This window comes from Paraburkholderia eburnea (assembly GCF_002917095.1).
Classification (GTDB): domain Bacteria; phylum Pseudomonadota; class Gammaproteobacteria; order Burkholderiales; family Burkholderiaceae; genus Paraburkholderia; species Paraburkholderia eburnea.
The window spans coordinates 114,652-172,322 of the sequence record NZ_PQGA01000010.1; the positions used below are offsets into that span (position 1 = coordinate 114,652).

Sequence of the window (57,671 nt, forward strand, 5' to 3'; positions counted from 1 at the left end):
ATAAGGCAATACGGAAAAGCGACCAAGCAAAAACCGTAGAAGTAACGGTGCCTACAACAACAAAAATAAAAGAGGAGACCACATGAATAATAATATATTAAGAGCCGAGAAAGTCAAGACGAGGACTCAAATCACCCAGGCAGCCGAGCATAATTTCCGATTGCGTTTGCAAAATAATATCGATGCCGGGCGCTCCCATTTGAATCAAATTCTGGTGAACACGCTGGGTGCGGACATAAAAAAATCGAGCGACCTTCAGGAAAAACTGACTGCTTTTTATCAGGGGCTTGGGGTCAAGGAGAAGAAAGATAACGTGCTCATGATGGAGTTCATCGTGTCTGCATCGCCAGAATTTTTTGAGAACAAAAGTAAGGAATACGTACAAAAATGGGCGGATGATCAGGTTGAGTTTATGAGAAAAGAATTTGGCGATCAGCTAAAAATTGCTGTCCTTCATCTGGATGAAAAAACGCCACACATTCATTTCATGATTAGCACTGAAATAAAATCAGTTAAGAAATACAAAAACCAGAAGGGCGAATTTTTCAAAGAGACTTGGTCATTGAAGGCCGACCGTTATAACCCTGAATTTCTTGTTGGTTTACACGACCGGCACGCAGAGTGGAATAAAAAATATGGATTAACCAGAGGAGTGAAAGGAAGCATGAGAAAACATACAACATTAAAAGAGTTCTACGATCGCGTAGAAAAGGCACTCAATACGGATTATGATAAGCGGATTGAGAAGGTCATCGATACTTTGGAGACCGGATTAATTATGAAAAAAGTATCAGTGGATGAAGTGCGGGAAAAATTCAAGCCGATGATTAACAAATTGTTAAAGCAGAATAAGGCATTACGTGAAAAATTCAATCTTGACCTAAAACAAATGCTGGCAGATTTTTCCGTTGAGAAGGCAAAGCTGGAACAGGAAAAGGTTGAGCTTGAACGTCGTCAGATTGAAGTTGATGCCCGCCGAGATGAGTATCGGGAGGCCATCAATAAGGATGTGGCTCAAGCCAAGCAGATTGAAAAACTTAATGCCTACGTTGAAAGTCTACAGAAAGAGAACTCAAGATTGAAAGATAAATATGAGTCAACCAACCCAGACTTAACTCAATCAAAAATGAAAAAGGATAATAAAAATGGAATTCATATATAATAGAGATAAAATCCGGACTACTGATGATATAACTATTTCCGTAGCTGATTTGCGTGATTTGATTCAAGCCTGCACACTTCAGGAATCAGATGCTGAGGGCGAGTATCAAATTATTCTGGATTCAATAGCCCACAAAAATCATTTGGATTCCGGAGTATTTGTGGCTCAAGCGGAATCAACAGACAACACCTTGGGGCAAGCCCCAAACCCCATTCCCGTTGGGAAGTAGCTGCGGTCGTAGCCGCTCGCCTTCCGGCGCTGGTGCTGACGCCCGGGCATTTGGCAAAAATTCGGTGGGCTTCTGGAAAAAAGTGAAAATTTGTCAGAAATTTGCCAAAAATAGGTTTTCCTGAAAAATTAAGTTATTGATTTTATTATAGGAAAGCTCATAAAAAATCTGTTCTCCGAAGGCAGGGGTTGCTGGTTCGATCCCAGCCGGGCGCGCCAAGTCTCCAGCTAGCCTGGTGCCGACATTATCTTTATCGGTGCCTGGCGAGCCTCTGAACAAACTCCGCATCCCGTACGTACGCAAGCACCATAGCCGCCCATCCAGGCGATCGGCCGCGATCCAGCGTGCATCGTTCATCCGATCCGGCCCCGGCGCATCATCACGATGCGCCGGCCGTACTCATTCGACCGATTCCGGGCACAAGACAACGCAAGTCGCGGCGATCAGGCAGCCTCGGCGCGGCGCGGCAGCGCGGCGACCAGTTCCTTGAACTTCTGCTCGAGCGTACGCGCGAAGCGCGGCGTGTCGAACAGCACACCCTCGGCCTTGACTCTCGCGAGGGCTTCACGCAGGCGCAGGCGTTCCTGCGGAGCCTCGGCAAGCGCCACTGCCTTGTCCTCGTAATCCTGCACGTTATCGGTGATCAACTCGGGCAGGCCCGCGGCCGTCAGTAGCGCGCCGGCCATGCGCGAGGCGAAGGCGCGGCCCACACGCGTGAGCACCGGCAGACCGGCCCACAGCGCGTCATTGGCGGTCGTGCCGGCGTTAAACGGGAAGGTGTCCAGGAACACGTCGGCGATCGCCATGCGCGCGAGGAAGTCCGATGATGACGCGCGCGTCGCAAACACCAGCCGTTCGGGCTCGATGCCCCGCGCGAGCGCCTCGCTGCGCAGATTCGCTTCGGCCCACTGGTTATCGGAGAGCAGCCAGAGCACGCTGCCCGGCACGCGCCGCAGGATGTTCGACCAGACGTCGAACATTTCGGGCGTGATCTTGTAGTTGTTGTTGAACGAGCAGAACACCGTGCCCGTTTCGGGCAAGCCGCAACTTGCACGCGACGGCAGCGGCGCAATCACGCGCTGGCGGTCACTGACCTGGTAGACGTCGGGCATGTACAGCATCTTTTCGCTGTAATGCGGCGCGAGTACCGGCGGAATCAGATATTCGTCGGCGATCACATAATCGATGAACGGGAATCCGGTGGTAGCCGGCAGTCCGAGGTAAGTGATCTGCAGCGGCGCGGGGCGGGCGGCCAGAATATGCGCGCGAGCGCCCGCCGTCTGGCCTTGCAGATCGATCAGGATGTCGATTTCGTGTTCACGGATCAGGCGGGCCGCCTCGGCGTCGCTGAGCTTGTCGATGCGGAAATAATGATCGAACGAGCGGATGACGCGCTGGCGCAGCGCGGAGCCGTCTTCGGGCGACCAGCAATAGCCATAGACCTCGAAATCGTTGCGGTTGTGCAGTTCGAACAACTCGACCATCAGCATCGAAACCGGGTGCAGCGAGTAATCCGACGACAGATAGCCGATGCGCAGCTTGCGGTGGCCATACTGCAGGCCGTCTGCGAGCGCAGGCAGGGTCGTGTCGACCTTTTCCTCGACGTAGCGGCGCGCCGCCGCCAGTTGCTCGGCCGGATCGTCGGTTTGCGAGATCTTTGCCAGCGCCGAGGTCGAAGCCCGCATCATCGACACGTCCACGTCGTGCCACGGCGCGTAGACCGGCCACGAGCAGGTGCGCGCGCGCAGGTAAGCCCAGTGCTGCAGCACGTCCGTCTGGGCGGGACGTAGCGCCAGACTCTGGCCGAGCCAATCCTTTGCGTCGGCGAATTTGCGCTGCGCCTCGGACAGGCGGCCGAGATTGTTCAGTGTTAGCAGGCGCAGCGGTCCGTTAATCGGGTCGTGATCCGATGTCGTGCGCGCGACCCAGGTCCATTCGGCCAGCGCGGCATCGGGCTGGCCCATGCGCTCGTACAGCGTGCCGAGGCTTACACGCGGCTGGACGAAAGCCGGTGCAAGTTCGATCGACTGCTTATAGGCCTGCTTTGCATCGTCCAGACGGCCCATCTCGTTATAGGTTGCGCCGAGATTGAACCAGACGAGGTGTTTGTGAGGCGAATCGGTATGTTCGAGCCATGCCCGGTAAAGCACCACGGCAAGGTCGTTGAGTCCTGCTGAGCCAATCCGGTTTGCGTACTCGACGAGATCGGTCAGGGCCAGTTGGCCGCGGCAGGCGAGCAGAACTTTGAGAGCGTATTCGTTTTCCACGGCGATTTGCGTCGATCGTTTCAGGTGCAGATGCCGTAACGCAGCAGGTCTGGCCGGTTCGGGATAAAACACGTGCCCGCCGTGAGGTGAGGCTGGACGGCGGGCACGTCATGCTTATTGCTCAGGGGACCGCCCCCGACGAACAGGGGCGGTGCAGACCCGGGCGCGATGCCCGGATCCGCGGGTATTACAGAAGCGCGGTGCCCAGTGCCTGGACCACGTCCGTCGTCAGCGCCTGAATTTGCGTGGCCGAGAGCTTTTGCAGATCAGACGTCGACAGCAGCGACGTTGCCGTCGAATTGATCTGAGCCGTCGTCAGGCTATGCAACTGAGCCGTCGTCAGACCGGAGATCTGTGCGGTCGTGAGTGCACCGCCCGTGATGCTGCCGAGCGCGACCAGACCATTCGTCGACATTGCGCCGATCTGGGCAGCCGACAGCTTGGCGACGTCATTCGACGACAGCAGGCTGCTCAAGGTGCTGGAGCTCAGCGTCGACAGTTCAGCCGTCGTCAAACCGGAGACTTGTGCCGTCGTCAGCTGACCGATGCCAGCGGTAGCCGCAGCCAGAGCCGTCAGACCTGCCGAGCCGAGCTGACCGATCTGTGCGGCCGACAGGCCGGCGAGCACCTGCGACGCGTTGCTGGTTGCCAGGTTCGTGTTGGCGACGAGGCCGGCGAGTTGCGACGTCGTCAGCTTGGAGGCTTCCGACGAGGTCAACGAGCTGAGCAGCGCCGTGCTCAGGTTCGCCACCTGGCTCGACGTCAGACCGGAGATCTGGCCCGACGCGAGCGAGCTCAGTGCGTTCACGCCAGCCGTGCCGAGGGCGGTGACCTGTGCGGCCGACAGCTTGCCTTGATCCGTGCCGCTGAGCAGGCTCGTGAGCGTAGCCGTGCTGATGGTCGAGAGTTCCGCCGTCGTGAGGCCGGCAACTTGCGCCGTCGTCAGCTGACCGAGGCCAGCGGTAGCTGCAGCCAGAGCAGTCAGGCCTGCCGAGCCGAGCTGACCGATTTGCGCGGCCGACAGGCCGGCGAGCACCTGCGAGGCGTGGCTGGTTGCGAGACCGGTGTTCGCCACGAGGCCGGCGAGTTGCGACGTCGTCAGCTTGGAGGCTTCCGACGAAGTCAGCGAGCTGAGGAGCGCCGTGCTCAGGTTCGCCACCTGGCTCGACGTCAGACCGGAGATCTGGCCCGACGCGAGCGAGCTCAGTGCGTTCACGCCTGCCGAGCCGAGCGCGGTGACCTGCGCGGCCGATAGCTTGCCTTGATCCGTGCCGCTGAGCAGGCTCGTGAGCGCACTTGTGCTGAGGCTGGACAGTTCAGCCGTCGTCAGACCGGAGACCTGTGCCGTCGTCAGCTGACCGACGGTGGCAGTCACCAGAGCCAGAGCGGCCAGACCCACGGTGCCGATCTGGCCGATCTGCGCGGCGCTCAGAGATTGCAGCGCAGCTGAGGCCATTTGAGCAATGCCGTTCGCACCGGCCTGGGCCAGCGCGTTGAGCTGAGACGTGGTCAGCGACTTGACTTGGCTTGTCGTCAGCACGCCAATGTCGTTCGTGCCGATGTTCACGATGCCAGCGGATCCGAGCGTAGCGATCTGGGCGGGCGAAAGCGCAACGATATCGGCCGTGTTCAAGCCTGCTGCCAGCGAGGCGTTCGAAGCAATCACCCCGAGCGCCGCGTTGCTGATTTTCACGATCGATGAAGCCTGAATGGCGTTGATCTGGGCACTGCTCAGATTCGCGACATCCGCCGTGGTCAAGGCTGCGACATCCGCCGTCGACATGGCCTTGAACTGATCTGTCGTGAGGTTCTGCACCTGGGCGGCGCTCAGCGACGAAATGATTGATGTCATTTTGGTCGTCCTATTACCTTCTTGGAATTCCTATATTGCCCACCCGCTACAGCGCTGGGGCAGACGCCACGAACACTCACTTCCTGCTCTTGCATCGCGCCACATGCCACGGCGCTGCCTCGCCTTGGTCGGGGGATCCAGCCGTAAGTGCCGTCGTCTGGATATCGGAAGTAATGGATGGAAACTTTAAGAAAGATGACGTAAGTGATCAGTTAAGGATCAGGTCGCCCACGTGCGGGAGATGTAATTCTTTTAGGTACAAACGACAAACATCGAAAATTGAGATGTGTGCCGCCAGTTTTCGGGAAAAAATTCGATATTTTCCGTGAATCATGGAATAAATATCCACTTAATTATTTCCCGCTCGCCCACCCGAAAATTTCTTTCAATTTGTTTTCATTTCGCGACCGTGGTGCCCGCCTGGAAGGGCGCACAGGCCTGGCCTGGGGCCGTCGTACTCGCGTGGCGGATCGAATTGGTGCCCATTTACCCCGCTCTTTGGCTGATGGTGGGATCGGCCCTGTCCTTATGATTTGCGCTGAAAAGTGGAGGGCGTTCGCACGGGTAGGTGTGCATCCCGGTGCACTTTCACGAACGATTGACATGGCAAATCGATTATTGCGCTTCGGTCCCGGTGGCCCGAACTGAATATTCGCCTTATCTGGAAGCACAAGGAATATCTGTATGCGGGTTTTAATCGTTGGGTCGGGACTATACGGCGCGGTTTGCGCCCACGAATTGCGCCGGGCAGGCCACGACTGTCATGTGATCGAAAAGCGCAATCATATCGGCGGGAATGTCTTCACGCGTCATGTACCCGAAGCGGGCTGCCATGAGCACGTCTACGGCGCCCATATATTTCACACGAATTCGAAGCGAATCTGGGATTATATGGGTCAGTTCGCGGAATTCAATCATTATGTGAATCGGGTAAAGGTCGCGCACGAGGACAGTATTTATAGCTTTCCGATCAATCTCTTCACGCTGTATCAGGTATTCGGTGTGAGAACGCCGGACGAGGCCAAAGCCTGTCTCGCGAAAGATATCATCGCGAATGACAACCCCGGGAACATGGAAGAATATTGTCATTCGGTTATCGGTCCGACGCTTTATAAACTGTTTATCGAGGGTTATACGCAGAAGCAATGGGGAAAACATCCCCGCGAGCTTCCTGCGGATGCCGTCAAGCGTCTGCCCGTAAGGTTGACGTTCGACGACAACTATTTCAATGATCGCTATCAGGGAATTCCGGTGGGTGGTTATACGGCCATCATCGAAAAAATGCTCGAAGGCGTACGCGTGGAAACAGGCATCGATTTTCACCTGAATCGGGAAATGTGGATTCGTGAATACGATTACGTGATCTATACGGGCCCCATCGACGCCTTCTTCGATTATCGGCACGGTGTACTTGAATATCGCTCGCTGCGATTCGAAAGGCTTCTGATCGACAGCCACGATTTCCAGGGCAATGCGGTGGTCAATTACACCGAAGCGTCGGTGCCCTGGACGCGGATTCTCGAACACAAGCACTTCGACATGAACCAGAAAGAGCCCATGACGCTGGTGACACGCGAGTATCCGCAAGCCTGGGTGAAGGGCGATATCGAATACTACCCGGAGCGTAATGCCCAAAGCGAGGCGCTGTTCGAGCAGTATCGCGAAGAGGCAGACAAGATCTCCGCGAAGATCCACTTTGGCGGCCGACTCGGTGAATATCGCTATTACGATATGCATCAGGTGGTCGCATCGGCGCTCGCATTCTGCGAAAAGCAATTCGTATAAAAGCAGGAGGATTTGTTTTGCAGGCGAACGAAAATATCGCGCATAGATTGAAGATCTATCAGACCTTTCACAAGGAATTTCATCGCAACGAAGATTGCGACTGGATCGTGCCGATTGGTGTGAACGGATACCAGGCGCCGGGCGTGCAACCCGATAGCGAAGGGGCGAATATTGCGGCGCTGAATCCCTGGTATAACGAGCTGACGGCTTTCTATTGGGTGTGGAAGAATTCAGACGCCGACATCGTCGGCTTTTATCACTATCGTCGTTACCTGAACTATGTGATCGACGAAACCTGGAATCAAAGAGCGACGGTCGGTCTGCCGACCGAGGCGCATATCGTGGAATATCTGACGCACCCGACCCAATACGCCCAGCTTCGTCGGATGCTCAACGTCAGCGATATCGTGCTGCCTAAAACCGTGCCGTCGCTCCGATCGGTCGAGGATCACTATCTTCATTTTCACGAGCGCGAACCATGGGAAGCCTTTATGGCGGAACTCGAAGTCCGTTATCCCGATCACCATTCGCAATTCGACATTTTCAGGGTGACGGGACTGACGCCGATCTGCAATATCTTTGCGATGCGCCGCGCCTTGTTCAATGAATATTGCGAGGAATTGTTTCCGGTAATCGATTCGGTATTCAAAAAAATCGGTCCGCGCTACGACAGCTACAACAACCGCTATCCGGGATTTCTCGCGGAGCGATTCCTGGGATTCTGGCTGCACATCCGCGGTCTGCGCAGCATCGAAGTTCCGCTGATTCAGCTGATGTGAATGAAGGTCGCGTCTGCCCGCGTCAAATTTTACGTATTCGAAATTATTTTATGAAAAAAATTGCTTTCACGTTTGCCGGCAGAGAAAACATGATGTCCAGGCAGGCCGTCTTCATGCGCCAGGCAGTCGATCTGGGGTATGTGGATGAATGGCACATCTGGAATTTCGCGCGCAAGGATTCCGACCGCGCGTGGCTTGAGCGAGAGTTCGGCGACGCTCGGTTCGTGCTGACCGAAAACGACTCGCTGGACTATGTGCGCTTTTCCGCCTTCGAATTGGCCCGCCGGGAGATCGGAGTTGTCGCGCAGAACGACGCGCATCTGCTGTTCCAGATGACGAACGGCGAATGCATCGAAATCGTATTCGGCGCGTTTTCCAATACCCGCACCCTGCTGCGGAAATTCGACCATGTCGGCAGTTACGGCTTGCACGCCGAGCCGGTTGAGGTTTCGAATCTCGCCTTGAGACCTGGCGTGGAAAATGTCGTTGTCCTGGAACAGGAGGGCGACACGGTAAGCATTCACCTGAACGGCGAGCCGCTCTTTGTCGTGCCCGGCTTCGCACGCTCGGACAGCGACATTCTGGTTCACACGGGATACGGTTCGCAGGGCATCTGGCGGGACGCGTCAGTGCAACAAAAAATCAGACTAGTCGAATGCGGCAAGGAGGGATTCGACGGATTCAGCCTGGCTTACGCGCATTACGCGTCGAACCTCTACGCCGACAATCTGTTCCTTAAGCTCGACGACGATATCGTGTATTGCGATATCGAAATGCTCGACGATTTCTTCGCTGAAATTGCCCGCACGCGCGGTGGCAATATCGTCAGCGCCAACGTCATCAATAACGGGGTTTGCGCGCATTACCAGGCAAAGCATGGGTATTTCCCGGGCTTGCCGCTGGAATTCGAATACCCGTTGCAGGGGATCTGCGGGAGCCTGTGGGAGAGCGCGCCAATGTGCGCCACGCTGCACGACTACTTCGTAGACCATCTGCCCCAGATAAAGGATAAGGCGCTGTCGGGTCCGAAACTCTTCGAGTTGCCGCCGCTCGACCGGTTCTCGATTAACTTCGTCGGTTTCAAGCATGTGCTCTTTGCGTACATGCAGGCGGCCTACTTCGCGGCTCAGCCGAGCATGGACGACGAACACCTGATGACGCGTGTCGTGCCCAAGCTGTTCAACGTCGAGAAATCCATTTTTGCGCCGCTGCTGGTTTCTCACCTTTCGTTCTGGAAACAGCACGAGACGCTGGATGTCGAAAAAGTGCTCGCGCGATATTGAGTGCGTTTGACGGGGAATGTGTGACATGGCGCGGTTCGCGCCACCCGTCAGATATTCGACACAGGATTCAGGTCATCCACTGTCCCTGAATCTTGAAGATCCCCGCGGGGTCCAGTTCCTTGCGCAATTCGGAAAATCGGTTCCACTCGGGGAAGGCCTGCGCCACGTATCGTTCGTCGTGGATGGTGTGATGCTTGCCCCAGTGCGGCCGTCCGTGAAAACGATGCGCGAACTGCTCGAATGAATCGAATGCGGTCGTGCGCCGGCTACGGTCGATCTCCGCCCAGGCGAGATTGATGGCCACATTGCGCTCGTCGATATTCGGGCCGAGCATCGACTTGCCTTCGCCACGCAGATATTTGAATTCGAGAATGCGCCCCTCGTTCTCGCCGAAAAACGGCGAATCGTGGAGTTGCGTCATCAGTTCCGGCAGTTGTGAACCGGCAAAAGCATATTGCGCACTCATGGAGCGCACTTGAGCGTCGCGTTCGAATAGCGGCACGCGCGTGGCGGAAGGCGGGTCGGGCAGGAGTCCATACCAGTACGGTTGCTCCATGCCGCGGGCAATGAACGGGAAGCCTTGCCCTTCGGCAGAGGCGCGTTTGCCGTACACGATATGCAGATTGTCCGAGCCGATGGGCCACTTGCACCACGCGTAGTCGAAGCCGGCCCACAACTCGTCCTGCACGGCCAGGAACGTCTGCGCGTCGAGCGTGGACTGGAAGAATTCGAAGTGCTCGATATCCACGGCCTGCAGCTCGACTTCCGCGATGACGCCGAGCATGCCGACCGAGACACGCGCGGCGCGCAGCAATTCCGGATGATGCGACTCGCTGAGCTTCAGCAATTCGCCGGACGCGAGCACCAGCGTCAGTTCGGTCACGCGGTCGGACAAGGTTCCATGACGCAAGCTCGTGCCGTGACTTCCCGTCGAGATGACGCCGCCGATCGTGCTTTGCGGGCTGCACGTCAAGGACGGCAGACACAAGTTGTGGCTCGCAAGGGCCCGGTTCATGTCGCCGATCTGCACGCCCGCCGACGCCTTGATGCGCTTGCTCCGCATATCGATGCTGATGCGAGGTTCGAGCTTTTCGGTGTTGATCAGCAAGTCGTCCGTGACGACAGGCGAGGCCCACGAGCGGCCGGCGCCCATGACGCGCACGGCTCGCTGGCTTCTGCCGGCCTGCGCGACCACGTTCTGCAATTCGGCCAGCGTCGCACACCACTCGATCTGCTTCGGCCGGAACGACACGGAGCGCTCGAACGTATGGACTTCGGGCCGGGCGGGCGAGACCGTTCGGGGAATCGCATCGGCGGGACGCGCGGCAACGCCCGTCTTGCCCGATCGCACCATGGCGTCGATGACCGCCATGTCCATCAGTGCCTCCATAGGCGTGCACGCCAGCGCGTGCTCGCCGCGCAGTGCGCCGATGCTGTGTTTGAGCGTCTCATAGACACCACCGGTTTCCCAGCCGTCGAAGGAGAGGTCGAACGTCTGTCGCCCCGACGGCGTGACCAACTCCAGCGCGCCAAGCCGGAAATTCACGCTCAGCAGGCCGTGCGAGCCGCTGATCTTCAGATCGGGGCTGTGCACATCCGTCGCGTGCGAGGCGAAGGCAATCTTGAAGGTGCCGGGTATGCCGCGCTCGAACGTCATCAGCGAGGCGAGCGTGTCGCCGCCAGGCGAGAACGGGCGCATCGTCGCGGTTCGCGCGTAGACCTCGCTCACTTCGCCAAACCAGGCACGCAGGGCGGCGATGTAATGCACGCCGAAGTCCATGGCGTATCCGCCCGAAAACGAGGCCGTCTGGCGCCAGCCTTCGGGTTCCGGTCCCAACGGAAAAGTGAAGTCGAAGCTGATGTCGTAGATCTGGCCGATCACGCCGTCACGCAACAGTTCCGAGACCTTTGCGACGAGCGGCTTGCACCGGTAGTTCTCGTTCACGGACCAGAAAGGCCGCTCCTTGAGCGTGGCATGAAAGTCGAGTAGCGAAATGGCCTCTTGAACGCTTGCTGCACAAGGCTTTTCGCTGATTACGGCTTTGCCGCTGCCGAGCGCGGCGCGAATGGCCGCCGCCGCGGCCGGAATGGGCAGGGCGATCACGATGAGGTCGATGTCGCGGTCGGCCAGCAATTCGTGCGGCTGCGTGTATGCCCGCAGATCCGGTCGGCCGAGAATCGCACGCGCACGCGCGAGCGACGCCTCGGAGCGGGCACAGACCGCGTCGAGGCAGACCAGGTTTTCCTGTTCGAGCCTTAGCAACGCCGGGAAGTGCGCCTTGAGGGCAAACGAACCGCATCCCCACACCGCAACCCGAATCGCGCTCGGGCTCTTTTCTATAGTCATCGTCAGTCCACTAACAACACCGTCTGCATTCGCGCCGGAAGCCCGATCCGCCAGAATTAGTCTTTGTATTTGCGCAGATAAAGATCGTAGCTTTCACGCCAGACACGCGACCCGAATGCGCCGACACTTTCATGCACCACGCTCAGCGGCCACGTGCCGATGCGCAAGCCCTTGAGTTCGGCCTGGCGGCAGAGGTCCATGTCGTAGAAGTGGAACTTGAACTGCTCGTCGAAACGCAGCTCGTGGCGTGCGAACATTTCGCTGTCGGCAATCAGCAAAAGACCGTCGAGAAGCTTGCACTCCTGTTGGGAGGGACCAAACATCAGGACGTTCTTGCTCGGGAAGCCCTTGCCGTGACCGACGGTGCCGCTCAGATATCGAGCCTCGTCCCAGCGCATGTCCGCCGTGGCGAAGCACCATGCCGGTTGACGCGGCAGGCGGCGGCGGTTGCCGGCAATCCCCGCCATATCGAAATGCGCGAGCGACTCGCGAATGCGCTCGTCCCAGAAGTAGTCGGTGAGCCAGACATCGTCGTGAACGAATACGAGAATGGCCGGATTCTCCACCGCGTAATCGATCGCCGAGTTGTAGATGGTGGACAGTCCGCGCGAGTTGTTGTCGAAGAGCTGCAACTGCAGGCCCGGCCGCTTTTCGTAAAGCTTCAGCGAGCGTCCAAGCGCGGTTTCCTCGAAGAACTTCTCGCGATCGCAGCGTGTGCCGCAGACGAAGCGGATCGGCTTGATGCCTGCGGGAAGGCCGCCGTTGTTGATCAATAGCGTGGGCCGGTCGGCGGATTGCGCATCGAGTGCCGAGGCGGCCAGTACGTCGTCCGTGTGTACTTCGAAATGCTCGGGCGCGATCCCGTCGCACCAGCGTTGCCACATGATGCGAAACGCGCGCGACGCGGCAGCCGAGATGGCTTGCGCGTCGATCAGGACGGACTGCCGGCAGTATTCGCGAAGCTCCTGCCGCACGACTGCGAGCGCTTCGGGGTCGGCGGCCAGCGCGGCGCACTTGCGCACGAAATCGTCCTTGTCCTGCGCGACGAAGGCCGCTTCGAGACCGAGGTGCGAAAGCCAGCCCGTGCTGCTGCGGCTCGCCATCGAATCGCCGGGCAGCGTCATGGTGGGCACGCCCATCCACAGCGCCTGCATGGTCGTGGTCGAATTGCCGAACGGGAAGGTGTCGAGGCAGACGTCGATCAGATTGTGCTGCTGCAGATAGGTCGTGACATTCGCGCGGCCCAGAAAGCTGATGCGACTGGCCTCGATGCCCTCTTTCCCGAACATCTCGATGAGTCTGATCATCTGATCCTTGGCCGCAATCGCGCCGATCAGCAGGCGCGAATCAGGCACTTCGCGCAGCACGCGCGCCCAGAGCGCCACGACTTCCTTGCCGATCTTGACGATCCGGCTGAAGCTGCCGAAGGTGATGAAGCCGTTTTTAAGCGCGGGCAGCGCGTTGACGTCCGGCGATTTCGGGTGCGGCTTGAAGGGTGCGAGCGCCGGCAGGAACACGAGTTTTTCCGAGAAGCGGCTCTCGAACTCCTTGAGCGGCGTGACGAATCGGTCCGACATGTAATAGTCGACGGCATCCAGACCCGTCGTGGCCGGATTGCCGATCCAGCTCACCTGGACCGGCGCCGCTTTTTGCGCGAAGACCACGAGGCGGTTGCGCCCGGTATGGCCGGACAGGTCGACGAGAATGTCGATGCCGTCGTCGCGGATCTTTTGCGTCACGACTTCGTTAGACATGCCGAAGATTTCGGTCCATGTCTGCGCATGCTGGCGAATCTCGGCGGTGAAGCCGTCGGTCACCACGTAATTCGAGTAGATGTGCACCGACAGGCTGGTGTCTTTTACCAGCTGCTCCAGCACGGAGAGGAAAAAGTAGGCAACCGGGTGATTGATCAGGTCACCCGAAACGAAGCCGATTTTCAGGCGCCGAGCCGGATTGCGATCATTGGTGTGCGCGGGCGTGCGCCCGCGCAGCGGCGCTTCGTGGCGTGCCGAATATTCGCGGAATTCCGCAAATGCGCTGGCCGCATCGAGGTCCGGTTTGTGCATCACGTAAAACAGCAGGTTGCTGTGGGTCGATGCCTGCATCGGTGCCAGTTCGAGCGCGCGGCGAAACGCGGCTTCGGCCTCTTCGAACAGTCCATGTCTGCCCAGCGCGGTTGCCAGCGAGTCGAACTCGATGGCGTTCGGCGTCAGTTCGATGGCGCGGCGCATATGGGCGAAGCCCTCGTCGGGCTCGCCCGTTTCAAGCAGTGCGCAACCCAGGTTGCGATGCAACGCGGCGCTTTCGGGGAAGCGCTTGAGGGTCTCAAGGCAATGCGCCTTGGCCCGATGGTACTGACGGGTGATGACGAGCCGGTCGGCCAGCAGCGTCTGGGCGACCATGTGATTGGGCAGCAGGCGCGCGGCGTGTTCGCCGGCCTCGACAGCCTCCGAATAGTTGCCGGTGGATTGCAGGACGCGTCCGAGTTCGATCCAGCATTCGCCGTGCGAAGGATATTGCTGCGTCAGACGGCGCGCGACCTTCAGCGCCGCATCGAGTTTCCCGCTATTCAGGAGTTGCTGGAGCTGATACTGGTCCTTGGCGCTTGCCCGGCGCGTGTCGAGTTTCACGGGCGCGTCAGCCGTGGTCTCAGCCGCCGCGGGGGCCTCGTCGCCACCTGCGGGCGCCTGGGAAGCTGGCTCGGCTTCAGCTTCGGTTCTGGCTGCAGCCTCGGGCTGCGGCGCGGCCGGCACAGGCTCTTCTTCGCCATTTACGCGTGCAAGCAGCGTGCGAACCGCCTCTTCGGGCAGGCCTTGTTGCTGCGCGATGGTCAGCGCGGCCCGCGCTGCGTCGGGCTGGCCGCTTACGGTCAGGGCAGTGATGTAGTAGATCCAGATCTGCCCATTCTGGGGGGTGTGCCCGAGCACGACCTCGAAATGCGGTGCCGCCTCGGCGGGTTCGTCCGCCTGGAGGCGCAGCACGCCGAGGTGATAGTGGGCATCGACATGTTCGCTGTCCACGGCCAGCACGGAGGCATAAAGCTTCGCTGCCTCGGCATATTCCTGCTTGCGATGGTGCGCGATCGCGATCTGCATCACGCGGTCGATGTCCTGTTCCTGTTGCGCTTGCGGGGGAAGCGTGGTCGTGTCGGTCAAAGCGGGAAAAGCAGTCATGACGAAGGCGCGCGTGGGCGTCCAGGGGGCGGGAATTGAAGGAATTATGAGGGGGACGCGAAGGCAGCGATGCGCCGAGGTGGGGCCAAAATATCCGCCAATTTGATGGGTAAATGACCGTTGGCCAGTCGCACAAAAAACAAAAGGCCCGCTTCAAGCGGGCCTGGGCAGGGCAAGGGCGAAGGACTGGAAAGCGCGTCGTTGTTCCGGGGTCAGAACTGCGCGACGCGCTGATACTGGCTGACGTTACGAGTCGCGCGCATGCTCGCCTGATACTCCGCGCCGAGCGCCCGCTGAGCCACTTGCGCCGCTTCGGCGACCCGGCCGTTGATCGCTAGGATTTCCTTGATCCGTGCGAGCACGGCGGGCGGCTGCTGCGCACCGAGCGACATCAGCAGCGGCGAGCGGGCATCCACAAGTTGTGCCGCCTGCTCCCATTCGCCCACGGCTGCTGCCTGCTCGATGGCCTTGGTGAATTGCCAGATGCGTTCGATGCCGGTCTGTGCGTCCATGGCTTGCGCCCCCTGGTCGGTTATCTCGCGTTAGCTCTTGTCGGTGGCCAGCGCGCCTGCGCTATTGGTGCCGCCGAACAGCTGCGTCAGGTACTGCTGGTTGTTGTTCATCGTCGCCATCAGCGTGTTGAGCGCCGTGAACTGCGCAGTGTACATGCTGGTCAACTGGGTCTGGTAATCCGTGAGATTCGTCTGCTGCGTCGTCAGATTCGTCAGATCGGTGTTGAGCGCATTCGTGCGCGTCGCGATTGCGCCCGTGGTCGACAGATAATTCGTGATGTTCGTGTTCAACTGCTCGGCGACGCCGTTGGTCGAGTTGAACAGCGTGGCGATCGTCGACTGGTTGTTCTGCAGCGCGCTGTTGAGCGTGTCGCTGTCGATCGAGAGCGTGCCGTCGGCGCCCAGCGTGACGCCAATCGACGCCAGGCTGGTCGTCGTATTGCCGTTCTTCACGCCGGTCGCCACGATCGTGGCCAACTGGTTCTGGATCATGTTCAGCGTCGAGTCGCCGAGCAGCACGCCCTGCGATGTCGAGGTCGCGCTGAACGACGTCAGCGTGCCCATCGCCGTGACGAGCGTGTTGTACAGCGTGACGAAGTTGTTGATCGCGCTCGATTGCGCGCTCGTGTTTTGCGCAACCGTCAGCGTCTGGGGCGATGTGCCAGTCGTATCGATGGACGCCGCCGACAGGCTCAATGTCACACCCGACAACGCGGACGTCACGGTGTTGCTGGAGCTGGTCACGCCGGTGCCGTCGATCGTGAAATAGGCGTCTTGCGCCGGGGTCGACTGCTTCCAGTACGTCTGGTTGTTGGTCGTCGACTGGTTGTTCGCGAGGTCCGTGGACGATGCGCTGGCGTTGCCGGTCAGCGACGTGCCCGGGTTTGTCGTCACCGCCAGATTGTTCAGCGCGTCGCCCGTATTTGCGTCGCTAATGCCCACGGTAATGCCGCCCGCGGAACCCGTGGTGGTCGCGTGCAGCACGAGGTGAGCGCCATCCGCGCCATTGACGACCGAGGCCGTGACGCCGGGATTGTTGCTCGCGCTATTGATGGCGGCGGCGATGCCGGAAACCGTGCTGTTCGAGCTGTTCAGCGCAATCGTCGTGCTGGCGCCGTTGACGGTGAGCGTCATCGTCGCCGACCCGCTGACTAGCGGGGTCGTCGCGCCATAGGCCGTGGAGGTGAGCACCTGTGCCTGCGCGATCTGGGCGACATCGAGCGAGTACGTGCCCGCGACCGCGCCGCTGGCCGCCGTGGCCGTAATGCCGGAGCCGCTGGTGGTCGCCGAAAAGGCATTGACGGTCGTGCCGTCGGAGAGCGTGCCGAGGCTCGCCTGAAGCGCCGAAAGCGCTGCCGAGAGCGTGCCGTAGGCGGAAATCTGGGTATTGTCGGTCGACTGCGAAGTCGCGATCGTAGCGGCCTGGCCGGCGATCTTCGCATTCACGAGTGCCGAAACGAGCGAGCTCACATCCATCGACGAGTTGCCGGTCGAGCCGCTGATGATCGACTGGGCGGCTTCCTGCAGAGCGGCATTCGATGACGCGGTAGTAGCGGCAACAGTGCTCGCAATCGTGCTGGCGGCCGTATTAACGGTGGACATGGACAGGCTCCCTGCTTGGGCGGTGTCGTGTGAATCGGTTCAAACCGGGGAAATGCCAATCGGGAGGCGAGCCTCCCGACTGGTGTGTGCCGCACGTACCGGGATGGCAGCGGTACATGCGACGCTTCTTGCTACGGAGCTCGTTACTGCAGGAGCTTCAGGATCTGCTGCGGTTGCGAGTTCGCTTGCGCCAGAACCGAGATACCTGCTTGTTGCAGCACTTGAGCCTTCGACAGGTTAGCCGTTTCTTGCGCGAAGTCAGCGTCCTGGATCGACGATTGTGCCGTCGAGAGGTCGGTCGACTGAGCTTGCTGCGTCGTGCCGATTGCCGTGAAACGGTTCTGTGCCGCGCCGAGCGTTGCCTGCAGGTTGTTCAGCGTGTTCAGCGCGTTGTCGATCGATTCCATCGCCATCGAAGCGCCGCTTGCCGAGCTGATGTCGATGTTCGCGACCGTCGACACCGTGTTGAGCGCGTCGATCTGCGAGCCGATCGCATCTTCCGAAGCCGAGCTGTAGCCCAGGTTCGCCGACGAGCTTGCGCCCGACATCGTTGCGTCGAGGTCCGATGCAAATGCTGCGCCGACGGCCGAAGCATCGCTTGCGGCGATGACTGCGTTGCCGTTTGCGTCCGAGCCGATCGTCACGCCCGTGAATGCGCTCGAGATGTCCGCAGCGCTCAGTGCCTGGTTGTTCTGGTCCGTCAGGGTGTAGCCGCCGCTGCCGTCGGAGATCACGTTGATCTGCGTGATTGCAGCCGAGCCGCCCGTGCCGCCTGCGTCCGAGCTGAGTGCGCCAGCCGAGTCGAGCGACAGGTTGGTGAACGAGCCGAGCGTGTTGCCAGCTTGCGGCACGCCGCTGCCGATTGCTGCTGCCGACATGTTTTGCGACAGGTTCAGCGTGATCGTCTGGCCGACGTTCGCGCCAACCTGGAACGACACCGAACCCAGCGAGCCGTTCAGGACGTTCATGCCGTTGTACGTCGTTTGCGACGCGATACGGTTGATTTCCGAAACCTGTTGCGAGACTTCCTGTTGCAGTGCTGCGCGGTCGTCATCGGTCATCGAGCCGTTGCTTGCCTGCGTGGCCAGCTGGCGGATACGTTGCAGGCTGCTCGTCAGCGACGACAGGCCGCTCGACGCGGTTTGCACCATCGACACGCCGTCGTTCGAGTTCGACACACCTTGATTCAGACCGTTGATCTGGGTCTGCATGATGTTCGAGATTGCGAGACCTGCTGCATCGTCAGCTGCGCTGTTGATGCGCTTACCCGACGACAGGCGGGTGATAGCTTGCGACAGTGCGCTGCCCGAGCTGGTCAGGTTTTGCTGTGCAACCAGCGAGTTGATGTTGCTGTTAATTCCGAGCATGGAAATTCTCCTAGTCGGGCGATTAGCCCGTTACAAGCCATAATGACTGCGGCGGAAGCCTGGGTTCATTGCTGGCCGCCTCAGTAAAGGTTGACGGCGTGGGTGCAAAAAACTTGAGGGAGACGAGCAAACTATCGAGACCTCTTTTGCAACACGCAAAAAAACCTGCTGCGCACCGCTGGTTTTCTGCATGCAGCCGGGTTGCCGGGCACGTTCTCCCTCTTGCCAGTTTGTTTACGGCAGGACCGGCGCATGGTTTAGCGCAATTTCCTCAGGTCGCTGCAGCCATGCACAAGCCGGCGTATCCTCGATGGTTCCGCTCTCGCCCTACTTTGGAGACATCATGGAACAACGCAGGATCGGCACTTCTTCCTTGCAGGTCGCACCGCTCATGTTCGGCGGCAACGTGTTCGGCTGGACCGCCGACGAGGCCACCTCGTTCTCGATCCTCGACGCCTTCGTCGACGAGGGCCTGAATTTCATCGATACGGCGGACGTGTATTCCGCATGGGTGCCGGGCAACCAGGGCGGCGAATCGGAAACCATCATCGGCAAGTGGCTCGCGAAGACCGGCAAGCGCGACAAGGTGGTGATCGCAACCAAAGTCGCCAAGAGCGCGCATCGGCCCGGACTGTCGGCGGCCAATATCGCCGCGGCGGTGGAAGATTCGCTGCGCCGCCTGCAGACCGATTACCTCGACGTCTATTTCTCGCACGAAGACGATCAAAAGGTGCCGCTCGAAGAAACGCTCGGCGCGTACCAGAAGCTGATCGAGGCGGGCAAGGTGCGCGTGGCGGGCGCGTCGAACTACACGGGCGCGCGCATCGAAGAGGCGCTGGCGCTTGCCCACAAGAGCGGCCTGCCCGCGTATCAGATCGTGCAGCCCGAATACAACCTCTATGACCGTGCCGCCTACGAGGCCGATATCGAGCCGGTGGCGCTCGCGCAGAAGATCGCGGTCGTGCCCTATTACAGCCTGGCGAGCGGCTTCCTGTCGGGCAAATACCGCTCGCGCGAGGATCTGGCCAAGAGCGCGCGCGGTTCGCGCGTGGAGAAATATCTGGACCATCGCGGCATCCGCATCCTTGCGGCGCTCGATTTCGTGGCGCAGCGCCACGGCAGCACGCTCGCGGCGGTGGCGCTCGCATGGCTGATCGCCCGGCCCAGCATCACGGCGCCGATCGCCAGCGCAACATCGCTCGAACAACTCGACAGCCTGGCGGCTGCGGTGCATCTGAAGCTCGATCCCGCCGATATTCAGGCGCTCAACGACGCCAGTGCATGACGGGGACCGATCAGTTCGGGATGGGTTTAGCGCGGGCAGGACGGCGCTAACCCAGGACTCCTGAAGGTGCGTGGCGCGCGCTCAGGCCGCGAGCGCCACGCAAGTGTCTGAAGCGACACGAGAAACCCCTGGTCGCCAGGATTTTTTCCTGATATCATTGAGAGTGAATTGAGATCTTTGCCTGTTTTGTTGCCGTGTTCGTTACTGTTGGCGGCCGCAAACCGGCGGTCAGGCGTGTTGCTGCAAGGTCAACCTGGCCGCGTTCCGCTGTGAACCCCCTACTTCTCTTTTCCGGCCTCCGTGGCCGCCTTGCCTCTCGTTACACCCCCACGTTGGTGAACGACCGGAGGGCCGGTGCGTGAACGCCTTTGTGTTTACGCCTTTGTACCGTATCAAGTGATTGAGTTAGGACATACATGACGACGATTCTCCTGAAGGAAAACGAGCCGTTCGAAGTGGCAATCCGCCGCTTCCGCCGCGCAATTGAAAAGAACGGCCTGATCGCAGAACTGCGTGAGCGCCAATCGTACGAAAAGCCGACGGCTGTTCGTAAGCGTAAGAAGGCAGCTGCAGTCAAGCGTCTGCACAAGCGTCTGCGTAGCCAGATGCTGCCGAAGAAGCTCCACTAAGAGCCGCTTCAGCTTCCGCCAGACGGCGGCGCATGCTTCGAAAGAAGCTGCGCCGCCGTTTGCATTTCTGCGGTGGTTTTCGCGAGCATGGCTGGGCTCAGGCGGCGTCCAGAAGGCGTTGCGGCGAGAGCCTGAATTGCGCGGCGATGGAAAGTAGACGCTCGCGCCATTCCCATACGCCGAATACGTCGTGGACGTTCTGCAGGCAACTCAGCAGATTGACGGTGTGGGGATCGTAGATGTTGACATGGGCGCGAAGCAGCGCCTTTCTGAGCGCGGCGACGCCCACGTCCATGTACGCGGGCACGTCGCTCGCATCGCGCGCGATGTAGCGCACGGGAATGCCTTCCATCGCGCTCGTGTAGTCGCGCGGGCGGATTAAATTGCCGACCGGGCAGCCGCCGTAGTTATGCAGACCGCCGCCGCTATAACCGCCTCGATAGGCACCGCCGCCGCGCGGCAGCAACGCCGCGCTACCCTGTCCGAACAGATGCGCCACGGCGCGGTCGAAGATTTCCTGATGGGTCAGGAAGTGTACGTTTTTCATGTTGGCCCCCTGCGCATGGCACAGCGGTTAGGTCTCCCCGGACACGCCGCACGCCTTCCGGCGCGCTCCCCGTTCCGCGTCCTGTCGCGGCCGTCCTGCTGCGTTGACCCCGGACGCATCCGTTATCAGTTATATCGGCGCGCCATGGGAAAACCGTTGGGCCGCGCACCCAGCCAGCGAGAAACCGACGCGAACTGATTCACGCGCGATCGGGCAGCCAACGCGCCGCGCCTTGATGCGCAAGGGTGGGCGACGCGCGAACCGTCTCGCCTGGGACTTTCCCGGACCGTACGCTGCTTCAGGCGCCTTGCGTCGCGCGAGGCTTGCTTTTGCCTTTCGCTTTCGCCTTGCCGAGCGCTGCGCATGTCTTGCGGCAGGAGCAGTCGCGCTGGTGGTCGTTGACCATGCCCACGGCCTGCATGAACGCATAGCAGATCGTGGTGCCGACAAATTTGCAGCCATACTTCTTGAGCGCTTTGCTCAGCGCGTCCGACACCTCGGTGGATGCGGGCGCGTTGAGGTACGACTCCAGATCGCTTTGCAGCGGTGTGTCGTTGACGAACGACCAGACAAACGCCGCAAGCGAGCCATGCTCCGCCTGGATCTGCTGGACGGCGCGCGCGTTGAGAATCGTGGATTCGATCTTGCCGCGGTGGCGCACGATCGACGCGTCCTCCACGAGTTTTTCGACCTGTTTCGGCGTGAACCGCGCGACCTTGTCGATATCGAAATTGGCGAAGGCACGCCGGTAGCCTTCGCGCTTGTTGAGGATGGTCGACCACGACAGCCCGGCCTGCGCGCCTTCCAGCACGAGCATTTCGAAGAGGTGCCGGTCGTCGCGCGACGGCACGCCCCACTCCTCGTCGTGGTATTGCGCGAGGGCTTCGCTTGTGGCCCAGCTACAGCGTTGTGTCACGTTGATTCTCCTGGCGGTATCGCAATCGAGCCTCGCAAGAATAGCGGATCGTCGGCGCGCCGCCACCTGGCCATCCGGCCAATTGTGCGAATGGCGCCGAGCCGTTAGTCTCTGCGGCACGGTTCGGTCTTCAACCGCTTTTTCAACCGCGTTTTCAACGTTGCTTACAGTCCCTCACATCATGCAGACATATTCCTGGTTGATCGGCGTCGACGGCGGCGGCACGGGCACGCGCGTCGCGCTCGGCGACGCGCAGGGCAAGGAACTCGCGCGCGCCGCCGCTGGCCCGTCGGGGCTGGGGCTCGGCATCGAACGCGCCTGGCAGTCGATCGAGGAAGGCGCACGCGCCGCGTTCGAGCGGGCCGGCGTCGCGTTCGACTGGTCGCAATGCGTGCTCGGCTGCGGCCTCGCGGGCGTGAACAATCCCGACTGGCTCGCGGCATTTCGCGCCGCTGCGCCCCCCGTGGCGGGGCTCGCGGTCGAAAGCGACGCCTATACGACACTGCTCGGCGCGCACGGTGGCGACCCCGGCGTGGTCGTGGCGCTCGGCACGGGCAGCATCGCGGCGGCGCTCGATGCGTCGGGGGCATGTCATATCGCGGGCGGCTTTGGTTTTCCTTCCGGCGATGAAGCGAGCGGCGCATGGTTCGGCCTGCGCGCGATCGTCTGGGCGCAGCAGTCGCTCGATGGGCGCGTCGCGCCCGATGCGCTTTCGCAGGCCTTGCTCGCACACACGGGCGCGAGCGATCGCGACAGCCTGATCGTCTGGCTGTGCGCGGCCAATCAGACCGCCTATGCGAGCCTCGCGCCTGTGGTGCTCGCGCATCGCGACCATCCGTTTGTCGCGAAGTTGCTTGCGGAAGCTGGCGAGGCGGTCGCGCGCATGATTTCGGCGCTCGATCCTGCTGCCGCGCTGCCGGTGGCGCTAGCTGGCGGTCTGGGTCAACCGCTGCGCGAGTGGGTGCCGCAGGCCGTGCGCGAGCGCTTGCGCGCGCCGCTCGCGGACTCGGCAAGCGGCGCCTTGCGGCTGGCGCGGCGCGCCGCCCAACGAAAGCGCGAGGGCATCGATGGCGCGTGACGCATGGGCGACGGGTCGGCCGGCAATCCCGACAACACGGCTGAAGTCGCCGGATGCTAGCATTGACGGTTTCCCGCTAGCCGCCTGAACTGCCATGTACAAGGTCATTGCCACCGATCTCGACGGAACGTTGCTCAACGCCGACCATCAACTGGACCCGTTCACGGTTGCCACGCTCACTAAGCTCGATGCGCAGGGCCTGAAGTTCATCATCGCCACGGGCCGCCATTACAGCGACGTGGCCGGCATTCGCGACATCCTCGGCATTCCCGCGTATCTCATTACATCGAACGGCGCGCGCGTGCACGGTCCCGACGACGCGCTGATTCACGCGAGCAATCTTCCCGAGCCGATGGTGCGCCGCCTCGTCGCGCCGGACACGGTGGGCGAACATGGCCGCGTGATTGTGAGTCTCTACACCGACACGGAATGGTTCATCGACCGCGACGCGCCCGAACTGCTCGCGTTCCATCAGGATTCGGGCTTCACGTACCGCGTGACCGGGGATCTGGGCGCGCTGGGCGGCGCGGGCATCGCCAAGGCGCTTTACATTGGCGAGCCGGCCGATCTCGCGCATGTCGAGGGGAGCCTCACGCGTGAATTCGGCGATGCGCTCTATATCACTTACTCGCTGCCCGATTGTCTGGAAGTGATGGTCGCGGGCGTGTCGAAGGGCCGCGCGCTGCGCGTCGTGCTCGATCGCCTCAATCTGGACGCCGCACGTTGCGTGGCGTTCGGCGACAACATGAACGACATCGACCTGCTGGAAACGGCGGGCCATCCGTTCATGATGAACAATGCGAATCCGCTGCTGATCGAGCGCCTGCCCAGGGTGCCGCGCATCGGCAACAACTTCGAGGCGGGCGTCGCGCATCACCTGCGCAAGCTGTTTGCGATCGACGACGAGATCGCCGGTTGAGTGGGGAATGAGCGCCGATCGGGCGCTGCGTAATTACTGCGCGGGCGGCTTCGGCGCCGGCAATCCCGCGCACGGGCACTCGTCGCTCACGCTGTCCAGGTCTTCGCGATCGTGACTGAAGCGCACGCGGGGCGTGCCGCTGCTCCAGTCGACGCGCACGACGTAGATGCTGTCGAAATCCGCGCTCTTCCATTTGGGCACGTCGGACGCCGACCCGCCGTGCTCCGCGACGATCTTGCGCACCATCGCCTCGATCTCGCGATGTTCCCAGCCGATCAGCACGATACGGTTGCGCCAGGACGGATCGAGCAGCGTCTTCTCCAGCGCGTCGGTGTGGGAGTGGCCGTAGGGCGTCTGGATTGGCAGTCCGAACTGGATCGCCGTGGGCTCGACGGTCGCGAGCGGACGCACGTAGTAATAAGCGTGGCCGCGATCGTCTTTCTGCTCGCCGGGGTCTGGCGCGTAGACCGCGTCGGGTTTGCCGTATTTCGCGGCGATCACGGCGGGCAACGCCAGCGCCCGGTTCAAGCCCTTGCAGTCGAGCTGGCCGAGTCCTGCGTCGGGCTTTTCGCCGTGGCGCACAAAGATCAGCGTTGCGAGATCCGACGTGTCCGAAGCGGTGGCGGCGTGGACCCCGCTCGCGCCTGCGAGGAACCCGCCCGTCGCGGCGAACAGTTGCGCTGCGAGCGTCACGGTGAAGCGGCCCAGCCTGTGTCGTGAATGCTTCATGCCGTGCGCCTTGCCTGAAAGTTGGAGGGTGCGCCGATTCTAGCAGCGGCGCCGATCTCGCCGACGCGACGCCCGCACGCTGGCGGGCCTGCCCGTGCGTACCGCGAGCGCCAATAGAAACGGGCGCCGAAGCGCCCGTATCCCTTACTCGACACCGCGCGAATTACGCCTTTACGCGCGCCGCCAGTTCGGCCACGGCTTCGCGGCGGCCGGCGATCAGCGGGTACACCACGCCCGCGATCACGGCACCGATGATCGGCGCGACCCAGAACAGCCAGAGCTGCGAGATGGCCTCGCCGCCGACGAACAGCGCCGGGCCCGTCGAACGCGCCGGGTTGACCGAGGTGTTGGTGACCGGGATCGAGATCAGGTGAATGAGCGTGAGGCACAGGCCGATGGCGATCGGCGCGAAGCCGGCCGGCGCGCGCACGTCGGTCGCGCCCAGAATCACGAAGAGGAAGAACGCCGTCATCACGACTTCGCAGACGAATGCCGCCGCGAGCGTGTAGTGGCCCGGCGAGTGGTCGCCGTAGCCGTTGGTGGCGAAGCCGCTCGCCACGAGGTCGAAGCCCGGCTTGCCGGTGGCGATGCACGCGAGCACGGCCGCGCCGATCACCGCGCCAATCACCTGCGCGACGATGTACGGCAGCAGATCGCGCGCCGGGAAGCGGCCCGCGACGGTCAGGCCGACGCTCACCGCCGGATTCAGGTGGCAGCCCGAGATGTGGCCGATGGCGAACGCCATGGTGAGCACGGTCAGGCCGAAGGCGAGCGCTACGCCGACGAAGCCGATGCCGAGCCCATGAACGGGGCCGGCAAAGCTGGCGGCGAGTACCGCGCTGCCGCAGCCGCCGAGAACCAGCCAGAAGGTGCCGAACATTTCGGCCAGAAGTCGTTTGGATAAGTGCATGGTTAGACGCCTCGAAAAGTCATTTGACGGGGAGCCGAATAGAGCACCGGCACCGTGAAATGCCAGATTCTAGGGAGTCGCGAAAAGCATGGGTGTCAAGGATTGTTAATTCTGATGTAATTGTGCTCATTATTGCACCGGATGAGATCCGAATTCCTTAAGCCGGCATTGCGTCCTTAATCGAGGAAATATCGCGATAAAGCAGTATTAGCAGTGGTTGCTAATTCTGTTATTTACGTCTAATCTGCGATCGAGTCAGTTTGATCGACAATGAAGGCGGGGAGGGAAAAATGTCACAATATTCAGAACTCAAGGCGCAAATCGCCCGGCTGCAGGCCCAGGCCGATGAAGCCCGGCGCACCGAAGTCGCCGATGTCATCACCATGATCCGCGAGAAGATCGCCGAATACGGGCTGTCCGCCCAGGATCTCGGTTTTGCCGTCGCGGTTGCCGCCCGGCGCGGGCGACCGCCCAAGAAGGCGCCGCTGCCGCCGCGCTATCAGGATCCGAAGACCGGCGCGACCTGGAGTGGACGCGGCAAGCCGCCCAAATGGATTGCGGGCAAGAATCGCGAGCGTTATCTGATCGTTTGACGAATGGGCCGCGCAAGCGGCCGCCCGACAGCACGTTGCCGCGCGTATCTATATAAAAAGAGCCGCATGACGTAGCGGCTCTTTTATAAGCAATGGGTAATCGAGCTATATCAGCGTACGCAAACGATTCACGCTGCCCGTTTGTGGTGCTTTTATCTCAAGAATGCCGAATTGATTGCATCGGGCATGCGCAACCTCATTGGACTCAAGCACCTGCTGCCACACGGCGCAGCACGGGACGCTGAGAGGCTTCGATCAATGCCGAATAGCTTTCGACATAATTGCTGGCCATCGTGTGCGAAGTAAAGCGACGCTCGAATTGCGCGCGAATCGCTTCACGCGAAAGCGAATCGATATTCTGTAACGCCGCCACGGCGCCCTGGACATCCTCGCAAATGAAACCGGTCACGCCCGGATCGATCACTTCAGGCACCGATCCACGGTTGAACGCGACTACGGGCGTGCCGCAAGCCATCGCCTCGATCATCACCAGGCCAAACGGCTCGGACCAGTCGATCGGGAACAGCAGCGCCTTCGCGCCGGAGAGGAACTCGGGCTTCTGCGCCTCGTTGATCTCGCCGATAAATTCGACGTGCGCCATCGACAGCAGCGGCTCGATTTCGTTCTTGAAGTAATCCTGGTCGACCTTGTCCACCTTGGCGGCGATCTTCAGCGGCAGGCCCGACAGCGCGGCGATCTTGATCGCGGTATCCACGCGCTTTTCCGGGCAAATGCGGCCGAGGAACGCCAGATATTCGGGCTTTTTGTCCGTGCGCGGCGTGAGCAGATCCTTCGGCAGGCCGTGATAGATCGTGTTGAGCCAGTTGGCCTGGCCGAGCGGCTGGCGCTGCGAGTCCGAAATCGAAATCACGGGCGCCTGCGGGAACGAGTCGAACACCGGTTGCAGCTCGGGCAGATCCAGACGGCCATGCAGCGTCGTCACGAATGGCGTGTCGAGTGTCGAGAACAGCGGAAACGGCAGGTAATCGAGATGAAAGTGCAGCACGTCGAACTCGTGGGCCATGCGGCGCACGCGTTCGAGCAGGACGATGTGCGGCGCGAGCGCGTCGCGGATCGTCGGGTCGAGGCGCAGTGCGCGCGGCCATGCGGCCTCCAGCTTTGCCGAAGTGACCGAATCGCCGCTGGCGAACAGCGTCACTTCGTGTCCTTGATCGACCAGCGCTTCGGTCAGATAGGACACGACCCGCTCGGTGCCGCCGTACAGCTTCGGCGGGACGGCTTCGTAAAGTGGCGCAATTTGTGCGATTCGCATCGGCTTGATCTCCTTGGCAAAAACCGCGTGTGTCGGCAACGACAATCCAACGGAAAAATGTGGGCACTGCGGTATCGGGTTATCCCTGATTCCAATTATGGACGTCTGAAAGTGTGTGACGAGCTGTTTTGCAAACGCTTAAAGTTGTTACAGCGGGATACACCCGTTGATAAGCGGCCGTTGCAAGACGTGATGCCTCCTGGCGGGGGCTGAGCGCAATTCATGTGCCCGGACGCGCCGAAATGTTTCGACCCCGTAAGTAAATGTGCTTTGACCTGCTTTACAGCCGGTTACACGCAAGTGAAAAGCCTTTTATAATCCGCAGAGGAATAGCCTGATATGCCAGCGGCATTAGTTGTTCGGCTTCCATCCTTCTTTCTCTACCGATTGTCAGAAAAATTCCTACACAAAAAGGGAAGTTTTTCTGGCATCGCGTCGCGGCATCCTTCCGATTTTCTTTTGCGAGTGCCCTCGCCACAATGCAGGGACGACCACTAAGCGGGCCGTTTGCTTTGCTGTGCGCCTGTCGCGCACTCAGTTTGACGGGCAAACGTTTCCGTATCAGGCCTGACCAGCCGCTACGTTTCGAATTCGGGGGAATCCATGAGCGCGACGACGCCAAGCGACATGCTCAGCGAGATCAAGGAAGTCAATCTGTCCTATTTGTTGCTCGCGCAACGACTGCTGCGCGAGGACCGTCCGACAGGCATGTTCCGGATGGGCATTTCGGCCCAGCTGGCCGATGTGCTGGCCAATCTCACCTTCGCGCAAACCGCGCGTCTTGCTGCATCCAACCAGCTGCTTTGCCGCTTCCGCTTCGACGATCACGCCATCCTGGGCGCGCTCGCCGACAAGGGCAAATCCGCGCAGACCCATTCCGCCATCCTGATGGCCGGCCAAAGCGTCGAGCGGGTCGGCTGAGCGCCGCTCGGGCGCGGCGCCCGCTTCAGGCGAGCCGCGCGCGCCTTTACCAGAGTCCGCGTGCGGACCGATTAGCGGGGCGATGCGGGAGCCTGATGGCGACAAAAAGTGTGGTGCTTGAGGTCAAGGAGATCGCGCTCGCGATCGAGCTGATCGAACTGGGTGCACGGCTGCAACTGCTCGAAGCGGAACTCTCGCTGTCGCGCGATCGCCTCATCCGGCTCTACAAGGAAGTGAAGGGCGAATCGCCGCCCAAGGGCATGCTGCCGTTCTCGACCGACTGGTTCATGACGTGGCAGCCCAACGTACATTCCTCGCTGTTCTACAACACGTACCTGTTCATGAGCGGCCAGGGCCGCTGCGACTCCGTGCGTGCAATCGTGAAGAGCTACCGGCTCTATCTCGAACATGTGCGCATCCAGGAGGACGAGCCCGCCCTGAGCCTCACGCGCGCCTGGACGCTGGTGCGCTACTTTGCCTCGGGACTCTTGCAGATGACGCGCTGCACGCGTTGCGGCGGGCGCTTCGTTGCGCACGCACACGAGCCGCAGCGCTACTACGTGTGCGGCCTGTGCCAGCCGCCCTCGCGCGCCGGGCGCACGCGGCGCAACGCCGTTGCCGCTTCCCCGCCGCCCGCGCTGCCGTAGTCCGGCAGCGGCGCCCCTTGAGGCAGGGCTGCGCCAGCGCGGGAAAATGGCGACAGATTGTCGCCGCATTCCGCCGACAAATTGGCCCGCGCCACACCGCTTGCCGCCTTGACGGCACGACCGCGCGGCGCGGCTGATGAACCCGGCCCCAATTCGCTTTGCGCGAGCGGGCCGCCTGTCCATCCAATCCCAAAGTTTTTCCGGCCCGTGCCGTAAACCCAACTAAGGGAGCGGGCCAATCGCGGTTCGCAGCGCAATATTCTCCAGTGAGGACCCGTCTGTGCTGATTATCGTTGGAACACTCGTGACGCTCGTTTGCGTCTTCGGCGGCTATGTCATGGAGGGCGGCCACCTTGCCGCCCTTCTGCAGCCGGTCGAAGTGCTGATGATCGCCGGGGCGGGCCTCGGCGCGTTCATCCTCGGCAATGGCATCAAGACGATCAAGGCCACGCTTCGCGTGCTGCCGGCGCTCTTCAAGGGCTCGAAGTACAGCAAGGACGTGTACATGGAGCTGCTCGCGCTGCTCTACGTCCTGCTCGCGAAGGCGCGCAAGGAAGGCACGCTCACGCTGGAAGCCGATATCGACGATCCGCAAAAAAGCCCGATCTTCACGCAATATCCGAAGATCCTCGCCGACCATCACATCGTCGAATTCCTGACCGACTACCTGCGTCTGATGGTGGGCGGCAACATGAACGCGTTCGAGATCGAAAGCCTCATGGACGAGGAAATCGAAACCCACCACGCCGAAGGCGAAGCGCCCGCGCATGCGCTTGCGAAGGTGGGCGACGCGATGCCGGCGTTCGGTATCGTCGCGGCGGTGATGGGCGTGGTGCACACGATGGCGTCGGCCGACAAGCCGCCCGCCGTGCTCGGCGAGATGATCGCCCAGGCGCTCGTCGGCACCTTCCTCGGGATTCTGCTTTCGTACGGCCTGATCGGCCCGCTGGCCTCGCTCGCCGAGCAGCGCGTGACCGAGTCCACCAAGATGTTCCAGTGCATCAAGGTGACGATTCTCGCGAGCCTGAATGGCTACGCGCCCGCCATTGCCGTCGAGTTCGGCCGCAAGGTGCTGTTCTCGACCGAGCGTCCGTCGTTCTCGGAACTCGAAGAGCACGTGCGCCGCGTGAAGGCGAAGTAAAAGCGACAAAAGCGACGTAAAGGCCAGGCGAGTAAGAGGAAGCCGAGATGAGCAACAACAAGGACCGCGCGATCGTCGTCAGGCGTGCCGCCCCGAAAAAGGGCGGTCACCACGGCGGCGCATGGAAGCTCGCTTATGCGGACTTCATGACCGCGATGATGGCGTTCTTCCTGCTGATGTGGCTGCTCAGCTCGGCATCGACGGTGCAGTTGAAGGGCATCGCCGACTACTTCAACCAGCCGCTGAAGGTCACGCTCTGGGGCGGCGATCGCAGCGCCGAAGATTCGTCGATCGTGAAGGGCGGCGGGCGCGATATCTCCTCGCAGCAGGACGGCGTCACGCGCCGCAGCGACGGCACGATGTCGCGCACGGACCGCAGCAGCGTCAAGCACAACGACGACGACGCCACGAAGCAGCTGGAAGGCTCGCTCGAACGCAAGGAAGAAGTGCGTCTGCACGACCTGCAGGTCAAGCTGATGGCCGCGATCGAGGCGAACCCGGTGCTGCGCCAGTTCAAGCAGCAGATCCGCGTCGATTCGACCTTGCAGGGCCTGCGCATCGAAATCGTCGATTCGCAGAAGCGGCCGATGTTCGCGACGGCGCGCGATGTGGTCGAGCCGTACATGCGCGACATCCTGCGGGCGATCGGCAAGACGCTCAACGACGTGCCCAACCGCATCGTCGTGCAGGGCCATACCGACGCCGTGCCGTACGCAGGCGGCGAAAGCGGCTACAGCAACTGGGAGTTGTCCGCCGACCGCGCGAACGCCTCGCGCCGCGAGCTGATCGCGGGCGGCATGGACGAATCGAAGGTGCTGCGCGTGCTGGGACTGGCCTCCACGCAGAACCTGAACAAGGCCGATCCGCTCGATCCGGAAAACCGCCGCATCAGCATCATCGTGCTCAACAAGAAGTCGGAAGACGCCCTGGAGCGCGACGACTCCACGGCCACCACGCTCTCGGACGATGCCGCGGGTTCGGGCAAGTCGCTGCTGCCCGCGATCTCGCAGGGCGCGACTGCGGCAACGCCGGCGGGGCCGAACGTGACGAAGGCGCCGCCGGGCGTGGCGCCGGTGGCTCCCGCGAGCGTGAAGCTCGCGCCGGCGGCCGCGGGCATCGCGCCTGTCATGCCGGGCAAGCCCACGCCGTAAGGCTGGCGCGAACAGACGAACAGCGACGAACAGCGACGAACAGCGGACGAACAGCGCGAACGAGGAACGGATGATCAGAAATATTCTGGCGATCGACGATTCGGCATCCATGCGGGAAATCCTGTGTGCGGCGCTCGGTTCGGCGGGTTACGAAGTGACGACGGCGAACGACGGCGAAGAGGGGCTTGAGCATGCGCTCGCGCAGCGCTTCGACCTCGTGCTCACCGATCTGTACATGCCGCGCATGGGCGGGCTGGACCTGATCAAGCGGCTGCGCGAGAACCCGTCGTACCAGGAAACGCCGATCCTCGTGCTGACCACGGAATCGGACGAAGGCTTCAAGGCCGCCGTGCGCGAAGCGGGCGCGACTGGCTGGATCGAAAAACCGGTGGACCCCGAGCTGCTCGTCGATCTGGCGAGCGCGCTGGGCGAAACGCAACCTTGACATCAGGCGCGCTGCGATAGACCGCACGCAGATCCTGCCCCTGCACTGACGGCAGTGCATGGACCAGGACCCGGAAGCGGAATCCACGGCACGCCCCCCACGCATCACTTGCGGTGAAAGAGCAATGACTCTCGACATCACTCAGTTCTACCAGACGTTTTTCGACGAGGCGGACGAGCTGCTCGCACAGATGGAGCAGCTTCTCCTGAACCTGAACGTCGGCCAGCCCGACCCCGAGGATCTGGCGGCGATCTTCCGCGCGGCGCACTCGATCAAGGGCGGCGCGGCGACGTTCGGCTTCACGGCGCTCACCGAGACGACCCACGTTCTCGAATCGCTGCTCGACCGCGCGCGCAACAACGAAATCGTGCTGCGCACGGACATGGTCGACGTGTTCCTCGAAACCAAGGACGTGCTGTCCGACCAGCTCGCGGCCTACCGCGCGAGCGCCGAGCCCGACGCGGCGACGGCCGCCGCCATGCGCGCCAGGCTCGAGCGCCTGAACGCGGAAAGCAGCGGCATCGCCGTGCCGGACGTCGCGCCGCCGCCGTCGCCCATCGTGCCGATTCCGGCTCCCGTGATGTCCGCGCCCGCGCCCGTCGTGGATGCGGAAGACGACCTCGAAGCCGCGTTCGAGGCGCACCGTCCGGCCTCCTTCGCGATCACGAACAGCGGCGGCGCGAGCGTGCCCGATCACGTCGTCGACGAAGCGCTCGCCGCCGCGCCCGCGACACCCGCGGCGGGCGGCGCCGCAGCCGAAGGCCCGCATCTGCGCATCACGCTGCGCCGCGTGGGCGCGAAGGATCAGGAACTGCTCGCCGAAGAACTCGGCAACCTGGGCCGCATCCTCGGCCAGGTGAAGACGGGCGACGACCTGACGCTGTGGCTCGAAACCGACGTGACCTCGGACGACATCATCGCCGTGTGCTGCTTCGTGATCGACGAAAGCCAGATTTCGATCGGCCGTGGCGCCGCGCCGCAAGGCGATGCCGAACCTGCAGCCGAAGCGCCTGCGCCGCTCGCCATGGCGGCGCCGGCGCCGGTTGCCGTGCCGCCCGCGCCGGATGCGGCTATCGTACCGGCCGCACCCGCAGCGTCTGTCGCCCCGACTGCTGCGCCGGTCGCCGCGCCCGCGCCTGTCGCAGCCGCACCGGCCGCCGCGGCGTCGGCCACCGAACATGAACGCAAGCCGCGCGCGGCTGCCGCCGCCTCGGCGGAAGGCAGCTCGATTCGCGTCGGCGTGGAGAAGGTCGACCAGCTCATCAATCTCGTGGGCGAACTCGTCATCACGCAGGCGATGCTGGCGGAAACCACCAGCACCTTCGATCCGGCGCTGCACGACCGCCTTTTCAACGGCATGGCGCAGCTTGAGCGCAATGCGCGCGATCTGCAGGAAGCGGTGATGTCGATCCGCATGATGCCGATGGATTACGTGTTCAGCCGCTTCCCGCGTCTGGTGCGCGACCTTGCCTCGAAGCTCGGCAAGGAAGTGGAACTCGTCACGTTCGGTCAGGCGACCGAACTCGACAAGAGCCTGATCGAGCGCATCATCGACCCGCTCACCCACCTCGTGCGCAACTCGCTCGACCACGGCATCGAAACCGTGGAAGCGCGCCGCGCCGCGGGCAAGGACGGCACCGGCCAGCTCGTGCTGTCCGCCGCGCACCACGGCGGCAACATCGTGATCGAGGTGAGCGACGACGGCGCGGGCCTGCGCCGCGACAAGATTCTCGCCAAGGCGGCCAAGCAGGGCATGCAGGTCAGCGACACGATGTCGGACGACGAGGTCTGGAACCTCATCTTCCTGCCGGGTTTCTCGACCGCCGAACAGGTGACCGACGTGTCGGGCCGCGGTGTCGGCATGGACGTCGTCAAGCGCAACATCCAGTCGATGGGCGGCCACGTCGAGATCACCTCGCACGCGGGCAAGGGCAGCACCACGCGCATCGTGCTGCCGCTCACGCTGGCGATTCTCGACGGCATGTCGGTGAAGGTCGGCAACGAAATCTTCATCCTGCCGCTGAACTTCGTGATGGAGTCGCTGCAGCCGCGCCACGAGGACATCTACACGGTCACCAACGGCGACCGCGTGGTGCGCGTGCGCGGCGAATACCTGCCGCTCGTCGCGCTGCATGGCGTCTTCAATGTCGAAGGCGCGCGCACGGACCCGACGCAGGGCATCGTCACCATCATGGAGACCGAGGGCCGCCGCTTCGCGATGCTGATCGACGAACTGGTCGGCCAGCAGCAGGTCGTGGTGAAGAACCTCGAAACGAATTACCGCAAGGTGCACGGCATTTCGGCGGCGACGATTCTCGGCGACGGCAGCGTCGCGTTGATTGTCGACGTAGCCGCGCTCAATCGCGAAACGCGCGCGTCGCACGGCGTGGCCGTCGGCTCGCACGGCGGAGCGAACTCCGGCTCGTTCGCCGAATTCGCGTGAAGAGGCGCACCGGCATGAGCACGCATCAACCAACCATTTCCCAACCGTTCAGGGGCTAACGTGGCAGAAGTCCATTCCATCCAGGGCGGCGGCGCACAGGGCGCAGTCGCTGGCGCGCACCGCCGCGACGCGCAACAGGCCGACGCAGGCGGTCAGGAATTCCTCGTCTTTACGCTGGGCGCGGAAGAGTACGGCATCGACATTCTCAAGGTCCAGGAAATCCGCGGCTACGAGAGCGTGACGCGCATCGCCAACGCGCCCGAGTTCATCAAGGGCGTCATCAATCTGCGCGGCATCATCGTGCCGATCGTGGACATGCGCATCAAGTTCCACCTCGGCCGCGTGGAGTACGACCACCAGACCGTGGTCATCATCCTGAACGTCGCGCATCGCGTGGTGGGCATGGTGGTGGACGGCGTGTCGGACGTGCTCACGCTGCAGACGGACCAGATCATGCCGGCGCCGGAATTCGGCGCCACGCTCACGACCGAGTACCTCACGGGCCTCGGCACGGTGGACGGCCGCATGCTGATCCTGATGGACATCGAGAAGCTCATGACGAGCCGCGAGATGGCGCTGATCGAAGCGCTGGGCGTCTAAGGCGCGCGAGCGTAGAAGACAGGGCACATCGACATCAGGGACGGAGCAAGGTTGTTGCAACGGGGGTGAGGCCGCAAGGCCCGCGCTAGAGGAAGAGCGGACAAGCCGCCGCTTAAGAGCGGCAAAACCGCCAACGCCGTATCGCTTTCCTCCAGCGCTTTCCGCGATCAACTTGCTATCGACCGGCGATCAATCCGCGATTAATCCGATTACGCCGCACAGGACAGGAGCAAACGAGATGCTGCAAAGATGGTCGATCCGCACGACGCTTACGGGCTTCGGGGTCATTCTCCTGGCGCTGACCGGTCTGGTCGGCGCGCTCGGGCTTATCGCGCTCGGCAACGCGAGCGATTCGCTCGCGACCATCGCTCGCGGCGACCTCGTCGCGATGCATTCGCTCAACGACGCATCGTCGTATCTGCTGCGCTCGCGCGTTTCGCTCGATCGCGTCAACGCGCTCTACGCAGCCGGCCAGAACGACGAAGCCAAAAAGGTCATCGACCGCGCCGATTTTCTGCTCGGCAAGTCGAATGATGCGTGGAAGACCTTCGTTTCCGCGCCCAAGGCCGGCATCGACGCCGCCACGCTCGACGCGCTCAACGCGAAGCGCGCGGCGCTGCTGCAGGACGGCGTGCAGCCTGAATTCGCCGCGCTGCGCGCGAACGACCAGGCCGCTTATCACGCGATCTCGGACGCGAAGATCAGCCCGATGTTCGTCGATTACGACAACGCGGCGGCGCCGATCGCCCAGCAATTGCAGGACGGCGCGCAGGCGCGCGAAGAAAGCGCGCGCTCGCAGATCACGCTGATGCGCTCGCTGATCGGCGGCGCGATCGTGGTGGCGCTGGTGCTGCTGGTGACGATCCGCTTTGCGCTGCGCGGCCTGATCGTGCAGCCGCTCGAAGCCGCGGTGCAGTCGTTCGAGCGCATCGCGCACGGCGATCTGACCGAGCGCATCGATGTCTATAGCAACAACGAAATCGGGCGTCTGTTCGCGGGCATCAAGCGCATGCAGGACAGCCTGGTGACGCTCGTGTCCGCCGTGCATACCGGCGCGGGCTCGATCGACGTCGGCGCGCGCGAAATCGCCATGGGCAACACCGATCTGTCGCAGCGCACCGAACAGCAGGCCGCGTCGCTGCAGGAAACGGCGTCGAGCATGGAGCAGCTCACGGGCACCGTGAAGCAGAACGCCGACAACGCGCGCCAGGCGAGCCAGCTCGCCGTGAACGCCTCGGACATCGCGACGCGCGGCGGCGCGGTGGTGGGCGAAGTGGTGTCGACGATGCAGGACATCGCCGCCAGTTCGGCGAAGGTCGTGGACATCATCAGCGTGATCGAAGGCATCGCGTTCCAGACCAACATTCTGGCGCTCAACGCCGCCGTCGAAGCGGCGCGTGCGGGCGAGCAGGGCCGCGGCTTCGCGGTGGTCGCGGGCGAAGTGCGCAGCCTCGCGCAGCGCAGCGCGAGCGCGGCCAAGGAAATCAAGGAACTCATCAACGATTCCGCCGAGAAAGTGCAGAGCGGATCGCAACTGGTGGGCCGCGCGGGCACGACGATGGACGACATCCTTCAGGCCGTGCGTCGCGTGACCGACATCATGGGCGAGATCAGCGCGGCATCGGAAGAGCAGTCGGGCGGCATCGAGCAGGTCAACCGCGCGGTCACGCAGATGGACACCGTCACGCAGCAGAACGCGGCGCTGGTGGAAGAAGCGGCGGCAGCGGCGGCTTCGCTCGAAGAGCAGACGCGCAACCTGCAGAGCGTGCTGGCGACGTGGCGCACGAATGGCCACAGCGCGGGTCACGGTGCGGGCCACAGCGCGGGTCACGGCACGAGTCACAGCGCGAGTCACAGCGGCGAGACGCGCGCAGTGCGTGCGGCAGCGCCTGCAACACCGGTAGCGCCCGCCGCATCGGCTGCTCCCGCCGTCAAGGCGGCAGCGCCCAAGCCCGCCGCAGCGAAGCGCGCATCGCAGGCCAAACCGGCGGCTGAAGTGAGCGCGGCAAAGCCGTTGCTCAAGCCGGCAGCGGCTGCACGCAGCGAACCGCAGATCGCCAGCACGACGCCGTCCGCGGCGGACGACTCCGACTGGGAAACGTTCTGAGCCTCCGCGTCGGGCGGAACCCTTGAATCACGCATATCGCGACGAGCACAGCAATGCAAATGAGCGCACAAGGATGGCCGGAAATGCCCCGCGCCGCTGCCCGCAGGGCGGCGGAAGCGGCGCGCGCCGCGCATGCGCCGCACGCATTGCAGGCGAGCGGCCAGGCGGCAACGGCCATGGAAGATTCGATGAACGCAGCAGACATGCGCGCGCGGCGCGCAGGAGCGGCATCATGAACGCGCTGCGTTTTTCCCGTCGCGATCGTAAGGATCGCACCGATCGCCCCGAACGTCAGGCCGACGCCCCGCGCGCGGGCGCGCCCGGCATCGGCGGCGAGGGCGCCGCGCGCGACTTCGAATTCACCTCGGCGGACTTCGAGCGCATCCGCGCGCTGATCCACCGCCGCGCCGGCATTTCGCTGTCGGACCACAAGCGCGACATGGCCTACAGCCGTCTTGCGCGACGTCTGCGCGCGCTTGGCCTCGACAGCTTCCGCGACTATCTCGACGAACTCGAAAAGCGCAACGACGCGAACGAGTGGGAAGCCTTCACCAACGCGCTCACGACCAACCTCACGGCGTTCTTTCGCGAGGCGCATCACTTTCCGATCCTCGCCGATTTCGTCAAGCGGCGGGGTTCGCAGCCGGTGTCGGTGTGGTGCTCGGCGGCCTCGACGGGCGAAGAGCCGTACTCGATCGCGATGACGCTGATCGAAGCGCTCGGCGAGCGCGCCGCGCGTGAAGCGCGCGTGCTCGCGACCGACCTCGATACCCAGGTGCTCGCCAAGGCCGACGCGGGCGTCTATGCCTACGATCAGGTCAAGCACCTCACGCCCGAGCGCCTCAAGCGTTTCTTCCTCAAGGGCACGGGCGCGCACGCGGGACTCGTGAAGGTGCGCCCGGAGCTGCGCCAGATGATCAAGTTCGAGCAGCTCAACCTGACCGATGCCGATTACGGCCTGCGCACGACCTTCGACGCGATCTTCTGCCGCAACGTGATGATCTACTTCGACAAACCGACCCAGGCGCAGGTGCTCACGCGCTTCGAGCCGCTGATGAAGCCGGACGGCCTGCTGTTCGCGGGTCATTCGGAGAACTTCACGTATGTGACGCAGGCGTTCCGTCTGCGCGGCCAGACCGTCTACGAACTGACGCGCGGCCGCGGCGCGGGCGCAACGAATGCCACCGCGAAGACCGAACCGTTGGGAGCGACCGCATGAGCGCCCGCCTGCCGATCGCGACCAACCGCTACTTCGACGCGCACTTCAAGCGCCCCGGCGTGAAACTGCTGCCGAACGAATTCTTCACCACGAACGAGGACATGGTGCTCGTCACCGTGCTCGGTTCGTGCGTGGCCGCCTGTATTCAGGACCGCACCGCCGGGATCGGCGGCATGAATCACTTCATGCTGCCCGACGACGGCGCCGACGCCGCCCACACGCCGACGGCGGCCTCCGACGCCATGCGTTACGGCGCCTACGCGATGGAAGTGCTCATCAACGAGCTGATCAAGGCCGGCGGGCGCCGCGAGCGCTTCGAGGCCAAGGTGTTCGGCGGCGCCGCCGTGCTGGCGGGCATGACCACCATGAACATCGGCGATCGCAACTCGGCCTTCGTGCGCCGCTATCTGGCGACCGAAAGCATCCGCATCGTCGCCGAGGATCTGCAAGGCTCGCATCCGCGCAAGGTCGCATTCCTGCCGCGCACGGGCCAGGTGATGGTCAAGAAGCTGCGCCTGTCGCAGGAAACGAGCGTCGCCGAGCGCGAGCAGCAGCTTGCCCAGCAAAGCGCCGAAGCACGCGCCGAGCGCCTCGCGCGGGCGCGTGCGCGCGTCGAGCTGTTCGGGCTCAACGGCGCGAATGGTTCGGCCGGCAGCGCAGGCGGCAACCCCTTTCCAACATCCGCGCCGCAGCCGGCGCGCCCGCGCATCGAGCTGTTCGGTGCGGGCGCCGCGCAGGCCACGCGGCCATCCAGTCAGGGTCCGGGTTTCGGACATGACAACGCCAGGACAGTAGAGGAGGCGTGAACGCTGTGCAAAAAATCAAGGTTCTCTGCGTCGATGATTCGGCGCTGATCCGCAGCCTGATGACGGAGATCATCAACAGCCAGCCGGACATGACCGTCGTGGCCACCGCGCCCGACCCGCTCGTGGCGCGCGAGCTGATCAAGCAGCACAACCCCGACGTGCTCACGCTCGACGTGGAAATGCCGCGCATGGACGGTCTCGATTTCCTCGAGAAGCTCATGCGCCTGCGTCCGATGCCGGTCGTGATGGTGTCGTCGCTGACCGAGCGCGGCAACGAAATCACGCTGCGCGCGCTGGAACTGGGCGCCGTCGATTTCGTGACCAAGCCCAAGGTCGGCATTCGCGACGGCATGCTCGATTACGCCGAAAAGCTCGCCGACAAGGTGCGCGCCGCGTCGCGTGCCCGCGTGCGCCCGGCCGCACCCGTGCGTGCGCCCGCCGCGCCGGGCGCCGGCGCCGCGCCGCACGCGGGCGCACATGCCGCACACGCGCATGCGCCGGCTGCCGCCGCGCCGATGATCAACAATCCGCTCGTTTCGACCGAAAAGCTCATCATCGTCGGCGCATCGACGGGCGGCACCGAGGCGATCCGCGAAGTGCTGCAGCCGCTGCCGCCCGACGCGCCCGCCGTGCTGATCGCGCAGCACATGCCGCCCGGTTTCACGAAGTCGTTCGCGCAGCGCCTGAACGGGCTGTGCCGCATCACCGTGAAGGAAGCGGAACACGGCGAACGCGTGCTGCCCGGCCATGCCTACATCGCGCCGGGCCACGCCCACCTGTTGCTCGCGCGCAGCGGCGCGAACTACATCGCTCATCTGTCCGACGACCCGCCGGTGAACCGGCATCGTCCGTCGGTGGACGTGCTGTTCCGCTCGGCGGCGCAGCACGCGGGCAAGAACGCCATCGGCGTGATTCTGACGGGCATGGGCCGTGACGGCGCGGCGGGCCTGCTGGAGATGCGCAAGGCGGGGGCGTTCACGCTTGCGCAGGACGAGGCGAGCTGTATCGTGTTCGGCATGCCGCGCGAAGCGATTGCGCTCGGCGCCGCCGACGAGATCGCCTCGCTGTCGGAGATGAGCCGTCGCGTGATGACGCGTCTCGCCTCGATGGGCGACCGCGTCCAGCGCGTCTGACGCACGCGGCGCAGTATTTGCGCGCCAATATTTCGAGAAATCGCACGACTCTGTAAGGACTGTGCGATCGATCACGATTAATTTATCTGGATAGGCACCGCGCTTGTCTGGATAATTGCCCGGGTTTTAGCCTGGAGAATGGAACCGAGATGGATAAGGGAATGAAGATTCTGGTGGTGGACGATTTTCCGACGATGCGCCGGATTGTCCGCAACCTGCTCAAGGAACTGGGCTACGCGAACGTGGATGAAGCCGAAGACGGCGCAGCGGGCCTCGCGCGCCTGCGCGGCGGCAGCTACGACTTCGTGATTTCCGACTGGAACATGCCGAACCTCGACGGTCTCGCCATGCTCAAGGAAATCCGCGCCGACGCGACGCTCACGCATCTGCCGGTGCTGATGGTGACCGCCGAGTCGAAGAAGGAAAACATCATCGCCGCCGCCCAGGCAGGCGCGAGCGGTTACGTCGTGAAGCCGTTCACGGCGGCGACGCTCGACGAGAAGCTCAACAAGATCCTCGAAAAGATGGCGAAGACCGGGAGCTGAGCGTGAACGAGCCCATTGATGCGTCCGCGGCGCTGCCCGCCGGGCAGCACGACGACGCCGGCGCCGATTCGGGCGAGTTCGCGACGGACCGCATCCTCGCGCGCATCGGCCAGCTGACGCGCACGCTGCGCGACTCGATGCGCGAGCTTGGCCTCGACAAGCACGTGGAGCGCGCCGCCGAGGCGGTGCCCGACGCGCGCGACCGGCTGCGCTACGTCGTCAACATGACGGAGCAGGCCGCCGAGCGCGCGCTGTCCGCGATCGAGCTGGCCAAGCCGATGCAGGAGAAGCTCGAAGCCGACGCGAAGGTGCTGTCGGCGCGCTGGGCGACCTGGTACGGCGCACCGATCGGACGCGAGGAAGTGCGCGCGCTGATGGACGACACGCGCAAGTTCCTCGACGTGGTGCCGCAGACGACCACGGCCACGAACCAGCAGTTGCTCGAAATCATGCTCGCGCAGGATTTCCAGGATCTGACCGGGCAGGTGATCAAGAAGATCATGGACGTGGTCTATCTGATCGAGCAGCAACTGCTGACCGTGCTGGTCGAAAACATCGCGCCCGAGCGGCGCGAGCAGTTCGCGGCCACGGCGGCGGCGCTGGCCGAGGTGCAGGCGAGCACGGGCAGCCCGGAAGGCCTGCTCAACGGCCCGCAGATCAATCCGGAAGGCAAGGCCGACGTCATGCAGGATCAGGCGCAGGTGGACGACCTGCTGGCTAGCCTCGGTTTCTGACGTAGCGATGGGGTTGGGCGGGGTTGGGCGCCGCGCGATCCGGCGTTGCGCGCGGATGATGCGTGGCGCTTAACAACCTTGCCGCCGGGTGCATTCTGGCCCTTCGGCCAACTGTTGCATGTCATGTGGGGCAGGCATACTAGAGGACGTTCGCTCGTCGCGACCGCAAGCGCGCATCCGCGTATCCACGGATGCCGCAGCGGTGCGACGAAGCAAAGCCAGCCGTTCCCCGTCTAGCCGCCGTCCGCCTTCTGCTGTCGCCCGCTGTCGTGATTCGGGCCGGTGGGCGTCACGCGCCGCGCGGAGGAACGCGCCACCGAGAGAGGGAGGGCCGCCTTGAATCCGCAAGCATCGACCAAAGTGTCCGCTGCGTCCCGCAGCGCCGGTTCGCCCGGCGTATCGGGACCGGCCGCCGGCACGTCTCGTTCATCCACTTCGATTTTTGATAGTGCGGCATCGCGCCTCGGCGTCGCGCTTTTATGCGCAATGGGCGTGCTGGGCGGCGCGCAAACGGCCAGCGCCGCGCTCGGCGGCGCACCCATGAGCACGCCGTCCGGGGCGAGCGTCAACACGACGTCCGGGCCAGGCGCGGCTTCCTCGGTGGCGCGTCAGGCAACCCAGAGCACCCCGTCCGGCATCTCGTCTGCCTCCTCTGCCGGCACGTCCACCGCTTACACCGTGCGCGAAACCACGCTCGCCAACGGCACCGCCGTGCGCGAATACCTCACGACGGCGGGCACGGTGTTCGCGGTCGCATGGAGCGGGCCGCAGATGCCGGATCTTTCCGCGCTGCTCGGCAGCTACTTTCCGCAGTACGTCGCGGGCGTGCAGGCGAGTCGCGCCAAGGGCGTGCGCGGGCCAGGCGCCGTCGAGAACAGCGGCCTCGTCGTGCATTCGGGCGGCCACATGGGCGCGTTCTCGGGTCAGGCGTGGCTGCCGCAGGCGTTGCCGGCGGGTTTCAGCACGTCCGACATTCAATGACGAACGGGAGGCGACGCGTGTTCAACTACGGAATCCTCAACGCCCTCGCTCGCTCCTTGCGCGAGCCGCGTAGCTTCTTCCTCGCCACGGTATTCGCGCTCGCGACGGGGCTTGCCGCCTGCGGCGGCGGTGGCGGTGGCGGCTCCGGTTCGAGCAGCTCGGGCAATTCGGGCAGCGGCAACGACACCTCGTCGCTGCCCGCCGGTCCCACCCAGCAGCCGATCGCCGCGAATGCCGCGAATACCGTTGCCGTGACGGTCAACAGCGGCGTCACCAACTCGATGCCGAATATCCCCACCGTCAGCGTGACGGTCTGCGTGGCCAGCAGCAACACCTGCCAGACCGTGCCCAACGTCCAGGTCGATACCGGCTCCTACGGTCTGCGCCTGCTCAATACGGCGCTGAACAGCACGATGCAGGGCGCGCTGCCGAACGCCTCGTCGGGCGCCAGCACGCTGGCCGAATGCACGGCGTTCGCGGACGGCTACACCTGGGGCACGGTGCGCACCGCCGACGTCAAGATCGGCGGCGAAACGGCCAGCGCGATTCCGATCCAGGTGATCGGCGATCTCCCCACGTCGTCGGTGCCGCAGGTCTGCGCGAACATCGGCGCGGCGCAGAACACGACCTCGGCGCTGGGCGCGAACGGCATTCTGGGCATCGGCGTCGCGCCGTGGGATTGCGGCAAGAACTGCGTGACGGCTTCGGGCAGCAACTACTTCGCGTGTGCGAACGGCACGAGCTGCGCCCAGACGGCCGTGGCGCTTGCGCAGCAGGTGGCCAACCCGGTCGCGCACTTCGCCACGGACAACAACGGCGTGATCCTGCAAATGCCGCCCGTCGCCAATAGCGGACAGGCTTCGGCCACGGGCACGCTGGTGTTCGGCATCGGCACCCAGTCGAACAACGCCCTGGCGGCCTCGCAGCGCTTCGCGACCAGCGCATGGGGCGACCTTTCGACGACTTTCAACGGCCGCTCGCTGAACGCCTTCCTCGATTCGGGCTCGAACGGCATTTTCTTCGCCGATAGCGCCATCGCCCAGTGCGGCGGCGATCTCGGCTCGTTCTATTGCCCGACGCCGCCGCTCACGTTTACCACCACGCTGGTCGATCAGAACAACGACTCGGGCAACGTCAGCTTCAACGTGGCGAGCGCGTCGGCGCTGCTGGGCAACAGCAGCTTCTTCGCGTTCAACGACCTCGGAGGGCAGTTTGGTTCCAATTCGAGTCTCGACCTGGGCCTGCCGTTCTTCTATGGCCGCTACGTGTATTACGGGATCGATCAGACCGGCACCGGCGGCACGCAGACGCCGTACGTCGCGTTCTGATCCCGCCCCGCAGGCTTGAAGCGCGGCGTCCGGCGCCGCGCTTCAAGCGCTGATCTCGCCCCATCGCGCTTCAATCACGCTTCAATCGCGCTCCCATCCGGCGAAATACCCCGGTTTCCCGGTCCTGATCCTTCGATCGTCGCTTGCCTCCCAGGGCAATAATCGCTCTCACTGAAAAAGGGCGTGCGCCGTCACCACATGGGTGTCGGGCGGCGTGCGCCGCCGACCGGAGCATCTGTGGCAGAGGACAGCGACCTCGAAAAAACCGAATCAGCCACTCCCAAGCGCCTCGAAAAGGCGCGCGAGGAGGGGCAGATTGCGCGTTCGCGGGAGCTTTCCACGTTTGCGCTGCTATCGGCGGGCTGCTTCGGGGCATGGCTGCTCTCGGACACCATCGGCGGGCATCTGCAGACCATGCTGCGCGGCGCGCTGACGTTCGACCACGCGGGCGCCTTCGAGACCAAACGCATGCTCACGGGCGCCGGCGTCGCCGCGCGCGAAGGCATGTTCGCGGTGCTGCCCGTCCTTGCGCTGACGGGCGCAGCCGCGCTGCTCGCGCCGATGGCGCTGGGCGGCTGGCTGTTCTCGACCCAGTCGATCGGCGTGAAGTTCGATCGCCTCAATCCGATGACGGGTCTCGGTCGCATCTTTTCCCTGAACGGCCCGGTGCAGCTCGGCATGTCGATGATCAAGACGCTGCTGGTGGGCGCGATCGGCGGCTCGGCGCTCTGGAACCATCGCGAGGAGATTCTGGGGCTGGGCATGCAGCCCGCGCCGCGCGCTTTCGCCGACGCCTTCCACCTGATCGTGGTGTGCTGCGGCATGACGGTCGCGGGCATGTTCCTGCTGGCGGCCATCGACGTGCCGTACCAGATCTGGTCGTATCACCGCAAGCTGCGCATGACCAAGGAAGAGGTGAAGCGCGAGCACCGCGAGAGCGAAGGCGATCCGCACGTGAAGGGCCGGATTCGCCAGCAGCAGCGCGCCATGGCGCGCCGCCGCATGATGGCGCAGGTGCCCAAGGCCGACGTGGTGGTGACCAACCCGACGCACTTCGCCGTCGCGCTGCAGTACACCGACGGCGACATGCGCGCGCCGCGCGTGGTCGCGAAGGGCGTGAACCTCGTGGCGGCGCGCATCCGCGAGCTGGCCACCGAAAACAACATCCCGCTGCTCGAAGCGCCGCCGCTCGCCCGCGCGCTCTATCACAACGTCGATCTGAACAAAGAGATTCCCGGCCCGCTCTACGGCGCGGTCGCCCAGGTGCTCGCGTGGGTCTATCAGCTCAAGCGCTTTCGCGAACATGGCGGCGACGTGCCGATGGAGCCGACCGATCTCGACGTGCCGCCGGAACTCGACAAGGGTGGCGTGAGCGACGAGGACGCCGCCGAAGAAGCCGGCGAAACGCTCTCGCCCGACGACGACGCGGCAAAACGCAACGCGAAAAACACCGCTGCAGGCGCAGCACCGGATCAAGCAAGCACCGCAGGTCGCGCCGACACCGCGCGCGACGGCAATGAAGGAGCAACGTAATGAACGCCCGCACCGGTTTCCTCGCGCGGCGCCCAGAGATGCTGCAAAGCACGAATCTGCGCGCACTCGCCGGGCCGATCCTGATCTGCATGATCCTCGGCATGATGATCCTGCCGTTGCCGCCGTTCCTGCTGGATCTGCTGTTCACCTTCAACATCGCGCTGTCGGTGATGGTGCTGCTCGTCAGCATGTACACCATGAAGCCGCTCGATTTCGCGGCGTTCCCGAGCGTGCTGCTGTTCTCCACGCTGCTGCGCCTGTCGCTGAACGTGGCGTCCACGCGTATCGTGCTGCTCGAAGGCCACACCGGCCCCGACGCCGCGGGCAAGGTGATCGAATCGTTCGGCCACTTCCTCGTGGGCGGCAACTTCGCCGTGGGTATCGTGGTGTTCGTGATCCTGATGGTCATCAACTTCATGGTCATCACCAAGGGCGCGGGGCGGATCGCGGAAGTGTCCGCGCGCTTCACGCTCGATGCGATGCCCGGCAAGCAGATGGCGATCGACGCCGACCTCAACGCGGGCCTCATCAACGAAGACGCCGCGCGCAAGCGCCGCACCGAAATCGCCCAGGAAGCCGAGTTTTACGGCTCGATGGACGGCGCGAGCAAGTTCGTGCGCGGCGACGCGATCGCTGGTCTCCTGATCATGGCGATCAACATCATCGGCGGGCTGATCGTCGGCGTGGTGCAGCACGGTATGCCGTTCGCGGCGGCCGGCGAAACCTATACGCTGCTGACCATCGGTGACGGCCTCGTCGCGCAGATTCCGTCGCTGGTGATTTCGACGGCGGCGGGTGTGATCGTCTCGCGCGTGGCGACCAACGAAGACATCGGCACGCAGCTGACCGGCCAGCTCTTCACGAACCCGCGCGTGCTGGTGATCACCGGCTCGATCATCCTGATGATGGGCCTGATCCCGGGCATGCCGCACTTCGCGTTTTTACTGCTGGGCGGCGGCGCGATCCAGCTTGGCCGCGTGATGAAGAAGAACGCCGAGGCGAAGAAGGCGAGCGCCGTGCTGGGGGACGTACTGCCGGCCGCCGCCACCCCGGTCGAGAACGCCGAGGCGTCGTGGGACGACGTGGCGCTGATCGACACGCTCGGTCTCGAAGTGGGCTATCGCATCATTCCGCTCGTCGACAAGAACACCGACGGCGAACTGCTCAAGCGCATCAAGAGCATCCGCAAGAAGTTCGCGCAGGAAATCGGCTTTTTGCCGCCGGTCATTCACATTCGCGACAACCTGGAACTGCGCCCGAACGCGTACCGCATCACGCTCAAGGGCGTCGAAGTGGGCGCGGGCGAGGCCTATCCGGGGCAGTGGCTGGCGATCAACCCGGGCCAGGTGAGCGCGGTGCTGCCGGGCACGCCGACCACCGATCCCGCGTTCGGCCTGCCGGCGATCTGGATCGATTCGAACATGCGCGAACAGGCGCAGGTGTTCGGCTACACGGTGGTCGATTCGAGCACCGTGGTGGCGACGCACCTGAATCACCTCGTCGTGACGCACGCCGCCGAACTGCTCGGCCGCCGCGAAGTGCAGGCGCTGCTGGAGCGCGTGCAGAAGGACACGCCGTCGCTGGTCGACGACCTCGTGCCGAAGATCATGCAGGTCACGACGCTGCAGAAGGTGCTGCAGAATCTGCTGGAAGAAGGCGTGCCGATCCGCGACATGCGCACCATCATGGAGTCGCTCGCCGAACACGCGCCGCGCATGGCCGACGCGCACGATCTCACGGCGGCGGTGCGCATTTCGCTGGGACGTGCGATCACGCAGCAGTGGTTCCCGGGCAGCGGCGACATGCAGGTGATGGGGCTCGACGCGAATCTGGAGCGCGTGCTGTCGCAGACGCTCACCTCCGGGCCGAATCCGGGGCTGGAGCCGGGCCTCGCGCACACGCTGCTCACGCAGACGGAAATGGCGATGGGCCGTCAGCAGGTGCAGGGTCTGGCGCCGGTGCTGCTGGTGCAGCATGCGCTGCGGCCGATGCTCTCGCGCTTCCTGCGCCGCAGCCTGCCGCAGCTCAAGGTGCTGTCGTATGCCGAGGTGCCGGATACGCGCAATGTGAAGGTGGTGAATGTGGTGGGGGCGGGTTAAGCGACCGGCGCAACGGGTTGAGGCTCTCCTGGAAGCATTGCAGTGAAAAGCCACAAGAGTGCCCGCAATTTGCGGGCACTTTCATTTGAGGCGGATATGGGCCTTCCGATATGCCGCGTCCGCCTCGCGCTTGCCAATCGCGATCACAAGCACGACAAGCTCGCCGTCGATGACCTGGTAGATCAGCCGATAGCCGGAGGCGACGAGTTTGATCTTGTAGCAGCCCGGCATATCGCTCAATCGGGCTGACTCCACACGCGGTTCGACGAGCCGCTCCATGAGCTTTCGGGACAATTGCCTTCGCACCGTGGCGTCGAGGCGATTCCATTCCTTCAGCGCATTCTTGCGGAATTTCAGCTCATAGGTCTTCAAGCTTGACGCTCACGATCTCGTCGTTCATGCGGGACCGCGCGATCTCTGCAAGCTCGATGTCTTCAAGCCGGTCACAGATCGCCTCCCATTCGCTGGCGGGAATCAGGTAAGCAACCGGCTTGTTCCGGTTGAGGATTGCGACGGGACCGTCAGCTTGTTCGATCGCTGCCATGGGGTTCATTTTCAACTCGCTAATACCAATCGAGGCTCTTGCCAGGATGCTTTCCATTTTGCGTATTTCCCAAGTGAAGCGAACCAGTCCCGATGTCGCCGTGGTGATCTCGATCAATAGACCAAATTATAGGTCAAATAGTTAGTCGCTTAATTGGTCATCAATGCCGGAAACCCCGATTGGGTGGTCGAGTCGCCGGGTTCTAGCCGGGTGCCCGCTTCCCCCCGTCATCTCATTTGCCGAATTACCCACATTTCCCCGTCCTGATCCACCGATCGTGACCTGCTCACCTTCGAAATAATTCCAACATCGGAAAAGGGTTCGCGCGCTGCGTGTTCCCGCAGTGATCCAGACGCAATTCATCGGCATACGACAGGCGGCGCGGGCCGCTTACCTCATCAGGGGCATAGCTTGAACATTCGCAAATTCATCGGTGGCAATAGCCGCGACGCTCTGCGCCTCGTGCGCGAAGCGCTGGGTGCGGACGCCGTCGTCCTGTCGAACCGCACGCTCGATGACGGTAGCGTCGAGATCGTCGCGCTCGCGGACAGCGACCTCGCGGCAATCGCCCCGGCCGATGCAGCGCGCCTCGGTGCCGCCCAGCCGCAGTCGCCGCAGCCCCAATCCCTCGCGTCGCGCATACAGCGTGCGGTCGCGGCGGCCCTGCCCGGCGCCGGCACGTCGGCGAACGCCCCGGCGCCCGTCGCCAGTGCCGCCGCCGCGAGCTTCGGCAACCCCTATGCGAGCGGCGGTATGCCCGACGTGTTCTCGTCGGTGTTTGGCGCGAGCCCGGAAGTGGGCGCGGAGCCGGGCGCCACGGGCGCCGACGGCCAGCATGACGACGATGCCGATCACGCCGACGCCGATGACATCTCCGTTTCGCTCGCGCAAACGATCCCGCCGAAGCCGACGAAAGCCGCGGCCAGCGCGCTGGAAGCCGCGCTCGGCCCGCAGGGCGCGCAGCAACCGACGATGCCGCCGACGGCCCAGCCGATGGCCGCGCAGCCCTTCAGCACGTTCCCGTCGAACGGCATGAATGGCGCAAGCGCCGCGAACCGTGCCACCTCGAATCAAGCCGCCGCGCGCGAAGCCGCCGCATTGCTGGAGCAGGCCGTCGCCAGGCCGTTCGGCGAAGCCGCGAGCGCGCCGCGCACGATGGCCGAAACGAATCCCTGGCTGATCGATCACGCACGCCGCATCGCCAGCCAGCAGGGTCAACAGGACAGCGCCAGGGCGCCCGGCATGTCGCCGTCCGCCGCGATGGCCAAGGGCCTCGGCATGACCGCCGACCCGATGCATTCCGCCGATGTCGAAGCGAGCCAGCCGCAATGGGCGCTCGAAGCGGCCCACGCCGCCGCCCGCCGCGCCGCGCGCAGCATCGGCCAGAGCGCCGACGCCGCCGGCCCGGCCCCGGGCGCCGAAGCCAATGCGGCCACGGCGGGTGCGTCGAACACCGCGCAAACGGTGAGCGAGGCGATCCGCACGCGCATCGAGCAGGTCGTCAACGAGACCGTGATGAACGAGCTGGCTTCCATGCGCGGCATGATGGAAGAGCAGTTCGCCGGTCTCCTGTGGGGCGAGCGTCAGCGCCGCAATCCGGTGCAGGGCGCGCTCACCAAGCAGCTTTTTGCGGCCGGTTTCTCGGCGCAGCTCGTCAAGATGATGATCGAGCGTCTGCCCGACGTGGAAACCGAGGAAGCCGGCATGGAGTGGCTCCAGTCGGTGCTCGAATCGAATCTGCCGGTGCTCGAAGACGAAGAAGCGCTCATGGAGCGCGGCGGCGTGTTCGCGCTGATGGGCCCGACGGGCGTGGGCAAGACCACGACCACGGCGAAGCTCGCCGCGCGCTGCGTGATGCGTTTCGGCGCCAGCAAGGTCGCGCTGCTCACGACCGACAGCTACCGTATCGGCGGCCACGAGCAACTGCGCATCTTCGGCAAGATCCTCGGCGTGTCGGTGCATGCGGTGCGCGACGGCGCGGACTTGCAGCTCGCGCTCACCGAACTCAAGAACAAGCACATCGTACTGATCGACACGATCGGCATGAGCCAGCGCGACCGCGCCGTGGCCGACCAGATCGCCATGCTGTGCGGCACGGGCCGCCCGGTGCAGCGCCTCTTGCTGCTCTCGGCGACCAACCACGGCGACACGCTCAACGAAGTCGTGCAGGCCTACCAGAGCGGCCCGGATGAATCGCCGCTGACCGGCTGCATTCTGACCAAGCTCGACGAGGCGACGAATCTGGGCAGCACGCTCGACACGGTCCTGCGCTACAAGCTGCCGGTGCACTACGTCTCGACCGGCCAGAAGGTGCCCGAGAACCTGTACGTGGCCACGCGCCGCTTCCTGATTCGCAGCGCCTTCTGCGTGCCGCGCGACCGCTCGCCGTTCGTGCCGCACGAGGACGACATTCCCGCGCTGCTGTCCGCGCTGTCGAACCGCTCGAATTCGCAAGCTCCCGAGGTCCGGTTTGGATAAGTTCGTGATCGATCAGGCAGAAGGCCTGCGGCGTTTGCTGGCACGCGAAGGTTCGCGGGTGATCGCGGTGACGGGCGGCCCCGGCGCCCCCGGACGCACGACCACCGTGATCAACCTCGCCGCCGCGCTGACCGCCCAGGGCAAGGACGTACTCGTCATCGACGAATGCCTCGGCCCGCGCTCGGTGAGCGGCTTGCTCGGCGGCGTGCGCGGCGCGGGCAACTTCGCGGCGGTGATGCGCGGCGAGATGGCGCTCGACGAGGCGGTAGGGCGTCATGCGCTCGGCTTCGGCGTGCTGGCCGCCTCGCGCGAGCACCGCGCGCAGTACACCAGCGCGCAGTTGAACCAGGTGCTGACCGGTCCCGCCGATTTCGTGCTGATCGACGCGCAGCTCGACGCCGAAGGCGCGCTGTCGTCGCTCGCGATGCACGCGCATGACCTGCTGATCGTGATGCGGGTTTCCGCGCAGGCGATCACCGATGCCTACGCCTGCATGAAACGGCTGCACTTCGCACATGCGATCGGCCAGTTCCGCGTGCTGGCGAATCACATCGAGCAGGGTCCCGAGGCGCAGGCCGCATTCGAGAACCTCGCCGGCGTGGCGAGCCGCTACCTCGCGGTGTCGCTCGAAAACGCGGGCTGCGTGGCCGCCGATCCGCACATGCCGCGCGCGGTGCAACTGTCGCGCTGCATCGTCGATGCGTTCCCGTCGACGGCCGCCGCGCGCGACTTCCGCCACGTGGCCGCCGAACTGCCGCACTGGCCGATGCGCCCCGCGCTGTCGGCCCGTTCGACGGGCGCGGAGCGCTCGACGAGTTTTGCCGAAGCCGTTGCTGCCGATAGCTGCAAGGCGTCGGCGGTCGAAACCGCGCCCGTGGGCGTGGCGGCCGCCGCGGTATCGGCGTTTGCGAGCGCACAGTCCACGCACGCCGGTTCGGCGGAATCATTTGTTTCGACCGTCACTGGCGTTCCATCCGCGCCTGCGTCGGCCCATGCAGGATGGCGGGCGGACCCGCCCGTGCCGCGCCCGACGCCCCAGCACGCTTGACGTGGGGTTTCGAGAGCCGCAGCAAGGGAAACAAGCGATTAATTTGCATGGGACCGCAGCGGGCCTGACAGCCCGGTCTGCGGTCGAGAGGAGAGCACGATGTATAACGCTCAAGGAAAGATTTCGCAGGCCGCTGTCCTTGCGAAATACGCGCCGCTCGTGCGGCGCCTGGGTCTGCAACTCGTGGCGAAGATGCCCGCGAGCGTGGATCTGGATGACTTGATCCAGGCCGGCATGATCGGTCTGATGGATGCCGCCAACCGCTACAAGGAAGACCAGGGCGCGCAGTTCGAAACCTACGCGAGCCAGCGCATTCGCGGCGCGATGCTCGACGAGCTGCGCAGCAACGACTGGCTACCGCGCAGCCTGCGCCGCACCTCGCGCGAGGTGGAGAGCGCGGTGCACAAGGTCGAACAGCGTCTGGGCCGCTCGGCGAGCGAAACCGAAATCGCCGACCACCTGCAAATGCCGCTCGACGAGTACCAGTCGATGCTGCAGGACCTGCATGGCAGCCAGCTGATCTACTACGAAGACTTCGATCGTTCCGCCGACGACGAGCCGTTCCTCGACCGCTACTGCGTCGATCACTCGGACCCGCTCTCGGCGCTGCTGGACGACAGCCTGCGCGGCGCGCTGGTCGAGGCGATCGAGCGCCTGCCCGAGCGCGAGAAGCTGCTCATGTCGCTCTACTACGAGCGCGGCATGAACCTGCGCGAAATCGGCGCGGTGATGGAAGTCAGCGAATCGCGCGTGTGCCAGCTGCACAGCCAGGCGGTGGCGCGTCTGCGCACGCGTCTGCGCGAAATGGCGTGGGCGGGTACGGAGAACTGAACAACTACGGCGCCGCAAAGCCGGCGCTAGCAGGGAGGGGAAAGCCGGAGCGCGCGAGCGCTTCGGCTTTTTTTATGGGCGGGCGCGAGGCGATGGGATACGCCGATGCGGCAAAGACCGGCGCAAGCAGGTCAGGTGCTACGCGAATTCCGGCCCCTCAAAAACGCAAAAAGCCGAAGCACCCTGGCTTCGGCTTTCTCGATCTCTCACGCGGCTTTGTCCAGCCGCGCCCATCACATTAACGCACGGCTCACAGCCCGAATTGCGGCAACCGCCCGTCCGGCCCGTACAGCATCGACGTTCCGCTATTCGTTTCCCCGCGCAGGATCGCCAGCGCGCGGCGGTTGTGCTCCATGCGCGTGCGAACCATCATGCCGATGGTCAGATTCTGCCGGCGCGCGCGCTCGGTCGAACCCTTGAGCAGCGCCCATTGACCCGTGAGACGCGCATCGCCGTCGCAGGCCATCTCGATGCCCTTGCGCCCGCCCGGCAGGCCCAGGCCCTTGAGCTGCGCGTCGCGAACCTTTTCGAGACCCGCCATGCGCTGCGTGAGCGTGGTCTTCTGCTCGACGATCTGCGGCAGCGAATCCATGCCGTCCGCCGTCGTCAGCGCCTTCTCCTCGAAGGCGAGCAGCGAGGCGAACGCCTCCACCGCGGCGTGTTCGTCGATCAATGTGGCGAGAAGAGCGTCTTTCATCGGGTACCACCGTTAAAGCGGGTTATGCGGGCGGCCCGCCGCGTGGCGCTCTAGCTGCCCGAGGCCGGCTTAAGCAGGCCGCGCGCGGTTTCCAGAATGCCATCGGCGATCTTGCCGGTGTCGATCTGCAGCGTGCCGTTCTTGATGGCGTCCTTGATCGACTGGACGTGGTTCATGTCGATGTCGGCCGAGCCGCTCGCCGCGAGCGAGCGCAGCGAGGAAGAAAGGTTGGAAAGGCTCACGTTGGCGTCTCCGCCAGTGCTCGCGGTGCTCGTGGCCGGGGCGCTGGACGCCGTGCCGCCGGCCGTCGCGGTATTTGCGGTTTCGCCTTGCTGCGCGCGCGCGAGGCCATCCTGCAGCGGCAGCGCGTCATTGCGGGTGGAGGTGTCGATTTTCACGATGGGGCTTCCTGATCCGTATGGCCTTGATAACGGCAAGGGGGCGCGCGAACTTTAGCGCGAAACACCCGCCGTTACACGATGTTACGTGTCCTGCCGCACATAGCCATCCTGAGCATTTTCGGGCCCGATCGCGATGCATCGGGCATCAAAGCGCTGCCGAATCGTCCCTAAATCTGCACCTGCACCGTCGCGGCGTCTTTCACCACGCCGCTAATAATCTGTCCGTTTGGCGTGCGCACCCGCACCAGCTGGCCGGGCGCGGCATTGTTGAGCACGTTGCCTTCGGAGGAAATCGTGAAATTGTCGCCGACCGCGATCACCTTGACCGTCTGGCCGATCACCACGGACGCCGCGCTGCGCAGCATGTCGGAGCGCAGCGGCAACCCCGAGGTGATGCGCATGAGCGCGATGGCGCCGTTGGCCTGGTTCGGATCGGTGATTACCGTCTGCGGGAGCGTCGAGAGGTCGCCGTCGCGCGGCACGTAGTCGACCGCCGACAGCGCCTCGCCCGGATTGATCTGGCGCGACGCCACGTAATAGGTGATCTGCACGGCCACGCGGCCCTGGACGTAGAGCGTCCACGGCTTCGCGCCCACGCAGCGCACGCCGACCATCGTGTGGCCGAAGCTGCGCGCGCCGGGCGGCATGAAAGGTTCGAGCGAGGCGCAGGCCGCCAGGCCGCGCGGGAATACCGCCGATACGCTGACTTCCACCTTGCCCGGCAGGCCGGCCGACTGTTGCTGCAGGAAGGCGAGGGCGGCGGCGCGGATGCGTTCGCCGTCTTCCTGGCCCGGCGGCACTGCCTGGACGGCTTGTGCGGCTTGAGCGGCCTGACCATAAGCCGCCGCGCTTTGCACGACGACCGGCGTTACCGCGCGCGCCGGGGCGGCCACGCTCACGCGCTGGAAGCCGCCTGCGTTTGCGCTTGAGTTCGTGTTTGCGTTTGCGTTCGCATAGGCCGAGGCCGGCGGCACGCGCATCGGCTGCACGGCGCGCGCGGTCGCGGGGCGCTGCACAGCCGCCGTGACGGGCGGGGCGGGGGAGCCAGGCGGCGCAATCGTGACGATCTGGGGCGTGTCGTTGGCGGCTGCACTGCGGGCGGCGGCCGTGCCGCGCTCGCCGGGACCGGGAATCGAGATCGTGCCGCTGCGGGCTTCGGGCGCCTGGCCTTGCTGCTCTGCCTGGACGTTCGCGCGGTACGCGAGCGATCTGGCGATTTCCGCGTAGGCATTCGCATTGGCGGCGGCCTTGCTCTTCGAGGAATCGGCGAGCATCGCGCTCATGCGCTGCGCGTCTTCACCCGCCCGGTCGCCGGGGCCGGCGATATAGATCTGCTGGTTCGCTGCATCGCTTTGCGCGCGGGCGACGCCGCTGCCCAGCGCGCCTGTCGCGGCAACCAGGGCGGCCAGCGCCGCGCGCAACGCCGTCTTGCGGACCCCAACCCGGACCGAACGGCCGAGCGCGAGCCTGGGCGCTGCCGCGCGGCGCGCGCGGAGGTGGGCTGTCTGCGGCATGGTCGTTCTCCCTCGATTGCATTGACACGCTTCGCATTCTAGGTGGCGCGTCCGGCTTCCTGGCGTCGAATAGAGGGGCGAGTTACCGGCTATTCGTCCGATTGGTTCTTGCGTCGCGCGCCTAACATTCCTCTCCATGCGAAAAGGCCTGCGCGTTCGACCCAAGGAACGGATGCGCGATGAATGCGCCAACGCAGCCTTTCATTTCGTGTAACGGAGAACGCCCGATGCTGGACAAACTCGACGCCGAATTCGCCTTTGGCCGCGAAGCGCTGGATGTGCGCGCGACGCGCCAGGCGCTGCTGTCCTCGAACATCGCGAACGCCGACACGCCGGGTTACCAGGCGCGCGACGTCGACTTTTCGTCCTCGCTCGCGGGCGCGCTCAAGCAGGCGGGCGCCACGACGCCTCGTGGCCTCGCGCAGCCCACCGGCGGCAACTTCCAGCCGCTCGCGCTGGCGCAGCCGGCGGGCGTGACAAGCGGCATGTCGATGGCGGCCACCGAAGCCGGGCATCTGGCGGGCAACACGAAGCTGATCCCGACCGGCGGCCCGGCGGACACGTATTCGAGCCCGGTGATGTACCGCATCCCGACGCAGCCCGCCCTCGACGGCAACACGGTCGATCTCGACACCGAGCGCGTGCAGTTCGCGGATAACGCGCTGCACTTCGAATCGGGCATGACCGTGGTGTCGAGCCAGATCAAGACGATGCTCGCGGCGATCCAGTCGGGTTCGAGCTAAGCCGCGATCGAGCCCACGATCGGACCCACGATCAAGCGCGCATCGCACAGCAAACGTTATAGGCCAGCCGCAAGACGCATCGACCAGAGGTCAACGAAACCATGCCATCCCTCATGAATATCTTCAGCGTTGCCGGTTCCGCCATGTCGGCGGAGTCGCAGCGCCTGAACGTGACGGCGTCCAATCTCGCCAACGCCGACAGCACCACCGGCCCGGACGGCCAGCCCTACAAGGCCAAGCAGGTCGTGTTCGCGGTCAACCCGCTCGGCGGCGCGCGCAGCGCGTCCGGCCAGCAGGTGGGCGGCGTGAAGGTGACGGGCGTGATCGACGACCCGACGCCGATGAAAGAGACCTACGACCCGGCCAATCCCGCCGCCAACGCGGACGGCTACGTGAGCATGCCGAACGTCGACCCGGTCCAGGAAATGGTGAACATGATTTCGGCGTCGCGCTCGTATCAGGCCAACATCGAGACGCTGAACACCGCCAAGACCTTGATGCTCAAGACCCTGACGATCGGCACCTGAGCCACCCAAAGCCGGCGCAGGAACGGGAACCACACCCCACGCTACCCAGCAACAGACCAGCGTATCCGAGGAGAACGCGTTGACCTCCAGCACTACTATCGGCGGCAGTTCCGCCACCGTATCGCAGACCCTGCTCGACACCATGAACGGTACGAGCTCGTCGTCGTCGGCCTCGTCGACTGCGACCAGCGGCACGAGCGGCAGCGATCTGCAACAGACCTTCCTGCAACTGCTCGTCGCGCAGTTGCAGAACCAGGATCCGACCGATCCGATGGACAGCTCGCAGATGACCTCGCAGCTCGCCCAGATCAACACGGTGTCGGGCATCGCCAATCTCAACACGTCGCTCTCGTCGCTCTCGACGCAGCTTTCCGCGGGCCAGAACGCCCAGTCGGCGCTGCTGATCGGCTCGACGGTGCTGGCGGCCGGCAGCACGGCCGCGGTGTCGAGCGGCTCGGCGCCGCAACTCGGCGTGCAGCTCGCGTCGGCGGCTTCGGACGTCAAGATCACGATCACCAACTCGGCGGGCAAGGTCGTCAACACGCTCGACCTGGGCGCGCAGTCGGCAGGCACCGTGCCCGTCACCTGGAACGGCACCGATTCGACGGGCGCGACGGTTCCCGACGGCAATTACACGATCAGCGCGAGCGCGACGGTCAACGGTCAGGCCACCTCCGCGACGGCGCTGGTCGCGAGCAAGGTCGACGCCGTGATCCAGCAATCCGACGGCACGGCGGGCCTTTCGCTCGCCAACGGCAACACGGTCCCGCTTTCGAGCGTGGCCGGTATTCTCTGAACCCGATAAACGACAGCGCGGAGTAAACACTCATGGGCTACCAGCAAGGATTGAGCGGCCTGGCCGCTTCGTCGAACGACCTCGACGTGATTGGCAACAACATCGCCAACGCGAACACGGTCGGCTTCAAGCAAAGCTCGGCGCAGTTCGCCGACATCTATGCGAACACCGTGGCGACCTCGGTCAACACGCAGATCGGTCTGGGCACGTCGCTCTCGGAAGTGCAGCAGAACTTTTCGCAAGGTACGATCACCACGACCGGCCAGGCGCTCGACGTCGCCATCAACGGCAGCGGCTTTTTCCAGATGTCGAACAACGGCACGCTGACGTATTCGCGTAACGGCGTGTTCCAGCTCGACAAGAACGGTTTCATCACCGACGCCGCGGGCAACGACCTGATGGGCTACGCGGCGGGTACGAGCGGCGTCGTGAACTCGGCGCAAACCGTGCCGCTGCAGGTGCCGACGACCAATATCGCACCGGTCGCGACCTCGAACATCACGGCGCAGGTGAACCTGAACGCGCAGGCCACGGCTCCGACCTCGACGACCTTCGATCCGACCGATTCGAACTCGTACAACTACTCGACGTCGATCACGGCTTACGACTCGCTCGGCGGCACGCAGCAGGTCAACATGTACTTCGTGCAGAACGCCACGGGTTCGGCGGAAGTCTATGCCGGCGTCGCGGGCGGCGCGATGACCGACATGGGCACGATGACCTTCAATTCGTCGGGCGCCCTGACCTCGGTGACGCCCGCGACCGGGGCCAATGCCGGCACGCCGCAGACCAACGGCCAGTTCTCGCTGGACATCACGCCGACCGACGGCGCCGCGGCGCAGACGATCACGCTGAACCTCACCGGCACGACGCAGTACGGCGGCACGTCGGGCGTGAACAACCTCGCGCAGGACGGCTACGCCAGCGGCACGCTGTCGAACTTCACGGTCGGCTCGGACGGCACCATCACGGGCAACTACTCGAACGGCCAGACCAAGACGCTCGGCCAGGTCGTGCTCGCC

51 protein-coding genes and 1 pseudogene (1 of these 52 running past the window's edge) are annotated in these 57,671 nt (G+C 63.7%); 34 read left to right on the forward strand and 18 right to left on the reverse strand.

Features of this window, described 5'->3' with window-relative positions:
- Positions 1-82: 82 nt before the first annotated feature.
- Positions 83-1,162, forward strand: coding sequence for a MobV family relaxase (gene mobV / locus B0G62_RS18790; RefSeq protein WP_103705725.1), 1,080 nt, complete (start codon positions 83-85; stop codon positions 1,160-1,162).
- A complete protein-coding gene (locus tag B0G62_RS31365; protein ID WP_146055327.1) occupies positions 1,146-1,391 on the forward strand; it encodes a hypothetical protein in 246 nt (81 codons plus the stop codon). Before mobV ends, B0G62_RS31365 begins: the two co-directional genes overlap by 17 nt.
- A 93-nt stretch (positions 1,392-1,484) precedes the next feature.
- Here B0G62_RS31365 and B0G62_RS31370 read toward each other — a convergent pair whose 3' ends face one another.
- The 3 genes from B0G62_RS31370 to B0G62_RS18800 form a co-directional block, all read right to left on the reverse strand.
- Positions 1,485-1,748: a hypothetical protein gene (locus tag B0G62_RS31370; RefSeq protein WP_146055328.1), complete on the reverse strand. Its 264-nt coding sequence runs from the start codon at positions 1,746-1,748 to the stop codon at positions 1,485-1,487.
- Between the two features lie 86 nt (positions 1,749-1,834).
- Positions 1,835-3,658 (reverse strand): O-linked N-acetylglucosamine transferase, SPINDLY family protein, encoded by a 1,824-nt coding sequence (locus B0G62_RS18795; protein ID WP_244193302.1) that lies wholly within the window; start codon positions 3,656-3,658, stop codon positions 1,835-1,837.
- A 187-nt stretch (positions 3,659-3,845) separates the two neighbouring features.
- Positions 3,846-5,510 (reverse strand): beta strand repeat-containing protein, encoded by a 1,665-nt coding sequence (locus tag B0G62_RS18800; protein WP_103705726.1) that lies wholly within the window; start codon positions 5,508-5,510, stop codon positions 3,846-3,848.
- A gap of 684 nt (positions 5,511-6,194) precedes the next feature.
- Here B0G62_RS18800 and glf point away from each other — a divergent pair.
- From glf to B0G62_RS18815, 3 genes are read left to right on the forward strand one after another with little or no spacing between them, the layout of a single operon-like run.
- Positions 6,195-7,295, forward strand: coding sequence for a UDP-galactopyranose mutase (gene glf, locus B0G62_RS18805; protein WP_103705727.1), 1,101 nt, complete (start codon positions 6,195-6,197; stop codon positions 7,293-7,295).
- Positions 7,296-7,312: 17 nt separating this feature from the next.
- Positions 7,313-8,074, forward strand: coding sequence for a DUF4422 domain-containing protein (locus B0G62_RS18810; protein ID WP_167401306.1), 762 nt, complete (start codon positions 7,313-7,315; stop codon positions 8,072-8,074).
- Positions 8,075-8,124: 50 nt separating this feature from the next.
- On the forward strand, positions 8,125-9,357 hold the full coding sequence (locus B0G62_RS18815) for a hypothetical protein (protein ID WP_103705729.1): 1,233 nt from the start codon (positions 8,125-8,127) through the stop codon (positions 9,355-9,357).
- Between the two features lie 67 nt (positions 9,358-9,424).
- Here B0G62_RS18815 and B0G62_RS18820 read toward each other — a convergent pair whose 3' ends face one another.
- The 5 genes from B0G62_RS18820 to B0G62_RS18840 all read right to left on the reverse strand — a co-directional run bounded on the left by B0G62_RS18820 (position 9,425) and on the right by B0G62_RS18840 (position 18,358).
- Entirely contained in the window at positions 9,425-11,704 is a 2,280-nt protein-coding gene (locus B0G62_RS18820; protein ID WP_103705730.1) for an FAD-binding protein, read from the reverse strand.
- Positions 11,705-11,760: 56 nt separating this feature from the next.
- Positions 11,761-14,877, reverse strand: coding sequence for an O-linked N-acetylglucosamine transferase family protein (locus B0G62_RS18825; protein ID WP_244193303.1), 3,117 nt, complete (start codon positions 14,875-14,877; stop codon positions 11,761-11,763).
- A gap of 212 nt (positions 14,878-15,089) precedes the next feature.
- Positions 15,090-15,389: a flagellar protein FliT gene (locus B0G62_RS18830; RefSeq protein WP_103705731.1), complete on the reverse strand. Its 300-nt coding sequence runs from the start codon at positions 15,387-15,389 to the stop codon at positions 15,090-15,092.
- A 30-nt stretch (positions 15,390-15,419) separates the two neighbouring features.
- Complete coding sequence (gene fliD, locus B0G62_RS18835) at positions 15,420-16,991, reverse strand: flagellar filament capping protein FliD (RefSeq protein WP_103705732.1); 1,572 nt, start codon at positions 16,989-16,991, stop codon at positions 15,420-15,422.
- A 143-nt stretch (positions 16,992-17,134) separates the two neighbouring features.
- Positions 17,135-18,358: a flagellin gene (locus tag B0G62_RS18840; RefSeq protein ID WP_103705733.1), complete on the reverse strand. Its 1,224-nt coding sequence runs from the start codon at positions 18,356-18,358 to the stop codon at positions 17,135-17,137.
- Positions 18,359-18,701: 343 nt separating this feature from the next.
- On the opposite strand from B0G62_RS18840, the gene B0G62_RS18845 reads away from it, so the two are divergent.
- On the forward strand, positions 18,702-19,643 hold the full coding sequence (locus B0G62_RS18845; protein WP_103705734.1) for an aldo/keto reductase: 942 nt from the start codon (positions 18,702-18,704) through the stop codon (positions 19,641-19,643).
- Between the two features lie 416 nt (positions 19,644-20,059).
- Positions 20,060-20,272 carry a 30S ribosomal protein S21 gene (gene rpsU, locus B0G62_RS18850; protein ID WP_006401410.1) on the forward strand — a complete coding sequence of 71 codons (213 nt, stop codon included), beginning with the start codon at positions 20,060-20,062 and terminating at the stop codon, positions 20,270-20,272.
- Positions 20,273-20,369: 97 nt separating this feature from the next.
- Here rpsU and B0G62_RS18855 read toward each other — a convergent pair whose 3' ends face one another.
- Positions 20,370-20,819, reverse strand: coding sequence for a hypothetical protein (locus B0G62_RS18855; protein WP_103705735.1), 450 nt, complete (start codon positions 20,817-20,819; stop codon positions 20,370-20,372).
- 298 nt (positions 20,820-21,117) lie between these two features.
- On the reverse strand, positions 21,118-21,735 hold the full coding sequence (locus B0G62_RS18860; RefSeq protein ID WP_103705736.1) for a DNA-3-methyladenine glycosylase I: 618 nt from the start codon (positions 21,733-21,735) through the stop codon (positions 21,118-21,120).
- 181 nt (positions 21,736-21,916) lie between these two features.
- Between B0G62_RS18860 and B0G62_RS18865 the strand changes: the two genes are divergently transcribed.
- Together B0G62_RS18865 and B0G62_RS18870 are read left to right on the forward strand one after the other, a co-directional pair.
- Positions 21,917-22,813 (forward strand): glucosamine kinase nucleotide-binding domain-containing protein, encoded by an 897-nt coding sequence (locus tag B0G62_RS18865; protein WP_103705737.1) that lies wholly within the window; start codon positions 21,917-21,919, stop codon positions 22,811-22,813.
- 94 nt (positions 22,814-22,907) lie between these two features.
- Positions 22,908-23,732 (forward strand): Cof-type HAD-IIB family hydrolase, encoded by an 825-nt coding sequence (locus B0G62_RS18870; RefSeq protein ID WP_103705738.1) that lies wholly within the window; start codon positions 22,908-22,910, stop codon positions 23,730-23,732.
- A 33-nt stretch (positions 23,733-23,765) separates the two neighbouring features.
- On the opposite strand, the gene B0G62_RS18875 is transcribed toward B0G62_RS18870, so the two are convergent.
- Both B0G62_RS18875 and aqpZ read right to left on the reverse strand, forming a co-directional pair.
- Positions 23,766-24,461 carry a histidine phosphatase family protein gene (locus B0G62_RS18875; protein WP_103705739.1) on the reverse strand — a complete coding sequence of 232 codons (696 nt, stop codon included), beginning with the start codon at positions 24,459-24,461 and terminating at the stop codon, positions 23,766-23,768.
- Positions 24,462-24,624: 163 nt separating this feature from the next.
- Positions 24,625-25,371 carry an aquaporin Z gene (aqpZ, locus tag B0G62_RS18880; protein ID WP_103705740.1) on the reverse strand — a complete coding sequence of 249 codons (747 nt, stop codon included), beginning with the start codon at positions 25,369-25,371 and terminating at the stop codon, positions 24,625-24,627.
- A 290-nt stretch (positions 25,372-25,661) separates the two neighbouring features.
- Between aqpZ and B0G62_RS18885 the strand changes: the two genes are divergently transcribed.
- Positions 25,662-25,964, forward strand: a complete 303-nt coding sequence (locus B0G62_RS18885) for an H-NS histone family protein (protein WP_103705741.1) — start codon at positions 25,662-25,664, stop codon at positions 25,962-25,964.
- 205 nt (positions 25,965-26,169) lie between these two features.
- On the opposite strand, the gene B0G62_RS18890 is transcribed toward B0G62_RS18885, so the two are convergent.
- On the reverse strand, positions 26,170-27,237 hold the full coding sequence (locus B0G62_RS18890; protein WP_103705742.1) for a glycosyltransferase family 4 protein: 1,068 nt from the start codon (positions 27,235-27,237) through the stop codon (positions 26,170-26,172).
- Positions 27,238-27,840: 603 nt separating this feature from the next.
- On the opposite strand from B0G62_RS18890, the gene flhD reads away from it, so the two are divergent.
- From flhD to flhA, 17 genes are all read left to right on the forward strand, one after another.
- Entirely contained in the window at positions 27,841-28,158 is a 318-nt protein-coding gene (gene flhD / locus B0G62_RS18895; RefSeq protein ID WP_103705743.1) for a flagellar transcriptional regulator FlhD, read from the forward strand.
- Between the two features lie 95 nt (positions 28,159-28,253).
- On the forward strand, positions 28,254-28,805 hold the full coding sequence (gene flhC, locus B0G62_RS18900; protein WP_103705744.1) for a flagellar transcriptional regulator FlhC: 552 nt from the start codon (positions 28,254-28,256) through the stop codon (positions 28,803-28,805).
- A gap of 280 nt (positions 28,806-29,085) precedes the next feature.
- A complete protein-coding gene (gene motA, locus B0G62_RS18905) occupies positions 29,086-29,946 on the forward strand; it encodes a flagellar motor stator protein MotA (protein WP_103705745.1) in 861 nt (286 codons plus the stop codon).
- A gap of 47 nt (positions 29,947-29,993) precedes the next feature.
- Entirely contained in the window at positions 29,994-31,097 is a 1,104-nt protein-coding gene (gene motB / locus B0G62_RS18910; RefSeq protein ID WP_103705746.1) for a flagellar motor protein MotB, read from the forward strand.
- A 70-nt stretch (positions 31,098-31,167) separates the two neighbouring features.
- A complete protein-coding gene (locus B0G62_RS18915; RefSeq protein ID WP_103705747.1) occupies positions 31,168-31,542 on the forward strand; it encodes a response regulator in 375 nt (124 codons plus the stop codon).
- Positions 31,543-31,666: 124 nt separating this feature from the next.
- Positions 31,667-33,985, forward strand: coding sequence for a chemotaxis protein CheA (cheA, locus tag B0G62_RS18920; RefSeq protein ID WP_103705748.1), 2,319 nt, complete (start codon positions 31,667-31,669; stop codon positions 33,983-33,985).
- Between the two features lie 60 nt (positions 33,986-34,045).
- Positions 34,046-34,585 carry a chemotaxis protein CheW gene (locus B0G62_RS18925; protein WP_103705749.1) on the forward strand — a complete coding sequence of 180 codons (540 nt, stop codon included), beginning with the start codon at positions 34,046-34,048 and terminating at the stop codon, positions 34,583-34,585.
- Positions 34,586-34,823: 238 nt separating this feature from the next.
- A complete protein-coding gene (locus B0G62_RS18930) occupies positions 34,824-36,692 on the forward strand; it encodes a methyl-accepting chemotaxis protein (protein WP_103705750.1) in 1,869 nt (622 codons plus the stop codon).
- A gap of 232 nt (positions 36,693-36,924) precedes the next feature.
- Positions 36,925-37,911 (forward strand): CheR family methyltransferase, encoded by a 987-nt coding sequence (locus B0G62_RS18935; RefSeq protein ID WP_181315610.1) that lies wholly within the window; start codon positions 36,925-36,927, stop codon positions 37,909-37,911.
- Positions 37,908-38,717 carry a chemoreceptor glutamine deamidase CheD gene (cheD, locus tag B0G62_RS18940; RefSeq protein WP_103705751.1) on the forward strand — a complete coding sequence of 270 codons (810 nt, stop codon included), beginning with the start codon at positions 37,908-37,910 and terminating at the stop codon, positions 38,715-38,717. Before B0G62_RS18935 ends, cheD begins: the two co-directional genes overlap by 4 nt.
- A complete protein-coding gene (locus B0G62_RS18945; RefSeq protein WP_103705752.1) occupies positions 38,714-39,850 on the forward strand; it encodes a protein-glutamate methylesterase/protein-glutamine glutaminase in 1,137 nt (378 codons plus the stop codon). Before cheD ends, B0G62_RS18945 begins: the two co-directional genes overlap by 4 nt.
- A gap of 149 nt (positions 39,851-39,999) precedes the next feature.
- A complete protein-coding gene (cheY, locus tag B0G62_RS18950; RefSeq protein WP_103705753.1) occupies positions 40,000-40,395 on the forward strand; it encodes a chemotaxis response regulator CheY in 396 nt (131 codons plus the stop codon).
- Positions 40,396-40,397: 2 nt separating this feature from the next.
- Positions 40,398-41,129: a protein phosphatase CheZ gene (gene cheZ / locus B0G62_RS18955; RefSeq protein ID WP_103705754.1), complete on the forward strand. Its 732-nt coding sequence runs from the start codon at positions 40,398-40,400 to the stop codon at positions 41,127-41,129.
- A gap of 486 nt (positions 41,130-41,615) precedes the next feature.
- Positions 41,616-42,110: a DUF2844 domain-containing protein gene (locus B0G62_RS18965; protein WP_103705756.1), complete on the forward strand. Its 495-nt coding sequence runs from the start codon at positions 41,616-41,618 to the stop codon at positions 42,108-42,110.
- Between the two features lie 56 nt (positions 42,111-42,166).
- Positions 42,167-43,438: a DUF3443 domain-containing protein gene (locus B0G62_RS18970; protein ID WP_244193307.1), complete on the forward strand. Its 1,272-nt coding sequence runs from the start codon at positions 42,167-42,169 to the stop codon at positions 43,436-43,438.
- A 237-nt stretch (positions 43,439-43,675) separates the two neighbouring features.
- Positions 43,676-44,971, forward strand: coding sequence for a flagellar biosynthesis protein FlhB (gene flhB, locus B0G62_RS18975; protein ID WP_103705758.1), 1,296 nt, complete (start codon positions 43,676-43,678; stop codon positions 44,969-44,971).
- Complete coding sequence (gene flhA / locus B0G62_RS18980; RefSeq protein ID WP_103705759.1) at positions 44,971-47,070, forward strand: flagellar biosynthesis protein FlhA; 2,100 nt, start codon at positions 44,971-44,973, stop codon at positions 47,068-47,070. Before flhB ends, flhA begins: the two co-directional genes overlap by 1 nt.
- An 81-nt stretch (positions 47,071-47,151) precedes the next feature.
- Here flhA and B0G62_RS18985 read toward each other — a convergent pair whose 3' ends face one another.
- Together B0G62_RS18985 and B0G62_RS18990 are read right to left on the reverse strand one after the other, a co-directional pair.
- On the reverse strand, positions 47,152-47,442 hold the full coding sequence (locus B0G62_RS18985; RefSeq protein ID WP_103705760.1) for a type II toxin-antitoxin system RelE family toxin: 291 nt from the start codon (positions 47,440-47,442) through the stop codon (positions 47,152-47,154).
- Complete coding sequence (locus tag B0G62_RS18990) at positions 47,429-47,671, reverse strand: type II toxin-antitoxin system Phd/YefM family antitoxin (RefSeq protein WP_103705761.1); 243 nt, start codon at positions 47,669-47,671, stop codon at positions 47,429-47,431. The genes B0G62_RS18985 and B0G62_RS18990 overlap by 14 nt, the downstream gene beginning before the upstream one ends.
- Before the next feature lie 354 nt (positions 47,672-48,025).
- On the opposite strand from B0G62_RS18990, the gene flhF reads away from it, so the two are divergent.
- The 3 genes and pseudogenes from flhF to B0G62_RS19005 all read left to right on the forward strand — a co-directional run bounded on the left by flhF (position 48,026) and on the right by B0G62_RS19005 (position 51,971).
- Positions 48,026-50,092 carry a flagellar biosynthesis GTPase FlhF gene (gene flhF / locus B0G62_RS18995; RefSeq protein ID WP_103705762.1) on the forward strand — a complete coding sequence of 689 codons (2,067 nt, stop codon included), beginning with the start codon at positions 48,026-48,028 and terminating at the stop codon, positions 50,090-50,092.
- Positions 50,085-50,867, forward strand: a pseudogene (locus B0G62_RS19000) (MinD/ParA family ATP-binding protein); the annotation flags it as partial. The gene flhF and the pseudogene B0G62_RS19000, both read left to right, overlap by 8 nt.
- 372 nt (positions 50,868-51,239) lie before the next feature.
- On the forward strand, positions 51,240-51,971 hold the full coding sequence (locus tag B0G62_RS19005; protein WP_103705763.1) for an RNA polymerase sigma factor FliA: 732 nt from the start codon (positions 51,240-51,242) through the stop codon (positions 51,969-51,971).
- Between the two features lie 250 nt (positions 51,972-52,221).
- Here the strand turns inward: B0G62_RS19005 and B0G62_RS19010 are convergent, their stop codons facing one another.
- The 3 genes from B0G62_RS19010 to flgA form a co-directional block, all read right to left on the reverse strand.
- Positions 52,222-52,668, reverse strand: coding sequence for a flagella synthesis protein FlgN (locus B0G62_RS19010; RefSeq protein WP_103705764.1), 447 nt, complete (start codon positions 52,666-52,668; stop codon positions 52,222-52,224).
- A gap of 50 nt (positions 52,669-52,718) precedes the next feature.
- Complete coding sequence (gene flgM / locus B0G62_RS19015; protein ID WP_167401307.1) at positions 52,719-53,066, reverse strand: flagellar biosynthesis anti-sigma factor FlgM; 348 nt, start codon at positions 53,064-53,066, stop codon at positions 52,719-52,721.
- A 170-nt stretch (positions 53,067-53,236) separates the two neighbouring features.
- Complete coding sequence (gene flgA, locus B0G62_RS19020; RefSeq protein ID WP_103705765.1) at positions 53,237-54,583, reverse strand: flagellar basal body P-ring formation chaperone FlgA; 1,347 nt, start codon at positions 54,581-54,583, stop codon at positions 53,237-53,239.
- Between the two features lie 227 nt (positions 54,584-54,810).
- On the opposite strand from flgA, the gene B0G62_RS19025 reads away from it, so the two are divergent.
- The 4 genes from B0G62_RS19025 to flgE all read left to right on the forward strand — a co-directional run.
- Positions 54,811-55,326: a flagellar basal body protein gene (locus B0G62_RS19025; protein WP_103705819.1), complete on the forward strand. Its 516-nt coding sequence runs from the start codon at positions 54,811-54,813 to the stop codon at positions 55,324-55,326.
- Positions 55,327-55,427: 101 nt separating this feature from the next.
- Complete coding sequence (flgC, locus tag B0G62_RS19030; protein WP_103705766.1) at positions 55,428-55,853, forward strand: flagellar basal body rod protein FlgC; 426 nt, start codon at positions 55,428-55,430, stop codon at positions 55,851-55,853.
- Positions 55,854-55,932: 79 nt separating this feature from the next.
- Positions 55,933-56,649 carry a flagellar hook assembly protein FlgD gene (locus tag B0G62_RS19035; RefSeq protein ID WP_103705767.1) on the forward strand — a complete coding sequence of 239 codons (717 nt, stop codon included), beginning with the start codon at positions 55,933-55,935 and terminating at the stop codon, positions 56,647-56,649.
- A 32-nt stretch (positions 56,650-56,681) separates the two neighbouring features.
- Positions 56,682-57,671: the 5' portion of a flagellar hook protein FlgE gene (gene flgE / locus B0G62_RS19040; protein WP_103705768.1), read on the forward strand. Its footprint extends 255 nt past the window's final position; the window shows 990 of its 1,245 coding nt (coding positions 1-990); the start codon lies at positions 56,682-56,684; its stop codon lies beyond the right edge, outside the window.

Excerpts from the sequence above, each read along its gene's own strand:
- B0G62_RS19005 (WP_103705763.1), top strand. The coding sequence starts at position 51,240 with ATGTATAACGCTCAAGGAAAGATTTCGCAGGCCGCTGTCCTTGCGAAA.
- B0G62_RS31370 (WP_146055328.1), bottom strand. The coding sequence starts at position 1,748 with ATGAACGATGCACGCTGGATCGCGGCCGATCGCCTGGATGGGCGGCTA.
- cheD (WP_103705751.1), top strand. The coding sequence starts at position 37,908 with ATGAGCGCCCGCCTGCCGATCGCGACCAACCGCTACTTCGACGCGCAC.
- cheA (WP_103705748.1), top strand. The coding sequence starts at position 31,667 with ATGACTCTCGACATCACTCAGTTCTACCAGACGTTTTTCGACGAGGCG.
- B0G62_RS18965 (WP_103705756.1), top strand. The coding sequence starts at position 41,616 with ATGGGCGTGCTGGGCGGCGCGCAAACGGCCAGCGCCGCGCTCGGCGGC.
- B0G62_RS18855 (WP_103705735.1), bottom strand. The coding sequence starts at position 20,819 with ATGAAAAACGTACACTTCCTGACCCATCAGGAAATCTTCGACCGCGCC.
- flhA (WP_103705759.1), top strand. The coding sequence starts at position 44,971 with ATGAACGCCCGCACCGGTTTCCTCGCGCGGCGCCCAGAGATGCTGCAA.
- B0G62_RS18915 (WP_103705747.1), top strand. The coding sequence starts at position 31,168 with ATGATCAGAAATATTCTGGCGATCGACGATTCGGCATCCATGCGGGAA.
- B0G62_RS18830 (WP_103705731.1), bottom strand. The coding sequence starts at position 15,389 with ATGGACGCACAGACCGGCATCGAACGCATCTGGCAATTCACCAAGGCC.
- B0G62_RS18845 (WP_103705734.1), top strand. The coding sequence starts at position 18,702 with ATGGAACAACGCAGGATCGGCACTTCTTCCTTGCAGGTCGCACCGCTC.
- B0G62_RS18815 (WP_103705729.1), top strand. The coding sequence starts at position 8,125 with ATGAAAAAAATTGCTTTCACGTTTGCCGGCAGAGAAAACATGATGTCC.
- cheY (WP_103705753.1), top strand. The coding sequence starts at position 40,000 with ATGGATAAGGGAATGAAGATTCTGGTGGTGGACGATTTTCCGACGATG.
- B0G62_RS18820 (WP_103705730.1), bottom strand. The coding sequence starts at position 11,704 with ATGACTATAGAAAAGAGCCCGAGCGCGATTCGGGTTGCGGTGTGGGGA.
- B0G62_RS18865 (WP_103705737.1), top strand. The coding sequence starts at position 21,917 with ATGCAGACATATTCCTGGTTGATCGGCGTCGACGGCGGCGGCACGGGC.
- B0G62_RS18930 (WP_103705750.1), top strand. The coding sequence starts at position 34,824 with ATGCTGCAAAGATGGTCGATCCGCACGACGCTTACGGGCTTCGGGGTC.
- motB (WP_103705746.1), top strand. The coding sequence starts at position 29,994 with ATGAGCAACAACAAGGACCGCGCGATCGTCGTCAGGCGTGCCGCCCCG.
- flhD (WP_103705743.1), top strand. The coding sequence starts at position 27,841 with ATGAGCGCGACGACGCCAAGCGACATGCTCAGCGAGATCAAGGAAGTC.
- glf (WP_103705727.1), top strand. The coding sequence starts at position 6,195 with ATGCGGGTTTTAATCGTTGGGTCGGGACTATACGGCGCGGTTTGCGCC.
- B0G62_RS18870 (WP_103705738.1), top strand. The coding sequence starts at position 22,908 with ATGTACAAGGTCATTGCCACCGATCTCGACGGAACGTTGCTCAACGCC.
- B0G62_RS18885 (WP_103705741.1), top strand. The coding sequence starts at position 25,662 with ATGTCACAATATTCAGAACTCAAGGCGCAAATCGCCCGGCTGCAGGCC.
- B0G62_RS18840 (WP_103705733.1), bottom strand. The coding sequence starts at position 18,358 with ATGCTCGGAATTAACAGCAACATCAACTCGCTGGTTGCACAGCAAAAC.
- rpsU (WP_006401410.1), top strand. The coding sequence starts at position 20,060 with ATGACGACGATTCTCCTGAAGGAAAACGAGCCGTTCGAAGTGGCAATC.
- B0G62_RS18990 (WP_103705761.1), bottom strand. The coding sequence starts at position 47,671 with ATGGAAAGCATCCTGGCAAGAGCCTCGATTGGTATTAGCGAGTTGAAA.
- B0G62_RS18935 (WP_181315610.1), top strand. The coding sequence starts at position 36,925 with ATGAACGCGCTGCGTTTTTCCCGTCGCGATCGTAAGGATCGCACCGAT.
- B0G62_RS31365 (WP_146055327.1), top strand. The coding sequence starts at position 1,146 with ATGGAATTCATATATAATAGAGATAAAATCCGGACTACTGATGATATA.
- B0G62_RS18800 (WP_103705726.1), bottom strand. The coding sequence starts at position 5,510 with ATGACATCAATCATTTCGTCGCTGAGCGCCGCCCAGGTGCAGAACCTC.
- fliD (WP_103705732.1), bottom strand. The coding sequence starts at position 16,991 with ATGTCCACCGTTAATACGGCCGCCAGCACGATTGCGAGCACTGTTGCC.
- flgA (WP_103705765.1), bottom strand. The coding sequence starts at position 54,583 with ATGCCGCAGACAGCCCACCTCCGCGCGCGCCGCGCGGCAGCGCCCAGG.
- B0G62_RS19025 (WP_103705819.1), top strand. The coding sequence starts at position 54,811 with ATGCTGGACAAACTCGACGCCGAATTCGCCTTTGGCCGCGAAGCGCTG.
- flhC (WP_103705744.1), top strand. The coding sequence starts at position 28,254 with ATGGCGACAAAAAGTGTGGTGCTTGAGGTCAAGGAGATCGCGCTCGCG.
- aqpZ (WP_103705740.1), bottom strand. The coding sequence starts at position 25,371 with ATGCACTTATCCAAACGACTTCTGGCCGAAATGTTCGGCACCTTCTGG.
- B0G62_RS19010 (WP_103705764.1), bottom strand. The coding sequence starts at position 52,668 with ATGAAAGACGCTCTTCTCGCCACATTGATCGACGAACACGCCGCGGTG.
- B0G62_RS18825 (WP_244193303.1), bottom strand. The coding sequence starts at position 14,877 with ATGACTGCTTTTCCCGCTTTGACCGACACGACCACGCTTCCCCCGCAA.
- flgC (WP_103705766.1), top strand. The coding sequence starts at position 55,428 with ATGCCATCCCTCATGAATATCTTCAGCGTTGCCGGTTCCGCCATGTCG.
- B0G62_RS18875 (WP_103705739.1), bottom strand. The coding sequence starts at position 24,461 with ATGAAGCATTCACGACACAGGCTGGGCCGCTTCACCGTGACGCTCGCA.
- mobV (WP_103705725.1), top strand. The coding sequence starts at position 83 with ATGAATAATAATATATTAAGAGCCGAGAAAGTCAAGACGAGGACTCAA.
- B0G62_RS18890 (WP_103705742.1), bottom strand. The coding sequence starts at position 27,237 with ATGCGAATCGCACAAATTGCGCCACTTTACGAAGCCGTCCCGCCGAAG.